General features: G+C 72.6%; 52 protein-coding genes (2 of these 52 running past the window's edge). 31 read left to right on the forward strand and 21 right to left on the reverse strand.

Annotation, left to right across the window (positions count from 1 at the left end; translation table 11 throughout):
• The 3 genes from ABTW72_RS21670 to ABTW72_RS21680 all read left to right on the forward strand — a co-directional run.
• On the forward strand, positions 1 to 809 hold the end of the coding sequence (locus ABTW72_RS21670) for a putative bifunctional diguanylate cyclase/phosphodiesterase (RefSeq protein WP_350861398.1). 850 nt of this gene lie to the left of the window's left edge; 809 of the gene's 1,659 nt are visible here — the last part of the coding sequence; its start codon lies beyond the left edge, outside the window; the stop codon is at positions 807 to 809.
• Positions 810 to 1,006: 197 nt separating this feature from the next.
• Positions 1,007 to 1,591 (forward strand): TetR/AcrR family transcriptional regulator, encoded by a 585-nt coding sequence (locus ABTW72_RS21675; RefSeq protein WP_350861304.1) that lies wholly within the window; start codon positions 1,007 to 1,009, stop codon positions 1,589 to 1,591.
• A 20-nt stretch (positions 1,592 to 1,611) separates the two neighbouring features.
• Entirely contained in the window at positions 1,612 to 2,274 is a 663-nt protein-coding gene (locus ABTW72_RS21680) for a lysophospholipid acyltransferase family protein (RefSeq protein ID WP_350861306.1), read from the forward strand.
• Between the two features lie 13 nt (positions 2,275 to 2,287).
• On the opposite strand, the gene ABTW72_RS21685 is transcribed toward ABTW72_RS21680, so the two are convergent.
• The 3 genes from ABTW72_RS21685 to ABTW72_RS21695 all read right to left on the reverse strand — a co-directional run bounded on the left by ABTW72_RS21685 (position 2,288) and on the right by ABTW72_RS21695 (position 4,989).
• Positions 2,288 to 3,412 carry a glycosyltransferase family 4 protein gene (locus ABTW72_RS21685; RefSeq protein ID WP_350861308.1) on the reverse strand — a complete coding sequence of 375 codons (1,125 nt, stop codon included), beginning with the start codon at positions 3,410 to 3,412 and terminating at the stop codon, positions 2,288 to 2,290.
• Entirely contained in the window at positions 3,409 to 4,668 is a 1,260-nt protein-coding gene (locus ABTW72_RS21690) for a M48 family metalloprotease (RefSeq protein ID WP_350861310.1), read from the reverse strand. The genes ABTW72_RS21685 and ABTW72_RS21690 overlap by 4 nt, the downstream gene beginning before the upstream one ends.
• A 102-nt stretch (positions 4,669 to 4,770) precedes the next feature.
• Positions 4,771 to 4,989 (reverse strand): hypothetical protein, encoded by a 219-nt coding sequence (locus ABTW72_RS21695; RefSeq protein WP_091407537.1) that lies wholly within the window; start codon positions 4,987 to 4,989, stop codon positions 4,771 to 4,773.
• Between the two features lie 220 nt (positions 4,990 to 5,209).
• Between ABTW72_RS21695 and ABTW72_RS21700 the strand changes: the two genes are divergently transcribed.
• Positions 5,210 to 5,743 carry a hypothetical protein gene (locus ABTW72_RS21700; RefSeq protein ID WP_350861312.1) on the forward strand — a complete coding sequence of 178 codons (534 nt, stop codon included), beginning with the start codon at positions 5,210 to 5,212 and terminating at the stop codon, positions 5,741 to 5,743.
• A 65-nt stretch (positions 5,744 to 5,808) separates the two neighbouring features.
• Here ABTW72_RS21700 and ABTW72_RS21705 read toward each other — a convergent pair whose 3' ends face one another.
• Together ABTW72_RS21705 and ABTW72_RS21710 are read right to left on the reverse strand one after the other, a co-directional pair.
• On the reverse strand, positions 5,809 to 6,528 hold the full coding sequence (locus ABTW72_RS21705) for a DinB family protein (RefSeq protein WP_350861314.1): 720 nt from the start codon (positions 6,526 to 6,528) through the stop codon (positions 5,809 to 5,811).
• Between the two features lie 140 nt (positions 6,529 to 6,668).
• Complete coding sequence (locus tag ABTW72_RS21710) at positions 6,669 to 8,123, reverse strand: NYN domain-containing protein (protein ID WP_350861316.1); 1,455 nt, start codon at positions 8,121 to 8,123, stop codon at positions 6,669 to 6,671.
• Between the two features lie 127 nt (positions 8,124 to 8,250).
• Here ABTW72_RS21710 and ABTW72_RS21715 point away from each other — a divergent pair, with 127 nt between their 5' ends.
• The 5 genes from ABTW72_RS21715 (at position 8,251) to ABTW72_RS21735 (ending at position 13,753) form a co-directional block, all read left to right on the forward strand.
• On the forward strand, positions 8,251 to 10,005 hold the full coding sequence (locus ABTW72_RS21715) for a DEDD exonuclease domain-containing protein (protein ID WP_350861318.1): 1,755 nt from the start codon (positions 8,251 to 8,253) through the stop codon (positions 10,003 to 10,005).
• 126 nt (positions 10,006 to 10,131) lie between these two features.
• Positions 10,132 to 11,925: a RelA/SpoT family protein gene (locus tag ABTW72_RS21720; RefSeq protein ID WP_112582834.1), complete on the forward strand. Its 1,794-nt coding sequence runs from the start codon at positions 10,132 to 10,134 to the stop codon at positions 11,923 to 11,925.
• A gap of 52 nt (positions 11,926 to 11,977) precedes the next feature.
• Positions 11,978 to 12,520 carry an NUDIX hydrolase gene (locus ABTW72_RS21725; RefSeq protein ID WP_112582804.1) on the forward strand — a complete coding sequence of 181 codons (543 nt, stop codon included), beginning with the start codon at positions 11,978 to 11,980 and terminating at the stop codon, positions 12,518 to 12,520.
• Positions 12,517 to 13,386 carry a nucleotidyltransferase family protein gene (locus ABTW72_RS21730; RefSeq protein ID WP_350861320.1) on the forward strand — a complete coding sequence of 290 codons (870 nt, stop codon included), beginning with the start codon at positions 12,517 to 12,519 and terminating at the stop codon, positions 13,384 to 13,386. Before ABTW72_RS21725 ends, ABTW72_RS21730 begins: the two co-directional genes overlap by 4 nt.
• Before the next feature lie 79 nt (positions 13,387 to 13,465).
• Entirely contained in the window at positions 13,466 to 13,753 is a 288-nt protein-coding gene (locus ABTW72_RS21735; protein WP_238680081.1) for an Lrp/AsnC family transcriptional regulator, read from the forward strand.
• A gap of 103 nt (positions 13,754 to 13,856) precedes the next feature.
• Here the strand turns inward: ABTW72_RS21735 and ABTW72_RS21740 are convergent, their stop codons facing one another.
• From ABTW72_RS21740 to ctaE, 5 genes are all read right to left on the reverse strand, one after another.
• Complete coding sequence (locus ABTW72_RS21740; RefSeq protein WP_350861322.1) at positions 13,857 to 14,549, reverse strand: DUF4142 domain-containing protein; 693 nt, start codon at positions 14,547 to 14,549, stop codon at positions 13,857 to 13,859.
• A 193-nt stretch (positions 14,550 to 14,742) separates the two neighbouring features.
• A complete protein-coding gene (gene qcrB, locus ABTW72_RS21745) occupies positions 14,743 to 16,374 on the reverse strand; it encodes a cytochrome bc1 complex cytochrome b subunit (protein ID WP_350861324.1) in 1,632 nt (543 codons plus the stop codon).
• Positions 16,371 to 17,459: a cytochrome bc1 complex Rieske iron-sulfur subunit gene (gene qcrA / locus ABTW72_RS21750; protein ID WP_350861326.1), complete on the reverse strand. Its 1,089-nt coding sequence runs from the start codon at positions 17,457 to 17,459 to the stop codon at positions 16,371 to 16,373. The genes qcrB and qcrA overlap by 4 nt, the downstream gene beginning before the upstream one ends.
• Positions 17,460 to 17,523: 64 nt before the next feature.
• Complete coding sequence (gene qcrC / locus ABTW72_RS21755; protein WP_091407516.1) at positions 17,524 to 18,360, reverse strand: cytochrome bc1 complex diheme cytochrome c subunit; 837 nt, start codon at positions 18,358 to 18,360, stop codon at positions 17,524 to 17,526.
• Positions 18,361 to 18,430: 70 nt separating this feature from the next.
• A complete protein-coding gene (ctaE, locus tag ABTW72_RS21760; RefSeq protein WP_112582810.1) occupies positions 18,431 to 19,030 on the reverse strand; it encodes an aa3-type cytochrome oxidase subunit III in 600 nt (199 codons plus the stop codon).
• 108 nt (positions 19,031 to 19,138) lie between these two features.
• On the opposite strand from ctaE, the gene ABTW72_RS21765 reads away from it, so the two are divergent.
• From ABTW72_RS21765 to ABTW72_RS21780, 4 genes are all read left to right on the forward strand, one after another.
• On the forward strand, positions 19,139 to 20,059 hold the full coding sequence (locus ABTW72_RS21765) for a cytochrome c oxidase assembly protein (RefSeq protein WP_372494870.1): 921 nt from the start codon (positions 19,139 to 19,141) through the stop codon (positions 20,057 to 20,059).
• Between the two features lie 103 nt (positions 20,060 to 20,162).
• A complete protein-coding gene (locus ABTW72_RS21770) occupies positions 20,163 to 20,558 on the forward strand; it encodes a helix-turn-helix domain-containing protein (RefSeq protein ID WP_091407513.1) in 396 nt (131 codons plus the stop codon).
• 91 nt (positions 20,559 to 20,649) lie between these two features.
• On the forward strand, positions 20,650 to 21,693 hold the full coding sequence (trpD, locus tag ABTW72_RS21775) for an anthranilate phosphoribosyltransferase (protein ID WP_091407511.1): 1,044 nt from the start codon (positions 20,650 to 20,652) through the stop codon (positions 21,691 to 21,693).
• A 274-nt stretch (positions 21,694 to 21,967) separates the two neighbouring features.
• Positions 21,968 to 22,168, forward strand: a complete 201-nt coding sequence (locus ABTW72_RS21780; protein WP_350861329.1) for a hypothetical protein — start codon at positions 21,968 to 21,970, stop codon at positions 22,166 to 22,168.
• A gap of 179 nt (positions 22,169 to 22,347) precedes the next feature.
• Here the strand turns inward: ABTW72_RS21780 and ABTW72_RS21785 are convergent, their stop codons facing one another.
• Positions 22,348 to 22,773: a cytochrome c oxidase subunit 4 gene (locus tag ABTW72_RS21785; protein WP_112676703.1), complete on the reverse strand. Its 426-nt coding sequence runs from the start codon at positions 22,771 to 22,773 to the stop codon at positions 22,348 to 22,350.
• Positions 22,774 to 22,782: 9 nt separating this feature from the next.
• Positions 22,783 to 23,754, reverse strand: a complete 972-nt coding sequence (ctaC, locus tag ABTW72_RS21790; protein ID WP_350861331.1) for an aa3-type cytochrome oxidase subunit II — start codon at positions 23,752 to 23,754, stop codon at positions 22,783 to 22,785.
• A gap of 230 nt (positions 23,755 to 23,984) precedes the next feature.
• On the opposite strand from ctaC, the gene ABTW72_RS21795 reads away from it, so the two are divergent.
• Positions 23,985 to 25,136: a cysteine desulfurase family protein gene (locus ABTW72_RS21795; protein ID WP_350861332.1), complete on the forward strand. Its 1,152-nt coding sequence runs from the start codon at positions 23,985 to 23,987 to the stop codon at positions 25,134 to 25,136.
• Positions 25,133 to 25,366 carry a sulfurtransferase TusA family protein gene (locus tag ABTW72_RS21800; RefSeq protein ID WP_091407500.1) on the forward strand — a complete coding sequence of 78 codons (234 nt, stop codon included), beginning with the start codon at positions 25,133 to 25,135 and terminating at the stop codon, positions 25,364 to 25,366. The genes ABTW72_RS21795 and ABTW72_RS21800 overlap by 4 nt, the downstream gene beginning before the upstream one ends.
• A gap of 93 nt (positions 25,367 to 25,459) precedes the next feature.
• Here the strand turns inward: ABTW72_RS21800 and ABTW72_RS21805 are convergent, their stop codons facing one another.
• From ABTW72_RS21805 to ABTW72_RS21815, 3 genes are all read right to left on the reverse strand, one after another.
• Positions 25,460 to 26,440 (reverse strand): carbohydrate kinase family protein, encoded by a 981-nt coding sequence (locus ABTW72_RS21805; RefSeq protein WP_350861334.1) that lies wholly within the window; start codon positions 26,438 to 26,440, stop codon positions 25,460 to 25,462.
• A gap of 197 nt (positions 26,441 to 26,637) precedes the next feature.
• The gene (gene erpA, locus ABTW72_RS21810) at positions 26,638 to 27,006 is read right to left on the reverse strand and encodes an iron-sulfur cluster insertion protein ErpA (protein ID WP_350861336.1); all 369 of its coding nucleotides are present in this window, start codon (positions 27,004 to 27,006) and stop codon (positions 26,638 to 26,640) included.
• A gap of 181 nt (positions 27,007 to 27,187) precedes the next feature.
• The gene (locus ABTW72_RS21815; protein ID WP_350861401.1) at positions 27,188 to 28,327 is read right to left on the reverse strand and encodes a glycerate kinase family protein; all 1,140 of its coding nucleotides are present in this window, start codon (positions 28,325 to 28,327) and stop codon (positions 27,188 to 27,190) included.
• 68 nt (positions 28,328 to 28,395) lie between these two features.
• Here ABTW72_RS21815 and nadA point away from each other — a divergent pair, with 68 nt between their 5' ends.
• The 6 genes from nadA (at position 28,396) to ABTW72_RS21845 (ending at position 39,144) form a co-directional block, all read left to right on the forward strand.
• A complete protein-coding gene (gene nadA / locus ABTW72_RS21820; protein ID WP_112582836.1) occupies positions 28,396 to 29,595 on the forward strand; it encodes a quinolinate synthase NadA in 1,200 nt (399 codons plus the stop codon).
• A 212-nt stretch (positions 29,596 to 29,807) separates the two neighbouring features.
• A complete protein-coding gene (gene murA / locus ABTW72_RS21825; RefSeq protein ID WP_030337972.1) occupies positions 29,808 to 31,163 on the forward strand; it encodes a UDP-N-acetylglucosamine 1-carboxyvinyltransferase in 1,356 nt (451 codons plus the stop codon).
• A gap of 114 nt (positions 31,164 to 31,277) precedes the next feature.
• On the forward strand, positions 31,278 to 31,871 hold the full coding sequence (locus ABTW72_RS21830; RefSeq protein WP_350861338.1) for a DUF3043 domain-containing protein: 594 nt from the start codon (positions 31,278 to 31,280) through the stop codon (positions 31,869 to 31,871).
• 173 nt (positions 31,872 to 32,044) lie between these two features.
• Complete coding sequence (locus tag ABTW72_RS21835) at positions 32,045 to 32,605, forward strand: helix-turn-helix domain-containing protein (protein WP_350861340.1); 561 nt, start codon at positions 32,045 to 32,047, stop codon at positions 32,603 to 32,605.
• 384 nt (positions 32,606 to 32,989) lie between these two features.
• On the forward strand, positions 32,990 to 38,101 hold the full coding sequence (locus tag ABTW72_RS21840) for a WG repeat-containing protein (RefSeq protein ID WP_350861342.1): 5,112 nt from the start codon (positions 32,990 to 32,992) through the stop codon (positions 38,099 to 38,101).
• 44 nt (positions 38,102 to 38,145) lie between these two features.
• Complete coding sequence (locus ABTW72_RS21845) at positions 38,146 to 39,144, forward strand: aldo/keto reductase family protein (protein WP_350861344.1); 999 nt, start codon at positions 38,146 to 38,148, stop codon at positions 39,142 to 39,144.
• 80 nt (positions 39,145 to 39,224) lie between these two features.
• Here the strand turns inward: ABTW72_RS21845 and ABTW72_RS21850 are convergent, their stop codons facing one another.
• Together ABTW72_RS21850 and ABTW72_RS21855 are read right to left on the reverse strand one after the other, a co-directional pair.
• A complete protein-coding gene (locus ABTW72_RS21850) occupies positions 39,225 to 40,019 on the reverse strand; it encodes a site-2 protease family protein (protein WP_350861346.1) in 795 nt (264 codons plus the stop codon).
• Positions 40,019 to 40,219 (reverse strand): hypothetical protein, encoded by a 201-nt coding sequence (locus ABTW72_RS21855; protein ID WP_091407482.1) that lies wholly within the window; start codon positions 40,217 to 40,219, stop codon positions 40,019 to 40,021. The genes ABTW72_RS21850 and ABTW72_RS21855 overlap by 1 nt, the downstream gene beginning before the upstream one ends.
• Before the next feature lie 144 nt (positions 40,220 to 40,363).
• Here ABTW72_RS21855 and ABTW72_RS21860 point away from each other — a divergent pair, with 144 nt between their 5' ends.
• The 4 genes from ABTW72_RS21860 (at position 40,364) to ABTW72_RS21875 (ending at position 46,288) form a co-directional block, all read left to right on the forward strand.
• A complete protein-coding gene (locus ABTW72_RS21860; RefSeq protein WP_502892229.1) occupies positions 40,364 to 42,166 on the forward strand; it encodes a serine/threonine-protein kinase in 1,803 nt (600 codons plus the stop codon).
• Positions 42,167 to 42,215: 49 nt separating this feature from the next.
• On the forward strand, positions 42,216 to 44,162 hold the full coding sequence (locus ABTW72_RS21865; RefSeq protein WP_350861348.1) for a bifunctional adenosylcobinamide kinase/adenosylcobinamide-phosphate guanylyltransferase: 1,947 nt from the start codon (positions 42,216 to 42,218) through the stop codon (positions 44,160 to 44,162).
• A complete protein-coding gene (locus ABTW72_RS21870) occupies positions 44,152 to 44,925 on the forward strand; it encodes an adenosylcobinamide-GDP ribazoletransferase (protein WP_350861350.1) in 774 nt (257 codons plus the stop codon). The genes ABTW72_RS21865 and ABTW72_RS21870 overlap by 11 nt, the downstream gene beginning before the upstream one ends.
• 67 nt (positions 44,926 to 44,992) lie before the next feature.
• Entirely contained in the window at positions 44,993 to 46,288 is a 1,296-nt protein-coding gene (locus tag ABTW72_RS21875) for a DUF2314 domain-containing protein (RefSeq protein ID WP_350861352.1), read from the forward strand.
• Between the two features lie 149 nt (positions 46,289 to 46,437).
• Here ABTW72_RS21875 and gcvT read toward each other — a convergent pair whose 3' ends face one another.
• Entirely contained in the window at positions 46,438 to 47,568 is a 1,131-nt protein-coding gene (gcvT, locus tag ABTW72_RS21880; protein WP_350861354.1) for a glycine cleavage system aminomethyltransferase GcvT, read from the reverse strand.
• Between the two features lie 162 nt (positions 47,569 to 47,730).
• Here gcvT and ABTW72_RS21885 point away from each other — a divergent pair, with 162 nt between their 5' ends.
• Positions 47,731 to 49,305 carry a leucyl aminopeptidase gene (locus ABTW72_RS21885; protein WP_350861355.1) on the forward strand — a complete coding sequence of 525 codons (1,575 nt, stop codon included), beginning with the start codon at positions 47,731 to 47,733 and terminating at the stop codon, positions 49,303 to 49,305.
• A gap of 49 nt (positions 49,306 to 49,354) precedes the next feature.
• Here the strand turns inward: ABTW72_RS21885 and ABTW72_RS21890 are convergent, their stop codons facing one another.
• Entirely contained in the window at positions 49,355 to 49,684 is a 330-nt protein-coding gene (locus ABTW72_RS21890; RefSeq protein WP_112589164.1) for a hypothetical protein, read from the reverse strand.
• Between the two features lie 178 nt (positions 49,685 to 49,862).
• Between ABTW72_RS21890 and lpdA the strand changes: the two genes are divergently transcribed.
• Both lpdA and sucB read left to right on the forward strand, forming a co-directional pair.
• On the forward strand, positions 49,863 to 51,254 hold the full coding sequence (gene lpdA, locus ABTW72_RS21895; protein WP_350861356.1) for a dihydrolipoyl dehydrogenase: 1,392 nt from the start codon (positions 49,863 to 49,865) through the stop codon (positions 51,252 to 51,254).
• 66 nt (positions 51,255 to 51,320) lie between these two features.
• Positions 51,321 to 53,165 carry a 2-oxoglutarate dehydrogenase, E2 component, dihydrolipoamide succinyltransferase gene (gene sucB, locus ABTW72_RS21900; protein ID WP_350861357.1) on the forward strand — a complete coding sequence of 615 codons (1,845 nt, stop codon included), beginning with the start codon at positions 51,321 to 51,323 and terminating at the stop codon, positions 53,163 to 53,165.
• Between the two features lie 63 nt (positions 53,166 to 53,228).
• Here sucB and ABTW72_RS21905 read toward each other — a convergent pair whose 3' ends face one another.
• Complete coding sequence (locus ABTW72_RS21905) at positions 53,229 to 54,164, reverse strand: SDR family NAD(P)-dependent oxidoreductase (RefSeq protein ID WP_350861358.1); 936 nt, start codon at positions 54,162 to 54,164, stop codon at positions 53,229 to 53,231.
• Positions 54,165 to 54,317: 153 nt separating this feature from the next.
• On the opposite strand from ABTW72_RS21905, the gene ABTW72_RS21910 reads away from it, so the two are divergent.
• The gene (locus ABTW72_RS21910) at positions 54,318 to 55,655 is read left to right on the forward strand and encodes a low temperature requirement protein A (RefSeq protein WP_350861359.1); all 1,338 of its coding nucleotides are present in this window, start codon (positions 54,318 to 54,320) and stop codon (positions 55,653 to 55,655) included.
• A 114-nt stretch (positions 55,656 to 55,769) separates the two neighbouring features.
• Entirely contained in the window at positions 55,770 to 56,294 is a 525-nt protein-coding gene (locus tag ABTW72_RS21915) for a hemerythrin domain-containing protein (protein WP_350861360.1), read from the forward strand.
• Here ABTW72_RS21915 and ABTW72_RS21920 read toward each other — a convergent pair.
• Positions 56,249 to 56,635, reverse strand: coding sequence for a MerR family transcriptional regulator (locus tag ABTW72_RS21920; protein ID WP_350861361.1), 387 nt, complete (start codon positions 56,633 to 56,635; stop codon positions 56,249 to 56,251). The two genes, ABTW72_RS21915 and ABTW72_RS21920, sit on opposite strands and share 46 nt — an antisense overlap.
• A 56-nt stretch (positions 56,636 to 56,691) precedes the next feature.
• On the opposite strand from ABTW72_RS21920, the gene ABTW72_RS21925 reads away from it, so the two are divergent.
• Positions 56,692 to 56,992 carry the beginning of an aldo/keto reductase gene (locus ABTW72_RS21925; RefSeq protein WP_350861362.1) on the forward strand. It continues 698 nt past the right edge of the window, so the window shows 301 of its 999 coding nt (coding positions 1–301); its start codon is at positions 56,692 to 56,694; its stop codon lies off the right edge, out of view.

Genomic DNA, 56,992 nt, shown 5'->3' on the forward strand with positions numbered 1-56,992 from the left:
GGTCGCTCTACGACGCCGAGCGCAACCAACGTGAGCTGGCCCGCTACGCGCTCTCCGCGGCCATCCCGGCGGCGTTGGAGCGGGGCGAGTTCTACCTCGACTACCAGCCGCTGACCTCGCTGCGCGACGGCAGCCTGGTCGGCGTGGAGGCGCTGGTCCGCTGGCGGCACCCCGAGTTGGGGGTGCTGCGCCCGGACAGCTTCATCGGGTTGGCCGAGGAGACCGGCCTGATCGTCCAGCTGGGCGGTTGGGTGTTGGCCGAGGCGTGCCGCGAGGCCGAGGCGTGGTCGACCGGGGGTGCCGCCGCGCCCTTCGTCAGCGTCAACCTTGCGGTACGGCAGGTGCACCGGCCCGGTTTGGTGCAGGAGGTCCGCGCGCTGCTGCGGCAGACCGGCCTGCCACCGGAGCGACTCCAACTGGAGATCACCGAGAGCACGATGATGAGCACCGCCGAGGAGCCGGTCCGCGCCCTGCGGGTCCTTGCCGATCTCGGGGTGCGCATCGCCATCGACGACTTCGGCACCGGCTACAGCAACCTGGCGTACCTGCGGGACCTGCCGGTGACCGAACTGAAGGTGGCCGGGGAGTTCGTGGCCGGCCTGCGTTCGCCCTCCGTCGGCCGCACCGACGAGCGGATCCTCGCCTCCCTGGTCTCGCTGGCGCACGCGCTGGACCTGACCGTCACCGCCGAAGGGGTGGAGACCGCCGGGCAGGCCGAGCGGCTACGGGCGATCGGCTGCGACGCAGCCCAGGGCTGGCACTTCGGCCGGCCGGCCCCCGCCGATCGCATCCTGGCCCGCATCCGCTGAACCACCCCGCCCCAACCACTCGGCTGAGCGGGCCAGGGTTCCGCGGCCAGGTCGAGGAAACGTTCATCCAGACACCCGGCACCACGGGCAGCGCCGGCGGCAACGGGATTGAGCCTGCGTCGACGAACGACAGATCGCGCCGGAGAGATCCGGCACCGAAGGTAGACACCGTCTACGACGACTGGTAGACAGTGTCTATGGACGCGGACGAGACGGGGCTACGAGCGCGGTTGGTGGCCGTCGGGGTGGACCTGGTGCTGCGCGAGGGCCAGTCCGCGGTGTCGCTGCGAGAGATCGCCCGCCGTGCCGGGGTCTCGCACGGCGCACCGCGCCGCTACTTCCCCACCCACGTCGACCTGCTCTCCGCCATCGCCCGGGAGGGCTTCGCCGACCTCACCGCCCGGGTCGAGCGAACGTTGCGTGACGCCGATCCGGACCCGCGTACCCGATTGACCGCGTTGGCCCGGACGTACCTGGACTTCGCGGCGGCCCACCGCGGCATGTTCGAGCTGATGTTCCGCCACGACCTGTTGGACAGCGGCCGGCTTCGGCTGCGCGAGACGAGCCTGCCGCTGTTCGCCGTGCTGGCCGACCTGGTGGCGCAGGCACGCCGGCCCACCGACGCGCCCGCGGCGGTGCTGGCCGGCGCGCTATGGGCGAACCTGCACGGCATCGCCCAACTCTGGGCCTGGGGCAGCCTGCCGCTGGCCACCGGCGCCACCGACGACGACGCCCTGCTGCGCGCCGCGTTGGACGCCCACCTCGGCCCGGCACCCGCCTGAAACCCGACCCCGGAGGACACGTGCCCCTGCTGTACGACGTCACCAAGCTGGCCGTCGGCACCGTGCTGCGGTTTGGCTGGCAGCCCCGGGTGGAAGGGCTGGAGCATCTGCCCCGACACGGCGGCGCGATCCTCGCCGGCAATCACCTGTCCGTCGCCGACGAGTTGTTTCTCGTCAGCTCGACGCCCCGACACGTCACCTTCTGGGCGAAGGTCGAGTACTTCAACGGCCGGGGTCCGGGCGGCTGGCTCAACCGGCGGATCGTCGCCGGCATGGGTGCCATCCCGGTGGACCGCGCCGACGGCCGGGCCGCCCTGCGCGCCCTCGACGCCGCCGTCCCGGTGCTGCGCGCCGGCGGCCTGGTCGCCGTCTACCCGGAGGGCACCCGCTCGCCGGACGGGCGGCTCTACCGGGGCCGGGTCGGGATGACCCGGCTGGCCCGCGACGCCGGGGTGCCGATCATCCCGGTCGGCGTGCTCGGCACCGCCGAGGTGCTGCCGGTCGACGCGCGGCTGCCCCGTCGACACCCGATCACCCTGCGGTTCGGTCCGCCGATCCCGGTCGCCGAGCGGATCAACGGGCCGCGTGACATCCGAACGGTCACCGACGAGGTGATGGCGGCGATCCAGCAGCTCACCGGCCAGGAGTACGTGCCGCGCTACGCGCCCACCCGGGAGAGCTGAACGGGGGCGGCGATCAGCCGGCGAGCAGTGCCGCCATGCGTTCCGCCTGCGCCTCCCAGCGCCACTCCCGTTCCACCCACGCCCGGCCAGCCGCGCCCAGCTGACGGGCCAGGTCCCGGTCGGCGAGCAGCCGGGCGACCCGGTCGGCGAGCTGGGTGACGTCCCGACCGCGCACGACGTAGCCGGTCTCCCCCTCCCGGACCGCGTCCGGTGCGCCCCCGGAGTCACCGGCCACCACCGGCAGCCCGGCCGCGGACGCCTCCAGGTAGACGATGCCCAGCCCTTCGACGTCGAGGCCACGGTTGCGGGTGCGGCACGGCATCGCGTAGACGTCGCCGGCCGCGTAGTGCGCCGGCAACTCGACCGACGGCACCGTGCCGGTGAACACCACATCCCGTTCCACACCGGTCTGGCGGGCCAGCTTCTCCAGGGTCGCCCGGTACGGCCCGCCACCGACGATCAGCAGCGCCGCGTCGGGCACCCGGCGGCGGATCTCCGGTAGGGCCCGGATCAGGGTGTCCTGGCCCTTGCGCGGCACCAGCCGGGACACACAGACGACCACCGGCCGGTCGGTCAACCCGAGCCGGGCCCGGACCTGTTCACCGTCCACGCTCGGGTGGTAGGTGTCCACGTCGACCCCGGGCGCGAGACGGCGCAGGTCGGTCACCCCGTCCAGTACCCGGGCCAACCGGCTGCGGGTGTACTCGCCGAGATAGGTGGTCACGTCCACACCCCGACCGATGCGCCGCAGTGCCGGCCGGGCGGCCGGCACCGCCGCCCAACCGATCTCGTGGCCATGGGTCTGCGCCACCACCCGGTGGATGCCGGCGCGCCTCCGCAGGCCGGCCGCGAGCAGGCCCAACGGGGCCGCCGCGCCGAACCACACCGTGTCGCAGTCGTACGCGCGAGCCAACCGGGCCGCCCTGCGGGCGATCAACGGGGTGGGCAGCAACACCCGGGTGCGCTCCCGGATCACCTCGAACGGCTGGTCGGCGTCGAACTTCGCGGCTCCGCGCCAGCTCGACGCGTAGACGACCACCGAGCCGGCCGGTTGACGGACCGCGAGGTTGTGCACGAACGACTGGATCCCACCCGGGCGGGGCGGGAAGTCATTGGTGATCAGCAGGGTACGGCTCATCGGCCGACCTCCCGGGCGTACGCGCGGGCGGCGGCCATCCGCTCCACGGTGGACGGATGTGAGGCCGAGTAGAGGTATTCCCAGCGGGGCGGGTCGGGGTCGCCGAGGTTGACCGAGCCGAGCCGGCGCTGCATCGACTCGAAGGACTCCGGGTCGTTGGTGAGCGCGAGCGCGTGCGCGTCGGCCCGCGCCTCCACCCGTCGGGACATCAGCGCCTGCACCGGAGCGGCAACCAGCCCGGCCACCGTGACCAGGGCGACGAGCAGCGGGAACGCGCGCGGCTGGGCCACCGAGTCGACACCGGCCATCCGCAGCAGTGGCCCCCACGAGCCGAGCAGGTAGAGCGCCACCACGGCGGCCGCGGCGCCCAGCGCCCCGGTCAGCGTGCCGGCCGCCACGTCGGAGTCCTTCGCGTGCCCCAACTCGTGTGCCACGACGGCGGTCACCTCGGCCGGGGTCGCCTCGCGCAGCAGCGTGTCGTAGACGACCACCCGTCGGGTCGGCCCGAGACCGGAGACGTACGCGTTGACCGCCCTGGTGCGCCGGGAGGCATCGGCGACCAGCACGTCACGCACCGGCACCCCGTCGCGGGCGGCCATGCTCATCAGCTCGGTGCGCAACGGGCCCTGCTCCATCGGGGTGAACCTGTTGAACACCGGCTCCACCAGCACCGGCAGCACGAACGACAGCAGCACCACCAGCACCGCGGCGCCGGCCGCACCGAACGCCCACCACCAGCGTGGCGCGAGCCGGATGACCGCGTAGAAGCCGAACAGCGCCACCGCGCCGATCACCGCGCTGACGGCGTACGACTTGAGCAGGTCGACCGCCCAGCCGCTCCAGCCGTTGGTGCTCAACCCGTAGCGGGTGAGCACACTCTGCCGCCAGGCGGCGAACGGGAGCGTCACCAGGTCGGCGACGAGCACCACCGCAAGCCCGCCGAGCACAGCCTGTGCTGCCCAGTGCCCACCGAACGGCCGGCCCACCAGCTCGACCAGGCGACTGCCCAGCGGGGTCAACCCGAGCGCGAGGGCGATCAGCAGCGCAACGGCGAGCGCGGCATAGCCGCCGGGACGCAGCGCGGCCCGGAACTCCCGCCCCTTGGCCACCTGCTCCGCCGGCAGGTCGCCCAGCGCGGCGAGCTGGTCGGCCCGGGGTGCCGGCGGGCGGTGCCACGGGATGAGCAGCGCGGCCAGCACGACCAGCGCGATGGTCAGCCCGGCCAGGGTCAGCACCGCCCAGCCGCGCGGGGTCACCGCGTCACCGCCCGTTGTTCCCCGCCCATCGCGCCGCTCCTCCCGCCGTGACCGCTCATCCTATGGGCCGCGAGAAGCCCGCTTCCGGGCGCGGTGTCGCACTCAGGCGACGCGGCGGGTGGCACGACGGCGAGCTGCCTCCGGGCGCGCGGGCGCGGCCAGCACCTCCACGTCGAAGCCGGCACGGGCGAGCACCTCGATGGCCTCGACCTCGGCGGCGACCAACCCGGCCGCCGGGGACGTCTCGTCGAACAGGGCGGTCAGCGGGCAGCCGGAACAGCCGTCGGCCCGCTTCGCGCACCCGTCGCAGTCGATGAGCATCGTTCCTCCTGATCGGCTCGCGGCCCCCGGGCGACTCCTGTCGTCGCCGGCCGAGCACCGTCGGTGACATCGACACTAACCACCGGGTACGACAGGAACCCCGTCCGACCGCCCCTTTCAGGGCTAGATCCACTCCAGATCAGCGATATCGGGGTATCCCACCCGGCCGGAACCCCCGACATCAAGGAAGTCGTGTCGATCAAGCGAAGGAGGCCATCGTTTGGCCGACCGGCCACCCGGGCACTGGGCGACGGTGGCCGACGTCGATGCTTCGTCCGTCGTGGACTTCCGGTACTCCCCGCGCCGACATCGCCTCGCCAAGGTCCTCGCTGTGCTGGGGGCTGCGGCTCTCCTGGCTGCCTACGCGGCGCTGTTCGACGAGCCCTGGTGGCAGGCGCTCCTGCGGTTCGGCCTGATCGGCGTCGTCGTCGCGCTGACCACCAACTGGCAGCTACGCCGTCAGCCCCGTCTGCCGCTGCGGTTGACCGACGAGACGCTGCACCTGACCGGACCGAACGGGACCGGCCTCAGCATCGACTGGGTCAACATGACCAGCGCCCGGGTCCGAGGCCGCCTGGATCCGCGGCTGGTGGTCAGACCACTGGACCCGCAGCAGACGCGGCCGCCCATGCGACCCGGACAGTGGTCGACTCCCGGACGCGGCCCCTATGAGCTGGTCGTCCGGCTCTCCTGGATGAGGCCGGGCCCCGACGCACTGCGTCGTGAGCTGGCCCGGCGACTACCGACCACCTGACTGGCGACCGCCCGACCGGCCGAGCGCCGAAGTGCCCGAGCGCCGAGCAGCCGTTGGGCGAGGTCTCAGCCCTGCGCGTCGAGGTCACGCAGGGCGAAGCGGAGGTGCTGCCACTCCTCGTCGAAGATGACGTGAAGGCAGTGCAGGACTGACACCTGCTTCTCGGGCCACCAGGCAGCGGGCCGAGTCTCGGCGAGCAGGTCCGGCGTGACGGCTGCGAGAAAGTCGCGCACCATCGCCTGCCGCTCGGCCCGCAGGTCCAGGGTCTCGGCGAACGTCGGCTGCTCGACGGCGAAGATCGACATGTCGAAGCCGTCGGTCTCGTACTCGGCATGGGGTTGCCCGAGCGGGTGGAAGGGCTGCGGCAGGCGCAGGATCGCCTTGCCCAACCAGGTGTCGGCGGCGAACGCGAGGTGGCGCAGCGTCTGCGCGAACGACCACTCCCCGTCGACCGAGACGTCGACAGCACCCTCGGACATGGACACAGCCCGGTCGACCGCCGCCGCCCAGGCCCGTTCGAGTGCCGCCCACGCCACACGGAGGTCGTCCGGATTCGTGGCCTGCCGGAGGTCGCGCCCGGGAAATCGTCGGTTGAGCTCGGCCTCGACCAGCGGTACGACATCGACGCCGTTGATCAGGAAGGTGCCCTCGTTCAGCCACGGCGCGTCGATGTCCAGAGCATCCACATCGACGCCGCGCATCACCGCACCGGCCAGCGTCGACCTGTTGAACCGGGCGCCTCGCAGGTCCCGGTCGACGAAGACCTTGACGTCGTCCTGTGCCATGGCGACTCCCATCCCTCGGCGGTCGCGGCGATGCTAGCGCCGGGGTGGGACGGGTTGAGGCACAGTGCGACGCGTGGCGCGCCGGCCGGGCTCGCCAACCTGGCCGGGGCCCGACCCGTCGACGTGTCGGCCCGCCGCGGTCAGGAGCGGGCGAGCCGCCGTAGCAGCGAGTCCGCGCCCAGCGGGTACGCGCCGTGCCGGCGTACCCCGTCGGCGACCTCGCGGTCCGACGAGACCACGACCACCGGCCGGCCCGCCGGCTCGGCACGGACCAGTCGCCGGATCAGCTCGTCGGCGGTCTCACCCTTGCGGGAGAAGAGCACCCGTACGCCGCGCGGCGCGGGCGGCAGCCCGTGCATCCGCTCGGCGCCGTCGAAGACCACTGTGACCTCGTCGCCGGTCTGCGCGGCGATCCCGCCCAGGCCGGTGATCAGGCGTTTGCGCTGCTGCTCCAGGGACATCTCGCCGAAGCCACGCTTGGTGACGTTGTAGCCGTCCACCACGAGGTGCGCCCGGGGCAGGGCGAGCAACTGGTCGAGCCGGGCCGGGTCGTCGGTGTCGCGGGCGCGGGCGGCAGGGCCGGGCGGGGCGGTGCCCGGCTGCTCGGCGAACGCGTCGGCGACGAAGTCGGCGGGGAGTTTGTCCACCGGGTCGAGCGCCAGCTCCCGGCGCAGCCCGACGGCGGCCTGGCCGATGGTCTCCAGGAGCAGCCAGAGCCGGGCGTCGTCGACCGAGCGCGCCTCCTTGGCGCTGGCCCGGGCCACCCCGGCGGCGGCCTCGGCCTCGGCCAGCCGGGCCCGGGCGCGGCGGAGTTCGGCGTCCACGTCGGCGCTGGCGCGGGCGGCCCGACCGCGCTCGGTGGCCAACAGCTCGGTGGCCTTCCGTTCGCGGGCCTGGGTCTCCCGCAGGGTGCGGGCCACCTGGCGGGACTCCTCGCGGAGCTGACCCAGCTCCTCGCGGACGCGGGCCAGCTCGTCGCGGAGCTTCTCGGCCTCGACCCGGGCCACCGCGCGATCGTGCTCGGCCCGGGTGGCGCGCTGCTCGGCCTCGCGGACCAACTCGGCGACGACGGCGCTGTCCGCCTCGGCGCGCACGGCCGCCCCGCTGGCGTCGATCAGCTCCCGCCAGCCACGGGGCCGGGCCAGGTAGGCCAGCGCGGCCACCTCGACCGGGTCAGCAGCGGCCGGCGCGGTGCCCTCGACCACTGCCGCACCGAGGTCACCGGCGTCGCTCAGGACCCGCGCGGTGACCCGCTGCCGGAACAGCGGGTCGGCGGTGAGCTGGGCGGCGATGACCGGCGCGCCGAGCCGGGCGCGTCGGTTGGGGGCGAACTTGGCCACCCGGCGCAACGGCACCGGGACCTCGTCGGTGGGGAGGGTGGGCAGCACTGCGGCGGTCAGCGTCACGATCCGCTGCCGGACCGGCTCGGGCAGGGTCGGCTCCGGCTCGGCGGCGGGGCCGTCGCCCGTCGCCGTCTGGTCCGATGCGCCCGATGTGTCGTTGACTACGTTGTCGTCCGGGTTGCCCACAGCACCGTCGAGCGCGACCGGATCCTCCTGCGGGAGGTGGTCGTCGTACGGCTCGGTGAGGGGCATGTGGCAAGTCTCCCACCGCGACCGGGCCCACCGCCCGGTGAGTGAGCCGATCTCTCATCCTAGCCCCATGGTGACGGATGGGACGGCTGCGACGGGAGTGTCGGACCGGGGCGCTAGCGTGCCGCCGATGGCACAGGCGGAGTACGTCCAGGAGTCACTGGCCGGTCTCGACCCGGCGGTGGGCGGGGTGGACCCGGCGCTGCCGCTCTACGCGACGACGTTCGTGGTGGTCGACCTGGAGACCACCGGCGGCGCGCCGGACGGCGGCGGCATCACCGAGATCGGCGCGGTCAAGGTGCGCGGTGGCGAGCAGTTGGGGGTGCTGGCGACCCTGGTCAACCCGGGCCAGCCGATTCCGCCGTTCATCACCGTGCTGACCGGCATCACCCAGGCCATGCTGGTGCCGGCGCCGCCGATCGAGCAGGTGCTGCCGAGCTTCCTGGAGTTCATCGACGACGCGGTGCTGGTGGCCCACAACGCCCCGTACGACGTGGGCTTCCTCAAGGCCGCCTGCGCCAGGCACGGCTATCGCTGGCCCAACCCCCGGGTCCTGGACACGGCGGCGCTCGCCCGCCGGGTGCTGACCCGCGACGAGGTGCCCAACCGCAAGCTGGGCACCCTGGCCGCCTACTTCCGCACCGCCACCCAGCCCACCCACCGGGCGTTGGACGACGCGAAGGCCACCGTCGACGTGCTGCACGGGTTGATCGGTCGGCTCGGCGGGCACCGGGTGGACACGATCGGCGACGCCATCGAGTTCGCCCGCGCGGTCACCCCGACCCAGCGCCGCAAACGGCACCTGGCCGAGGGGTTGCCCAAGGTGCCGGGGGTCTACATCTTCCGGGCCGCCGACGACCGGCCGCTCTACGTGGGCACCTCGGTCGACATCGCCACCCGGGTGCGCAGCTACTTCACCGCGGGCGAGAAGCGTGCCCGGATCTCCGAGATGCTGGGCGCGGCCGAGCGGGTCGAGGCGGTGGAGTGCGCCCACTCGTTGGAGGCCGAGGTCCGTGAGCTGCGGTTGATCGCCGCGCACGCCCCTCCGTACAACCGCCGGTCCAAATACCCGGAACGAATGGTCTGGCTCAAGCTGACCGACGGTCCGTACCCTCGGCTGTCGATCGTCCGCGACCTCTCCCCCACCGACACCGCGTACCTCGGGCCGTTCACCTCCCGGCGGGCCGCCGAGCTGGCGGCCGCCGGTTTCCACGACGCGGTGCCACTGCGCCAGTGCACGCACCGGCTCTCGCTGCGCACCGTCACGCCGGCCTGCGCGCTGGCCGAGCTGGGTCGTTGCCCGGCGCCCTGCGAACACAAGATCACCCCCGAGGAGTACGACGACAGCGCCGCCGCGCCCTTCCGTACCGCGACGGCCAGCGACCCCCAGCCGGTGGTGGACGCCCTGCTCGCGCGGATCGACGTGCTCTCCCGCGATCAGCGCTACGAGGAGGCCGCCGTGGTGCGGTCCCGGCTGGCCGCCGTGCTGCGGGCCACCGTGCGGATGCAGCGGCTGGCCGCGCTGACCGGGATCGTCGAGTTGGCCGCGGCCCGGCCGGCCGCCCGGGGCGGCTGGGAGTTGGCGCTGGTCCGGCACGGCCGACTGGCCGGCGCGGGGGTGTCCCCGCCGGGTGTGCACCCGCGTCCCACGTTGACCACGATCCGGGCCACCGCCGAGACGGTGTCGGGCGGGCACGGTCCGGTGCCGGCCGCCACCGCCGAGGAGTCCGAGCGGATCCTGTCCTGGTTGGAGCGACCGGAGACCCGACTCGTCGAGATGTCCTCCGGTTGGTCCTCTCCGGCGAGTGGCGCGGCCCGGTTCCGTGACCTGCTGGCGAAGGCCGAGGGCGGCGCGTCCCACCAACTCTCGACCGAACGCTCATGACCAACTGACCGATCGGACTACGTCGACTCGCTTAGGCTGTTAGAGAAGTGCAGTCCTGCCCGATTCGTGGGCCTGCTCCCCCGCCGGGTTCCGGCGATGCGGAGCCGGGGTGAGGAGGTGTCCCTCGTGGACGTCGACGCCGGACACGGCGCCGCCCTGGGGGGCGCCCTGCCGACACAGCCGGGTGAGCTGCCGCTCGCCCGCCGGCTGCGGTCGCTGCTCAGCTGGCCGACCACCGACTCGGACCCGGTCACCCAACTGGTCCGCACCCATCGGGGCATCCACGCCGGCACCGACCCCGCGGTGCTGCGCCGTGCCTACACGATCGCGGAGAACATGCACCGCGGGCAGTTCCGCAAGAGCGGGGAACCGTACATCACCCATCCCCTCGCGGTGGCGCAGATCTGCGCCGAGCTGGGGATGGACACCACCACCCTGGTCGCCGCGCTGCTGCACGACACCGTGGAGGACACCCGCTACACCCTCCAGGCGCTCTCCGAGGACTTCGGCGGCGAGGTGGCCCACCTGGTCGACGGGGTGACCAAGTTCGACAAGGCGTTCTACGGCAAGGCCGCCGAGGCGGAGACGGTCCGTAAGATGATCGTCGCGGCCGCCAAGGACGTCCGGGTGCTGATCATCAAGCTGGCCGACCGGCTGCACAACATGCGGACGCTCGGGGTGCGCTCCGCGTCGTCGCGGGAACGGATCGCCCGCAAGACCCAGGAGGTGCTGGTCCCACTCTGTGACCGGCTGGGCATCCAGACCCTCAAACGCGAGCTGGACGACGTGGTGCTGCTGCACCTCGAGCCCGACGAGCACGCCCGGCTGGCCCGGCACGTGCACGATCGGCCGGGCTGGGATTCGTACCTCGACTCGGTGGTCACCCGGGCCCGGGTGGCGCTTCGCCGCAGCCGGGTCGACGCCGAGGTGAGCCCCCGTCCCCGGCACCTCTACTCGATCTGGAAGGACACCATCGCCGGCGGCCACACCGCCCCGTACGACCTGCCCCGCATCGTGGTGGTGGTCGACGGCCCGGCCACCGACTGTTACGCCGCGTTGGGCGCGATCCACGGCACCTGGCGACCGGTGCCCGGCCGTTTCAAGGACTTCATCGCCTCACCGAAGAACAACCTCTACCGTTCGCTGCACACCAGCGTCTGCGGCCCGCAGGACCGCACGGTGGAGGTGCTGATCCGCACCGAGGAGATGCACCGCTCGGCCGAGTACGGCATCGCCGCCGACTTCCGTTTCCCCCGCTCCGGCAGCAGCACCGCCGCGGCCCGCGCCGAACAGCTGGACTGGTTGCGCCGGGTGCTCGACTGGGAGCCGGACGCCGCCGACCCGGCACAGTTCTACGAGTCGCTGCGCTGCGACCTGGCCGAGGGGCAGATCCAGGTCTTCGCCGACGGCCGACAGGTCGTGCTGCCGGCCGGAGCCACGCCTGTCGACCTCGCGTACGAGCTGGGCAACGACCGGGGCGACCATTGCCTCGCCGCACGCATCAACGGTCGGCTGGCCCCGCTCAGTTCGGAGCTGGACGAGGGCGACGTGGTGGAGATCTTCACCGAGAACGACGGCGACAACGGCTTCGAGGCCGGTGTGGCACCGCGCGGCCCCCGGCGGGAGTGGCTGACCTTCGTCAAATCGCCACACGCGCAGATGCAGATCAACCGGTGGTTCGCCGAGCACACCGAGCCGGGCATCACGATCAGCGACAAGGTGCGCCTCGGTCGGGCCACCATCGGGCTCGCCCTCCGCCAGCACAACCGGGGCCTCGCCAGTGACCTGCCACTGCTGCGCCTCTCCGAGGAGTTGGGCTATCCCGACCTGGAGACCCTGCTGGTCGCGGTCTTCGACCGGGTGATCGAACCGGACACCGTGGTCCGCCAGCTCATCGACCTGGTCGACCATCGACAGTGACCTGGCGGCCCCAGCGCGTCCGAAGAACATTCGTGACCACTAGCCTGGAGTCATGATCCCCCGCTCCCGCGCCACCGGTCGGGCCCTCTTCTATCAGGCCTTCTACCGGCTGCCGCTGCCGGTGCGTCGGCGCCTGGTCCGGCTGGCCGTGCCCAAGTACATCGTCGGCGCGGTGACCCTGGTCCGGGACACCGAGGCGACGGGCGCGGGTCGGTTGCTCATGCTGCGCCAGCCGCCCGGCAAGGGTTGGTCACTCCCCGCCGGCCTGCTCAACCGGGGTGAGGCCCCGGTGGTGGGCGCGGCCCGTGAGCTGTTCGAGGAATCCGGCGTCCGGCTCCCACCGTCCCGGCTGCGTCCGGCGGTGCCGAACGCGATCGTGCACGCCAAGGGCTGGGTGGACATGGTCTTCGAGGCCGAGGTGCCGGCGTCCAGCACCGAGCTGACCGTCGACGGCGCGGAAGTCTTCGAGGCCGCCTGGCACCCCCTGGACGACCTGCCCAAGCTGACCTGGCCGACGGCCCGGCTGCTCGCCTACTACGACATCGGGCCGCTGGCCGGACAGTTCCCGCCGCCGGTGCCCGACGACACCCCGTGACCGTCGCGGCCGGTGTGCCGGCGGATCTGTGCGCGGTGGTGCTGGCCGCCGGCGAGGGCACGCGGCTGCGCCCGCTCACCGAACGGGTGCCCAAGGCGCTCTGCCCGGTGGGCAACGTGCCCCTGCTGGATCGGGCGTTGGCGCGACTGGCCGGCCTGGGCCTGACCGGTCCCGATCGGGTCGCGGTGAACGCCTGCTACCTCGGCGAGCAGGTGGTGGCGCACGTCGGCGACCGCGCACACCTGTCGGTGGAGCCGGGCGACCCGCTGGGCACCGCGGGTGGGGTGGCCAACCTGCGGGACTGGATCGACGGGCGCCCGGTGCTGGTCGGCAACGCCGACGCGTACCTCGCCGACCCGGCTGCTCCCCCCGGTCCGGACGTCGCCGCCCTGCTCGACGGCTGGGACGGGCACACCGTACGCCTGCTCGGCCAGCCCGCCGCGGACCCGGCGGCGCCGGGCACCTTCGCCGGGCACTGCTTCACCGGCTTCTCGCTGCTGCCCTGGCGGTTGGTCCGGGACCTGCCGGTCGTCTTCTCGGACCTGGTTCGCGCCGTGTGGCGTCCGGCCGAGGCCGCGGGCGCCCTGGCGGTGGTCCCCTACCCGGGCACCTTCTTCGACACCGGCACCCCGGCCGACTACCTGGCGGCCAACCTGCACGCCGCGGCCGGCGGCGTTCTCGTCGAGGAGTCCGCGACGGTGACCGGCCACTGCGTGGAGTCGGTCGTCGGCGCGGGCGCGCGGGTGGACGGCGACGTGTCCCGCACTGTGGTGTGGCCGGGCGCGACCGTACGGGCCGGTGAGCGGCTGCGGGACGTGATCCGGGCCGGGAGCGACCTGACCGTGCCCTGCCGCGCCCAGGGCTGAGCCCCGACGGCTCCCGCCTCCGGTCTCGGGCCAGAACATCTAGCATGGGCGACGACGCCGACGAACGGAGAAATGCCCCGTGATCACCGCGATCGTGCTGATCGACTGCGCCACCGATGCGATCCCCGAGGTGGCGGAGAACCTGGCCAACCTTCCCGGTGTCAGCGAGGTCTACTCGGTGGCCGGGCACGTCGACCTCATCGCCATCGTCCGGGTCCGCGAGTTCGACCAGATCGCCCAGGTCATCGCGGGCAGCATCTCCAAGGTCGAGGGCGTGCTCAACACCGAGTCGCACATCGCCTTCCGGGCGTACTCGCAGCACGACCTGGAGGAGGCGTTCGCGATCGGTCTGGCCAGCGCCGACTGACCCGCTCGCCGTTTCGAGGCCGTACCGGCCGCACGGCGGCGCGTCGCGCGCACAGGGCGGCCGGCCCACCGCGAGGGTGGACCGGCCGTCTGCTGTGGCTACGTCAGCTCTCGCTGGGAGCCGGTACCTCGGTGGTGCCGCCGCCCGGAGCCGGCGACTCGGTGCCGGTGCCGCCCGGAGCCGGCGACTCGGTGACAGTGCCGCCCGGAGCCGGCGACTCAGTGCCGGTGCCGCCCGGGCTGGGCGTACCGCTGGCGCTGGTCTGCGGAACCGGGATGCCCAGCTTGTTGGCGAGCGCCACCAACTCGTCGTAGTGCGTCTGCAGCGTCGGCAGCGCCGTCTGCGCCAACTGGACCACCGACTGCTCGGAGCCCTGCGAGATCTCCGTCTGGGTGGCCTGGATGGCCTGGACGTGGCCGGCCAGCTCACTGGTCACCCAGAGCCGGTCGAACTCCGCGCCGCTGGCGTTGTTCAGCCTGTCGATGACCGCCTGCTGATCGGCGCTGGGCTCGTTCGGCAGTTCCACCCCGAGCTGCGACGCGGTCTGCTGCACCGTCTGGTCCAGCTGGGTGTGGTCGGTCTTCAGCATCGCGCCCAGGTCCTTGACCCCCTGGTCCTGACCCTTCTGCTGAGCCAGGTCACCAGCGGTGATCTCGAACAGGTTGACCTGGTGTACCGCCTGCAGGTACTGGGTGTCCTGCGTTGACGGCTGTGCCGCGGCCTGCGCGGCCGCAGCCGGCGCGACACCGACCAGTACCAGCGCGGCCAACAGGCCGAGGCGTTTGATACCCAACATGCTTCCCCCCCTTGAGACGTTGGACCGCACGGATACCCGGCTCACCGGGGTTATTCCTGCGATCGCCCGTCGCGCGGGGTCGACCGGTCCGATCAGGGGCGTCCGACTCCTGGTCGGATGGGCCGGGGGGTGTGGATACGAAGGGGCGCCCGCCGGAATCCGGCGGGCGCCCCTCAACGGTGCGACTGGGCGGTCAGCGACGGCTCTCGCCGCTGCCGATCTCCTCGCGCTCGGGTCGGGCCTCGACCGGCGGGTGCCCCGGCGAGACCGGTGCCTCGACCGGCTTCTCGATCGGGTAGAAGAAGCCCCGGATGGCCGGCCCGAGGGCCCCCAACCGGTTCATCTTCTTGGGCACGACCCAGCCGACGTAGTCGAGCTGGCCGTGACCGTCCGCGTGCCCGTTGGACGCGCTGAGCGGCTGGTGCACCTCGACGAACCGGCCGTCCGGCAGGCGCCGGATGATGCCGGTCTCCACGCCGTGCGCGAGCACCTCCCGGTCGTGCTGCTGCAGACCCAGGCAGAGCCGGTAGGTGACGTAGTACGCCAGCGGCGGGACCACCAGCAGGCCGATCCGGCCCGCCCAGGTCATCGCGTTCAGGCTGATCTGGAACTTGTCCGCGATCACGTCGTTGGCGCCGGAGAGCGTCAGCACGATGTAGAACGAGACGGCCATGGCGCCGACCGCGGTCCGGGCCGGAGCGTCCCGGGGACGCTCGAGCAGGTTGTGGCTCTTGCGGTCCTTGAGGTGCCGGGCTTCCAGGAACGGGTACATCGTCGACAGGCCCACCAGGATGCCGGGCAGCACGACCGTCGGCCAGAACAGCGGCGGGATGACGTACCCGTCGCCGATCGGGATGGGGATCTCCCAGGCCGGCATGAGTCGGGTCGACCCGTCGAGGAACATGACGTACCAGTCGGGCTGGCTGGCGGCCGAGACCACCCACGCCTCGTACGGGCCGAACAACCAGATCGGGTTGATCTGGAACAGACCGCCCATCAGCGCGATGACGCCGAAGACGACCATGAAGAAGCCGCCCTGCTTCAGCGCGTACCGCGGGAACATCCGCTCGCCGACCACGTTGTTGTTGGTCCGGCCGGGGCCGGGCCACTGGGTGTGCTTCTGCTTGAACACCAGACCCAGGTGAACGCTGATCAGCGCGACCAGCAGACCCGGGATGAGCAGCACGTGGGCGATGAAGAACCGGCTGATGATGATCGTGCCGGGGAACTCGCCGCCGAAGATCGACGAGGTGACCCAGGAGCCGATCACCGGGATGGACAGCATGATCGCCGAGGCGATCCGCAGGCCGGTGCCGGACAGGCCGTCGTCCGGCAGCGAGTAGCCGGTGAAGCCGGCCAGGAAGCCGACCCAGAACAGCAGCGAACCGATGATCCAGTTGGTCTCACGCGGCTTGCGGAAGGCGCCGGTGAAGAAGACGCGCAGCATGTGCACGACGATCGCGGCCATGAACAGCAGCGCTGCCCAGTGGTGCATCTGCCGCATCACCAGACCGCCGCGGACATCGAACGAGATGTCCAGGCTGGAGGCGTACGCGGCGGACATCGGGGTGCCCTGCAACGGCGCGTAGCTGCCGTCGTAGACCACCTCGGTCATCGCCGGCTCGAAGAAGAAGGTGAGGAACACACCGGTCAGCAGCAGCACGATGAACGAGAACAGCGCGATCTCGCCGAGCAGGAAGGACCAGTGGTCCGGGAAGACCTTGTTCAGCAGCTTGCGCAGCGGGGTGGCCACCGCGAAGCGGTCGTCCACTCCCACCGCGGCCTTGCCCGGCGTCGCCGCAAGGTCAAACTTTCGACGCTTCATGGCCGCTCCCAGAAATCAGGCCCGACGGTCTCGGTGTAGTCGGACTTCGCCACGAAGAAGCCCTCGGAGTCCACCTCGATCGGCAGCTGCGGCAGCCGCCGGCTGGCGGGGCCGAAGACTGGCCGGGCGTTGTCGGTGATCAGGAACTGGGACTGGTGGCACGGGCAGAGCAGCCGGTTGGTCTGCTGCTCGTACAGGCTGGCCGGGCATCCCGCGTGCGTGCAGATCTTGGAGAACGCCGCGTAGTTGCCCCACATGTAGTCACCGTGGCCGACCTTCTCGTTGGCCCGGCGCGACTCCTGCGCGTCGGAGTCGCGGAGGTGGATCAGCAGCGTCGGTGAGTCGGCGTGCCTGTTGCTCACGCCGTGGTCGATGCCGGGGAAGACGGTCAACTGCCCACCGGTGCTGATGTCCGCCGGGCGGATCGGCCGGCCGTCCTCGCGGACCAGACGGATCCGCTGGCCGCCCTCGGCCGCTGCGAACCCGGTGGTGAACATCTGGTTGTTCTTGTGCGGCTGCGAGATCAGGCCGCCGACCAGCGGCGCCGCGGCGACCGCGGCGACCGGCGCGAGACCGGCCAGCAGCGAGATGCCGAGCAGGGGGCGACGCTTCACGCCCAGCTCGTCCGCCATGTAGAGCATGGTCTGGCCGGTGATGGTGCGGCCTTCGGAGTCCACCTGGCCCTCGTGCCGGTCCTGGATCGAGACCTCCTTGGGCAGCAACTTCTTGCCCCAGGTCAGGATGCCGAAGCCGACGGCGAGCAGCGCCACGCCGAGGGTGAAGCCGAGCAGCGGGGTGTAGAACTTGTCGCCGCCCCGGCCCGCCTCGTACTGCCACGGCCACCAGATGTAGATGGCCAGGAAGGCGGTCGCGGCCAGGCCGGTGATCAGGAAGAAGCCGGCGACCACCCGGGTCAGCCGACGCTCCGCCTTGGTGCCCGGCAGCACCTGCGGCTCGTAGTGGACGATCTCGATGTCGTCCCGGCGCGCGCCCTCACGAACGATGTCGAAACGGGTCAGCTTGGGGTCGTTCACGTCGAGCGGCTCCGGGCCCTGTGGGGCCTGGTGCTCGGTGTGGGTGCTCATGCCGTCACCTCGCTACGGGTGGCGCCGAGCGGCACCACAGCACTGAATCGGATGGCCTGCTCGATCACGACTTACCCGCAATCCACAGGCTAGCGAAGACGAGCGCCACGATGCCAACCAGGAAGATCGCCAGGCCCTCGGTGGACGGGCCGTACCGCCCGAGGTTGAACCCGCCCGGGTCCTGGTCGTGCTTCAGCGTCTCCTGGATGTAGGCGATGATGTCGGCCTTCTGCTCCGGCCGGAGCTGGTTGTCGCCGAACACCGGCATGTTCTGCGGGCCGCTCAACATCGCCGCGTAGATCTGGCGGTCGGTCGCGGGGTGCAGGCTCGGGGCGAACTTGCCCGAGGAGAGCGCACCACCGCCGCCACCGAAGGCGTGGCACTGCGAGCAGTTGATCCGGAACAGCTCACCGCCGGCGGCGATGTTGCCGTCCTCGCGGAGGTCGTCGCCCTCGGGCACGACCGGGCCGCCGCCAAGCTCCTGGATGTACTGGGCCAGCTGACGGGTCTGCTCGTCGGTGAAGACCGGGGGCTTGCGGTGCGCCTGGGCCTCCTGGCGGGCCAGCGGCATCCGCCCGGAGCTGACCTGGAACTCGACAGATGCCGCGCCGACGCCGATCAGGCTCGGCCCGCGGCCCTCGACACCCTGGGCGTTGCGGCCGTGGCAGGTCACGCAGCTCACGTCGAACAGCGCCTTGCCCTCGGCGGCGGCGCCGGTCAGCTGCGGGTTGTCCTGCGCCTGGGCGCCCGGGGCGAAGACGGTGTACGCGCCACCGGCGAGCATCAGCGCGGCGATCAGCCGGACCGCGGCGCCCAGCCGGCGGCGGCCCCTGCTGCGCGCGGCGGGCCGCTCACGCAACCGCGCGAGCAGACCGCGTCGGCGGTCGTTGTCAGAAGTCATGAGCGGTGTCCTTAACCGGTTGGACCTGTCTCAGGGGACGGAGCAGCAGCGCGGAATGTGACGCGCAAGATCACTGGAGCCAGTAGATCATGGCGTACAGCCCGATCCACACGACGTCGACGAAGTGCCAGTAGTACGACACGACGATCGCCGACGTCGCCTGCGCCGGAGTGAACCGGCCCATGGTCGTACGGACCATGAAGATGATGAAGGCGATCAGACCACCGGTCACGTGCAGGCCGTGGAAGCCGGTGGTCAGGTAGAACACCGACCCGTACCCGTCTTCGTTGATCTTGATGCCGTCGGCGACCAGGTGCCGGTACTCGTTCAGCTGGCCGAGGACGAAGATCAGGCCCATCACGAAGGTGACGGTGAACCAGCGCCGCAGCGCGTGCACGTCACCCTTCTCCGCCGCGAAGACGCCGAGCTGGCACGTCACCGAGGACAGCACCAGGATCACCGTGAAGGTGGTCGCGTACGGGATGTTCAGCGCCTCGGTGTGCTTCTCCCACTGCTCCGGCGCAGCCGCGCGGATGGAGAAGTACATCGCGAACAGCGCCGCGAAGAACATGAGTTCGCTTGAGAGCCACACGATCGTCCCGACACTGACCATGTTTGGTCGGGTCAGAGAGTGGATCCGGCTCTTGTCAATGGCTGGGGCCGCAGTCACGCCGTCATTATTGCCCCTGACCGGGGCCGCCGATCAGCGGGGTGGCAAACCTGCGCCTTCCGTGGCCCGAGCGTCAGGGTCCGGTTCGCCTGGCCTAGCCTGAAAAGCGTGCTGCACGTCGATCCGATCTTCGCCGCCACCTCGGCCCCGCCGCCGTTCACCGTCGGCGCGGTGCTGACCGAGACCCGGCTGGACAGCTGGCTGGCCCTCGGCCTGGTGCTCGCCGCCGGCCTGTACCTCTACGGGGTGTACCGGCTGCGCCTGCGCGGCGACCGCTGGCCGATCGCCCGTACCGTGTTCTTCCTCGGCCCCGGCCTGGGCGGCATCGCGCTCGTCACGGTCAGCGGGCTGCACGCGTACGACACCGCGCTGCTGTCCGTGCACATGATCCAGCACATGGTGCTCTCCATGGTGGCGCCGATCTTCCTGGCGCTGGGCGCGCCGATGACCCTGGCCCTGCGGACCCTGCCGGTCGGGCCGCGCAAGCGCCTGCTCGCGATCGTGCACAGCCGCGTCGCCCGGGTCTACAGCTTCCCGCTGGTGGCGTTCGCCATCTTCGTGGTCAACCCGTTCGTGCTGTACTTCAGTGATCTGTACCGCTACACCCTCGAACACGCCTGGGCGCACGAGCTGGTGCACGCGCACTTCATCATGACCGGCTGCGTGTTCTTCTGGCCGCTGCTCGGCCTCGACCCGCTGCCCGGCCGCTGGCCCTACCCGGCGCGTGCGCTGCTGATGCTGCTCTCCGTGCCGTTCCACACAGTGCTCGGCCTCACCATCATGCAGAGCAGCACGCTCTTCGGCGGCGACTGGTACCCGTCGCTCAACCTCGGTTGGGTCGACCCGTGGCAGGACCAGGTGGTGGCCGGCGGCATCCTGTGGGCCGGTGGCGAGTTCGTCAGTGTGACCATGCTCGCGGTGCTGGTGGTGCAGTGGGTCAAGCAGTCCGAGCGGGAGGCCCGCCGGGTGGACCGCGAGCTGGACCGCCAGGAGGCCCGCGAACGCGCAGCCGACGCCGCGCCCGCCTGAGCTGCCCGGACGGTACGCCCCGACGCGCGACGCCGGGCGGGATGTCGGCTACGTCACGCCGACCGGTACGATCTGCGGGCAGCTACGAGGTGGGAGTTCCGGCATGACCGATCGTCTTTGCACCGTGTTGCTCTACAGCGACGACCCGCAGGTCCGTGATCGGATGCGGATGGCTGTTGGCACCCGGCCAGCTCCCGGTCTGCAGATCGAGTTCGTCGAGGCGTCGACCTACGCGGAGACCATCCGGCTGGTCGACGACTACGAGATCGACCTGCTGCTGCTCGACGGTGAGGCGAGCCCGGGTGGTGGCATCGGCATCGCGCGCCAGGTCAAGGACGACCGGGACGACGCTCCCCCGACCTGCCTGGTGATCGCCCGCGCCGCCGACCGATGGCTCGCCGCGTACGCCGAGGTCGACGCGACGCTGGTGCACCCGCTCGACCCGGTGACCACCGGCGGCACGGTGGCCGAGCTGCTGCGGACGCACGCACCCGCCTGACGTCCCACGCTCCTCCGGCACCCCCACGGCGCCGGATCTCCTCGGCGCCGGTTCCAGCCCACCCGCACTTCGCATGCTCGGGAGGCCCGCCATGGGCGATCGGACCTGGCCGCACCTGCTCAACGCGCTGCTGCGCGGTGACGAACTCTCCACTGCCGACACCGCCTGGGCGATGGACGAGATCATGACCGGCTCGGCGAGCGCGGCGCAGATCGCCGCCTTCGCCGTGGCGCTGCGGGCCAAGGGCGAGACCCCTGCGGAGCTGGCCGGCCTGGTGGAGGCGATGCTCGGTCGCGCGGTCCCGGTGGCGCTCCCCGAGGAGCTGCGTCGTACCGCGCTCGACGTGGTGGGCACCGGCGGTGACCTCGCCCACACGGTGAACATCTCCACCATGACGGCGCTGGTGGTCGCCGGCACGGGCGTCCGTGTCGTAAAGCACGGCAACCGGGCTGCCTCCTCCCTGTGCGGCACCGCCGACCTGCTGGAGTTCCTCGGCATCCCGCTGGATCTCGGCCCGGAGCAGGTTGCCCGCTGTGTCGAGGAGGCCGGCATCGGGTTCTGCTTCGCGGCCCGCTTCCACCCCGGGATGCGGCACGCCGGCCCGGTCCGCCGCGAGGTGGGCGTGCCCACCTTCTTCAACTTCCTCGGCCCGCTGACCAACCCGGCCCGTCCCCGGGCCGGCGCGGTCGGCTGCTTCGACCTGCGGATGGCCCCGGTGATGGCCAGCGTGTTCGCGGCCCGTGGTGACTCGGCGATCGTGATGCGCGGCGAGGACGGGCTGGACGAGTTCACCACCGCCGCGCCGACCCGGATCTGGGCGGCCCAGGGCGGCACCGTACGCGAGGCTGTGCTGGACGCGACCGACCTGGGCGTACCTCGGTCCACCCTCGCCGACCTGCGCGGCGGTGACGCCGCGTACAACGCTGGCGTGGCCCGTCGCCTGCTGGCCGGCGAGACGGGCCCGGTCCGGGACGCGGTGCTGGTCAACGCGGCGGCGGCGCTGGCCACCCAGGGCCCGCTGGACGGTGACCTGACCGAGGCGCTCCGCGCCGGCCTGGCCCGCGCGGCCGAGTCGATCGACTCCGGCGCGGCCGCCGCGACCCTGGACCGCTGGATCGAGACCGCCACCGCCTGACCTCACCGCCGCCCGACCCGTCGGCGCCGTCCGCGGGCGGCGTCTGGGCCGGTGATCGACTCGGGTTCCGTGAAGCCGCGGTGTCCGGGCAACCTGGATGCCCCGACGTCAGTGATGTCGAGTGGATCACGCGCGGCTGTCGGCCAGCGGGCGACGGTGCGCGGAGATTTGTCGGACCCGTCTGGGAAACTACAGCTGAGTAGTTCTCTGCTGCCGTCGGTGCGTGGCTGTCGCATCCGGGGGCGGTCCGCCTGATATCCGAGAGGAGACGCCCGTGTCGCATCGCGAGCTCTACTGCGACGTCTGCGAGGGCGTGGCGCTGTTCGAGGCTCCGCCCTGCGTCGACGGCCACGGCACCGACTGTCCGGAGCTGATCTGCATCGACTGCGGCGCCGCCGTGGTGGTCAGCGCGTTCGCCTTCCCGGTCACCCCGTTGGCCGTCCGCCGCCGCCAGCCCGCCCGCCGCGCCGCCTGACCACAGCACCGCCCGACCGCAGCGCTGCCCAGCGGCCCGCGCCGCCTAGCAGCCCGCGCCGTCCAGCCCTCTGACCGCCGCGCCACCGAGGCGGGGTGGAACATGACCGAAGGCCCGCTCCCCCACTCGGGGAACGGGCCTTCGTCGTGCCGGGTCGGTCGCGACGGCGACCGGGTGGGTCAGTGCTCGGCGGTACGCCGGGTGCCGCTGTAGTACTCGAACAGGAGCCCACAGGCGGAGAAGACGACGGCCAGCAGGCCGGCACCGATCAGCCAGTACTGCCAGAACACCATGCCGAGCGCGGCGATCGCGGCGGCCAGCGCCAGTCCGAACGGCCAGTAGCTGCCCGGGCTGAAGAAGCCGACCTCACCAGCGCCGTCGGCGATCTCGGCGTCGGGGCGGTCCTCCGGGCGCAGGTCGATGCGGCGCGAGACGAACCAGAAGAAGCCACCGCACATCGAGCAGAGCAGGAACGACAGCAGCAGGGCGACGGTGCCGACCCACTCGATGCCGCCCGACTCACCGTTCGTCCAGGCGCCGTAGAGGATGGTGGCACCGAAGAGGAACCCGGCGATGATCAGGAAGATACGCCACTCGGTCTTCATGCGGCTGCCTCAGCTTCCCGTGCGGGCCGGAACGTCGTCCGGGTTGAAGTTGTCCTGCGTCCGCCGCGTGTCGAACGGCCGGGTGGTCGTCGCGTACGGCTGCTCACCGATCGCGGACAGCGCGTCCTGGGTCGACTTGCCGCTCTGCTTGGCAGCGAGGAACTGGTCGTACTTCTCCGGCGAGACCACCCGCAGCTCGAAGTTCATGAACGCGTGGTAGCTGCCGCACAGTTCGGCGCAGCGCCCGACGTAGGCACCCTCGGCGTCCAGGCTGGAGACCTCGAACACGTTGCGGATCTTGCCCGGCATGACGTCCCGCTTGAAGAGCAGCTCCGGCACCCAGAACGAGTGGATGACGTCGCGGCTGGTCTCCTCGAACCGGATGGACCGGTTGGTCGGCAGCACCAGCACCGGGATGACCTCACTGGTGCCGAGCGTCGACGCGGTGGTGCGGGCTTCCGTGCCCTGGCCGTCCCGGTAGTTGAACTGCCAGTTCCACTTGAACGCGACGACCTCGACCGTGACGTCCGGGTTCTTCGACAGCTTGTCGACGTCGGTCTGCACGATCGCCGTGTAGTAGAAGAGCACGGAGACGATCAGGATCGGCGCGATGGTGTACAGGAACTCCATCGGCATGTTGTAGCGGGTCTGCACCGGCAGCGCGTTGCCACGCTTGCGGTAGCGCACGACGCACCAGAAGATCAGGCCCCACACGAAGACGCCGACCGCGAGCGCGGCGATGCAGGAGGCGATCCACAGGTCGTACATCCGCTTGGACTCCGCCGAGATGCCGCCCTGCGGCCAGCCGAAGCCGTCGAACGTCTGACCCACGTCACAGCCCGTGAGCAGAACCAGCAACGCCACGCCACCGAGACCGAGCCCGGCCAGGCGACCAGCACCACGCCCCCGGCGTCCACCAACCCCTGGGGAAGCGCTGTGCCGTACGGCCGACGGCCGTACCTCCGAACTCCTTGCGACCACCTGGTCCTGCCTCCCTAGCGCGCCGCGGTGCGTCTTTCCTCAGCACCCGCGGCAAAGGCGTCACCGACGGTCGCAGATTACTCGACCATGACGGACTCGGCCGTGGTGGGGTCACTGTCCGGCCCCCATCGGGGGGATCCTAGGCATACCGCCGCGATAGCGTCTTGGTCTGTGAGCGCGAGGAGTGAGCCGGGGTCACGAGCCCCGCAACCGCGAACGAAGGCAGGTCTGTGAGCGCATCCCCGGTCTACCTGGACGCGGCGACCGCCGCACCGATGCATCCGGTCGCGCGGCAGGCTCTGCTGGCCGCGCTCGACGACGGTTGGGCCGACCCGGGCAAGCTGTACACGCAGGCCCGGCGGGCCCGGCAACTGCTCGACGCCGCCCGCGAGGCCACCGCGCTGACGCTCGGCGTCCGCGCGGATGAGGTCTCCTTCACCCCCAGTGGTACGACCGCAGCCCACGGCGCGGTGCTCGGCGGCCTGACCGGGCGGCGCCGGGTCGGGTCGACGCTGGTGCACTCGGCGATCGAGCACTCGGCCGTGCTGCACGCGGCGGAACGGCACGTCGGCGCTGGCGGGACCGCCACCGCGGTGCCGGTCGACCGGTCGGGCCGGCTGGACCTGACCGCGTGGTCGACCGCCGTTCGTGCCCCGGGGGTCGCGCTGGCGGCGTTGATCACCGCCAGTCACGAGGTGGGAACGGTGCAGCCGGTCGCCGAGGCGGCGGCGGCGTGCGCCGACGTGGGTGTGCCGCTGTACGTGGACGCGGCGCAGTCGGTGGGCCGGGTGCCTATGCCGGCCGGCTGGTCGGTGCTCACGGCGAGCGCCCACAAGTGGGGTGGGCCACCCGGCGTGGGGGTGCTGGCGGTCCGGAAGGGCACTCGCTGGGAGTCACCCTGGCCGGCCGACGAGCGGGAGAGTGGACGTACCCCCGGGGTGGTGAACCTGCCCGCGGTCGTGGCGGCGGCGGCGAGCCTGCGGGCGGCGGCGGCCGACGCGGCGGCCGAGGCGGCCCGGTTGGCCCCCCTGGTGGACCGGGTCCGGGAGCGGGTCGCGGCGGAGGTGCCCGACGTGGAGGTCGTCGGCGATCCGGTGCTCCGGCTCCCCCACCTGGTCACGTTCTCGTGCCTGTACGTCGACGGGGAGGCGTTGCTGCACGCGCTGGACCGGCGGGGCTTCGCGGTGTCGTCCGGCTCGTCCTGCACCTCGTCCACGTTGCGTCCGTCGCACGTGCTGGAGGCGATGGGGGTGCTGTCGCACGGCAACGTGCGGGTCAGCCTGCACCGGGAGACGACCGAGGCGGACGTGGAGCGGTTCCTGACCGAACTGCCGGGGATCGTCGCCGGGCTGCGCGCCGAGGCCGGGGTGGTGGGGCTGTGACGATGCCGGACGAGGTGATCGACTGCCGGGGGCAACGCTGCCCGCTGCCGGTGATCGCGGCGGCGCGACGGATGCCCGAGGTGCCGGTCGGCACTGTGGTCCGGGTGCTGGCCGACGACCCGGCGGCGGCGGTCGACATCCCCGCCTGGTGCCGGATGCGCGGCCAGGAGTTCCTGGGGTCCGTCAACGGCCCGGACGGCCCCGCCTACGACGTCCGTCGCACCCACTAACCCCGCGATCTTGCAGTTTCTGCCTGGACAAAAGGGTGCAGAAGCCGCGACACGGCGACAGAAAGCGCAAGATCGCCGGGGTGGGGTCCGGGGTTACGCCGGGAGGAGGTGGGGGCGGACTTCTTCTGCCGCGGTGTCGCCGTAGGACTCGGCGAGGCGTTTGACGAACAGGTCGCGGCGGACGTCGTACTCCTGGGTGCCGACGGTCTCCAGGACCAGCGTGGCCAGCAGCGACCCGACCTGGGCGGCGCGCTCCAGGCCGAGGCCCCAGGAGAGCGCGGTGAAGAAGCCGGCGCGGAAGCCGTCGCCGACGCCGGTCGGGTCGACCGCGCGGATCTCCCGCGCGATCGGTACGTGGATCGGGTCGATGCCGCGCCCGGCGATCTCCACACCGTGCTTGCCCAGCGTGGTGACCCGCACCTTGACCAGGTCCAGCAGTTGCTCGTCGCTGAGCTGCGCCTTGCTCTGCAACAGCGACTTCTCGTAGTCGTTGGTCATCAGGTACTCGGCGCCCTCGATCAGCGCCACCACGTCCTCGCCGGGCATCCGGGCGAGCTGCTGGGACGGGTCGGCGGCGAAGGCGTACCCGCGGGTGCGGCACTCGGCCGAGTGGCGCAGCATCGCCTCGGGGTCGTTGGCGCCGACCAGCACCAGGTCCAGACCGCCGAGCCGGTCGGCGACCGGGGCCAACTCGATGTTGCGGGCCTCACTCATCGCACCGGCGTAGAACGACGCGATCTGGCACATGTCGGTGTCGGTGGTGCAGACGAAGCGGGCGGTGTGCGCCACCTCGCTGACGTGCACCGAATCGCAGTCCACGCCGTGGCGCTCCAGCCAGGAGCGGTAGTCGGCGAAGTCGGCGCCGACCGCGCCGAGCAGCACCGGGCGCAGCCCGAGCTGACCCATCCCGAAGGAGATGTTCGCCGCCACGCCGCCGCGGCGGAGCACCAGGTCGTCCACCAGGAAGGAGAGGGACACCTTGTGCAGTTGATCGGCGATGAGCTGGTCGGCGAAGCGACCGGGGAAGCTCATCAGGTGATCGGTGGCGATCGAGCCGGTGACGGCGATCTTCATGTCAACCCTCAGGGTCGGGAGCAGGGCGCGGTCAGCCTACCGGGACGGCAACCCGATGGTCACCGCTCGGTCGGACAACGGCAACCAGCCCGCCACGGCCCCCTTCGGGACCGCTCCCGGCCGGTACGACCGGCGACCGGTACGGCGATGGGGCCGTCCCGAAGAACGGCCCCATCGTCGCTGGTGTGTGGTGTGACTCAGTTGAACGAGTCACCGCAGGCGCAGGAGCTGCCCGCGTTGGGGTTGTCGATGGTGAAGCCCTGGGCGTCGATCCGGTCGGCGAAGTCGATCGTCGCGCCGGAAAGGTACGGGCCGCTCATCCGGTCGACGACGACCTCGACGCCACCGAAGTCGGTCACGACGTCACCGTCGAGCGAACGCTCGTCGAAGAAGAGCTGGTACCGCAGGCCGGAGCAGCCGCCCGGCTGCACGGCGACGCGGAGCCGCAGGTCGTCGCGGCCCTCCTGCTCGATCAGGGCCTTGACCTTCTGCGCCGCGACGTCGGTGAGGACGACGGAAGTAGGGGCCTTGGCCTCGGTCGACTCGGTCTGCGCTGGCGTGGTCACGTGGAAGTCTCCCTGCGCGGTTTGGGTCCGGACGCACTGGCCAACGTCGCGCGCCGTCCAGTGATTCCCGGTTGTGGTCCTCAGCCGATCGTACGCCGCCTTGGCCGGGCTCACCCGCGTGGCGTGACCCCCGCCGCAGGTCGGCCCTCGGTCGAGGCGGGCGCACGGGCGGTCGGGACGCTCAGCGGCTCCACTGCCGGGCCAGCCGGGCACCCAGCTCGCGCAGCCCCTCCGCGGGCCGACTCAGCGCCGCGTCGAGCCCGCCGCCCTCCTCGCCGCCGAAGTGCTCCACCAGGCTGTACGCGTCGGTCACCCCGGCCGAGGCGGCTTCCCGCCGGCCGGTGCTCACCTGCCCGGCCACCACCACGCAGGGCACTCCCCGGTCGCGGGCGGCGCCGGCCACCCCGGCGACGACCTTGCCGCGCAGCGACTGGTGGTCGAACGACCCCTCACCCGTGATCACCAGGTCGGCGGTGTCCAGCGCGGTGTCGAGCCGGGTGGCCCGGGTGACCAGGCCGATCCCCGACTCGCAGTCGCCACCCAGGGCGAGGAGCGCCGCGCCGATGCCACCGGCGGCACCGCCCCCGGGCAGCGCGCCGAGCCCCGCCGGGCAGCCGGCCAGGTCCCGTTCCAGCACCGCCGCGAAACGCTCCAGGGCCGCGTCGAGCAGCAGCACGTCGGCGCGGTCGGCGCCCTTCTGCGGGCCGAACACGTTGCTCGCGCCGTGCAGGCCGAGCAGGGGGTTGTCCACGTCGGTGGCCGCGACCAGCCGGACGCCGCGCAGCCGGGGCGCACCGTCCAGCGCGTCGATCGCGGCGAGCGCCGCCCCGCCGTACGGCAGAGCGGCACCGCCCTGGTCGAGGGGGGTCACGCCCAGCGCGGCGAGCATTCCCGCGCCGGCGTCGTTGGTGCCGGAGCCGCCCAGCCCGATCACCACCGTGCGGGCACCGCTCTCCACAGCGGCGACCACCAACAGACCCAGCCCGTACGAGGTGGTGCTCTTCGGGTCGCGCTCGGCCGCGGAGAGCAGGTGCAGGCCGCACGCCTGCGCGCTCTCCAGGTAGGCGGTCGAGCCGTCGGCGGTGAGCAGGATCTCACCGGCCGCCGGCCGGCCCAGCGGGTCGACCGTCGGCACCGCCACGCGCCGGCCGCCGAGGGCTTCGGCGAGCACCTCCACGAAGCCCGGTCCGCCGTCGGCGAGGGGCCGGATCAGCAGATCGTCTCCGTCGGTGACGGTGCGCCAACCGTCGGCGACGGCGGTGGCCACCTCCGGTGCGGACAGGGTGCCGGCGAACTTGTCCGGGCAGAGCAGCACGCGCATGCCGAGCAGTGTGGCAGCCCACACCGAGCGAGGCTGTGTCGCGCTCGCGCTGTGGGACCATGGGCTACGTGACTTCGACCTGGGTGGAACCCTCCAACACGGCGACGGCTCTGCTGCTGCTCGGCCGGGGCAGCGACCCCGACACCGAGCGCGGCGTGGAGTGTCCGGGCGACCTGCCGGCGCCCAGCGATCCGGATCTGGTGGCCCGTGCCACCGCCGCGAAGGCGAAGCTGGGCAGCAAGGTCTTCGTGCTGGGGCACCACTACCAGCGCGACGAGGTGATCCAGTTCGCCGACGTGACCGGCGACTCGTTCAAGCTGGCCCGGGAGGCCGCGGCCCGCCCGGACGCGGAGTACATCGTCTTCTGCGGCGTGCACTTCATGGCCGAGAGCGCCGACATCCTCACCACCGACAGCCAGCGGGTGATCCTGCCCGACCTCGCAGCGGGTTGCTCGATGGCGGACATGGCCGTGCTGGGTCAGGTCGAGGCCGCGTGGGACACGCTGACCGAGCTGGGCATCGCCGGCGACACCGTGCCGGTGACGTACATGAACTCCTCGGCCGACATCAAGGGTTTCGTGGGCCGCAACGGCGGCGTGGTCTGCACCTCGTCCAACGCCAAGCGCGCCCTGGACTGGGCCTTCGAGCAGGGGTCGAAGGTGCTCTTCCTGCCGGATCAGCACCTGGGCCGTAACACCGCGGTGCTGGAGATGGGCCTGTCGCTGGACGACTGTGTGCTCTACGACCCGCACAAGCCCGGCGGCGGGCTCACCCCGGAGCAGCTGCGCGACGCCAAGATGATCCTGTGGCGGGGGCACTGCTCGGTGCACGGCCGGTTCACCCTGGAGAGCGTCAACGACGTACGGGAGCGCGTGCCCGGGGTCAACGTCCTGGTCCACCCGGAGTGCCGGCACGAGGTGGTCACGGCCTCCGACTACGTCGGGTCCACCGAATACATCATCAAGACGATCGAGGCGGCTCCGGCCGGCTCGGCGTGGGCGCTCGGCACCGAGCTGAACCTGGTCCGCCGGCTCGCGCTGGCGCACCCGGACAAGCAGATCATGTTCCTGGACAAGGCCGTCTGCTACTGCTCGACGATGAACCGGATCGATCTGCCGCACCTGGTCTGGGCCCTGGAAGAGCTGGTGGCGGGCCGGGTCGTCAACCAGATCACGGTGGACGCCGACACCGCGCACCACGCCCGGGTCGCGCTTGATCAGATGCTCGCGTTGCCGGGCGCGGACACTCCGCCGCCGACCGCGTCCTGATCACGATCCGTAGCGCTCTTGGTACGCAAAAGTGCCGGATCACCGATTAATGCCACACACGCCGATGTGACCGAGTCCTTTTTCGTCACCGAGGGCTATGCTGCCCAAGCGACGACACACGCGGGCCGTTTGGATATGGCCGCATCCGGGGTAGCGACAACGTTCAGGCGCCCCACCATCAACACGGCAGCACCGACGCGCTGGAGGTTGCGTTGACCGACGACGTCCTGGTTGTGCACGGAGGTACTCCGCTCGAAGGGCGGATCCGCGTGCGCGGCGCGAAGAACCTGGTATCGAAGGCGATGGTCGCCGCGTTGCTCGGCGACAGCCCGAGCCGGCTGTTCGACGTGCCCAAGATCCGTGATGTCGAGGTGGTGCGAGGTCTGCTCGGCCTGCACGGCGTCAAGGTCACCGACGGCACCGAGGACGGCGAGCTCGTCTTCGACCCGGCGAACGTGGAGAGCGCCAGCACCGACCAGATCAACGTGCACGCCGGTTCCAGCCGGATCCCGATCCTGTTCTGCGGCCCGCTGCTGCACCGCCTCGGGCACGCGTTCATCCCGGATCTGGGCGGCTGCCACATCGGCCCGCGCCCGATCGACTTCCACCTCCAGGCGCTGCGGGAGTTCGGTGCCACTGTCGACAAGCGGCCCGAGGGGCTGCACCTGTCCGCGCCGAACGGGCTGCACGGCACCAAGTTCGCCCTGCCGTACCCGAGCGTCGGCGCCACCGAGCAGGTGCTGCTGACCGCCGTGATGGCCGAGGGCGTCACCGAGCTGCGCAACGCGGCGGTGGAGCCGGAGATCATCGACCTGATCTGCATCCTGCAGAAGATGGGCGCGATCATCAAGGTCCACACCGACCGGGTGATCGAGATTCAGGGCGTGCCCAAGCTGCACGGCTACACCCACCGGCCGATCCCGGACCGGATCGAGGCGGCGAGCTGGGCGGCCGCCGCCCTGGCCACCCGTGGTCACGTCGAGGTGCTGGGCGCGCAGCAGGCCGACATGATGACCTTCCTGAACATCTTCCGCTCGGTCGGCGGCGAGTACGAGGTCACCGACGCCCGCGCGCCGAAGCTGGGCGACCCCGGTCAGGAGGGCGGCATCCGCTTCTGGCACCCGGGTGGCGAGCTGAACGCGGTGGCGTTGGAGACCGACGTGCACCCCGGCTTCATGACCGACTGGCAGCAGCCGCTGGTCGTGGCGCTGACCCAGGCCCGCGGCCTGTCGATCGTCCACGAGACGGTCTACGAGCAGCGGCTGGGCTACACCGAGGCCCTCAACTCGATGGGCGCCAACATCCAGGTCTACCGGGACTGCCTCGGCGGCACCCCGTGCCGCTTCGGCCGGCGTAACTTCAAGCACTCCGCGGTGATCGCCGGGCCGAGCAAGCTGCACGCCGCCGACCTGGTCATCCCGGACCTGCGGGCCGGCTTCAGCCACCTGATCGCGGCGCTCGCGGCCGAGGGCACCTCCCGGGTGTACGGCGTGGACCTGATCAACCGGGGCTACGAGGACTTCGAGGCGAAGCTCGCCGACCTGGGCGCGCACGCCGAGCGTCCGTAACCTCGGTCACCCCATCGTTCGACTACGACGGCTCCAGGTCGCGCTGCGACCTGGAGCCGTCGGCCGCTGTACCGCGATGTGCACCGGGCGCGGACCGTTGGCTACCCTTGCCGCGTGCCGTCGCTCTTTCGCCGCAAGTCCACCGACCTCGTCGACGAGGCCGTCACCTCGGTGACCCCCGAGGAGACCGCTGAGCGTCCCCGGGGTTACACCCCGGCCAAGGGTCGGGAGACGCCGAAGCGGCCGACCGTCGGCCGTCGCCCGGCCGGCCCCACCCGTCCCCTCACCAAGGAGGAGGAGCGGGAGCGTCGCCGTCAACTGCGCGCCGAGGCAGCGTCGGAGTTCCGCCGCGAGGGTGGCCCCCGCGACCGTGGCCCGGAGCGGCTGCTGGCCCGCAACGTGGTCGACTCCCGGCGTACCGTCGGCACCTGGTTCTTCGGCGGCGCGCTGATCGTGCTGGTCGGGTCGAACGCGGCCATGCCGCCGCTGGTCCGACTGATCTCCAACGTGCTCTGGGGCGCGCTGGCGCTGGGTGTGGTCGTCGACTCGGTGCTGATCTGCCGCAAGATCAGCAAGCTGGTCCGGGAGCGCTTCCCGAAGACCGACCAGCGGATGGGCTCGCTCTTCCTCTACGCGGTCATGCGGTCGATCACCTTCCGACGGATGCGCGCTCCGGCGCCCCAGGTCAAGCTGGGCGACAAGGTCTGACGCTCCCGGGCTCCCACGCCCGCAAGATCCGCACGACGTCAGCGAACTGCTGCCTCAGACATCTCCGAGGCAGCAGTTTCGCCGTATCAGCGCGGATTTTGCCGCGCGTTCATCATGCTGAACGGGTTGTCGTTGTTCGTCAGACCGAACGTTCGACCCAATGGAGCGAAGGCATGCCTTCGGAACCGGCTGCCCCGCTGGCCACCATCGCCGCCGCCCTGCGCCGGGAGCGGGAACGGGTCGGCATCTCGCTGACCGAGTTGGCCCGCCGGGCGGGGGTGGCCAAGTCCACCCTCTCCCAACTGGAGTCGGGCACCGGCAACCCGAGCGTGGAGACGCTCTGGGCGTTGGGCGTCGCACTCGGTGTGCCGTTCAGCCGGCTGGTGGAGCCCGTCGACGACGGCGTACGGGTCATCCGGGCCGGGGACGGGCCGCACGTCCGCTCCGAGCAGGCCGACTTCAGCGGAACGCTGCTCAGCGCCGGTGCGGCACACCTGCGCCGGGACGTCTACCTGATCAGGCTGGAGCCGGGCGCGATCCGAGCCGGGCAGGGACACACCCCGCGCAGTATCGAGCACGTGGTGGTCGCTGCCGGCCGGCTGCGGGTGGGGCCCGAGGCGGCACCGGTCGAACTCGAACCCGGCGACTACGCCACGTTCCCCGGCGACGCTCCGCACCGTTACGAGGCGCTCGCTCCCGGTACGTTCGCCGTCCTCATCATGGAGCACCCCTGAACGAGGACGGCGATCCCGCTCGCAGCGCTGTGGTCGTCGAGTGCGATATGGTCGGAGACCAGATTCGCTTATAGGACCAAATGTCCGAAACCAATGGGATAACGTTTGCGCCGGTGGGCGGCACCACAGTGGCGGTGAGCGAGCCCACGCCGTTACCCTCCATCCGCAGCCACGGCCTGCCGGAGCGGCGATCTGACCGGCACGTGCGGCCCCAGCGCGACAATTTGCAACGAGGTGACAACGCGTGAGCGAGCGGACGCGAGCCGGCCACCGGGGCGTGGCAGGCGGCGACCGGACGCCCAGCGGTCCCCCGATGGCGGCTGCGGACACCTCACCCCCGGCGAGAATCGGCCCAGCGGCCGGGTGTGGCGACGGGCTCCACGGATGAACGGCCGCTACACCGACCGGTGGTCAGACCCGAACGAACCGTCCTGGGTGGCCGAGCCGACCACCGAGTGGCACCCCCAGTTCCCCGGCCAGCGTTACGCCGGCGACATCGGCATGCCGCATCAACCGCCACCGCGCGGCCGCGCGACGGTGTCCGGTCGCGCCGAGGTGCCACCGCTGGCGCCCACCCGCCCGGACGGCACCTACCTCGGTCGGTCCTGGTCCGACGAACCACCGGAGGAACAGGCACCGCACGGCCGTTCCTGGGTGGACGACGAGCCGGGCGAGACACCGGCCTACGGCCGACTCCGCAGCGACGAGCGCTCGGCGGACACCTCCGCCTACGGCCGGCCCGACAGCGCCGACTCCCGCCACTACGACCACGAGCCGTACCGTCGTCCGCTGCCCGAGCCACCCCGCCGCGACGACCGCCGTTCACCCGAGTCGGACCGGCGTACCGCCTGGTCCGACCGACGCCCGGCCGACGAGCGGGGGCCCGCGCGGGAAGCCGCCTGGCACCGGGACCAGCCCACCCCCGAGCGGTACGACAGCCGCCGTCCCCGGCAGGAGCCCACCGAGCGGGATCGGGGTCACCGGGGCACGCCGCCGGTCTCCCCCGCGCCCCGACCCGAACCCGGCTGGGTGCCCGAGCCGGACGACTCGCCACGTCGGCGCGGCACACCCGAACGACCCGCCGCTGGTTACGAACGGCACACCGGCGACGGGTACGGCGTCCGACCCACCCGCGACCACGACGGCCGCATCGCCGACGGGGCCGACCCGTGGGCACCCGTGGACGGCCGCGCGCGATACCGCGCCGACGGGTACCCGGACCGGGCCGCCGACGACCTGCGCCGCCCGGAGTCGCGCTACCGCGCGGACGAGGTGATGGGCGCAGCGCCCTCACCCAACGGTGGACGACGGCGTCGCCCCGAGGCGGACCTGCCCGACCAGCCCCGCCTCGACGACGACCGGCGGCGCCCCGACACCGACCCGCACCGGCAGCAGCCCCGTGAGGCGGCGGCCCGCGCCGACGCGTACCCGGACCGGCGCCCTCGCGAGCAGGCCCGCCCGGACGGGTACCGCGACAACGGGTACCGCGACAACGGGTACCGCGAGGACGCGCCCCGTGACGACGCGTACCGCGAGCCCCGGCCACAGCCGGGCCAACGGTCGGACGGCAGTCTGCCCTGGCCGGCGCCCGGTCCGGTGCGCCAGGACCACACCTCGGACCGCACCCGGGAGCCCGGCCACCGCACCGACCCGCACCGCACCGACCCGCACGCCAGCCCCGACCCGCACCGCTCCACAGACCCGCACCGCAGCCCCGACCCGCACCGCTCCACAGACCCGCACCGCAGCCCCGCCCCGCACCGCTCCACAGACCCGCACCGCGGCCCCGACCCGCACCGCTCCACAGACCCGCGCCGCCCCGCGGACCCGTACCGCAGCGCCGAGCCGGCCGCCCGGCCCGACCGGCCGGCGGCCACGCCGTCCCGGCCTGACGAGCGCCCGGCGGCCACTCCGGCACGGTACGACGAGCGACAGGTACGCCCGGCCGCGACGGCGCCGCCCGCCTCCGGCCGTGCCATGCCGGTCCCACCGGTCTCCCCGGAGCGACCGGTGTCGCCAGCACCCGTCTCCCCCGCGTGGGACCGGCCGGTGTCAGCCGCTCCGGCCTCCCCGGAACGGCCGGTGTCGCCAGCACCCGACTCCCCCGCCGCCCGCGGCTGGGACCGACCGGTGTCAGCCGCTCCGGCCTCCCCGGAACGGCCGGTGTCGCCAGCACCCGACTCCCCCGCCAGCCGTGGCTGGGACCGACCGGTGTCAGCGGCCCCCGTCTCCCCCGCCGCGTCTGGTTGGGACCGGCCGGTGTCGGCCGTTCCGGTCTCGCCCGCCTCCGACCGGCCCGTCTCGGGGCCACCCGCCGCGCGCCTGCGCCTGGAGTACCTGCCCGCGCCGGTGGACCCGCCCGGCGCCGACCAGCGCTCGGATGCCCCGCCGACCTCGGGACGCCGGCCGGTGGCCGAACCGCCACCGGCGTCCGGGGCGCATCCCGCTCCACCGCCGCGTTACCCCGGCCCGGACACCAGGGACCGTCCGGTGGACCAGCGGCGCGGCGAGGAGCCGGGCCCGGACCGCCGTCGGACCGGCGACCCGCTGGCCGGTACCCCACCGACCGACCGCCGCCCGGCCGCCCCGGACCGCTCGCCCCCCGCGGAGCGGCCGCACCCCGCCGATCGCCCGGCCGCGCCGCAGCGTCCGTACTCGCCGGAGCGACTGGCCCCGACGGCGGACGCACGCCCGTCGGTGGCCCCGCCACCCACCTGGCAGGCACCGCCGCCACCGGCGACCCGCCCCGACCCGACCCCGGCCGACCCGACCCGGGCGGTTCCGGCTCCGGAGCCCTCGCCGCCACCGGCGGCGGAGGTCGCGCCGGTGCTCCCGCCGGCCCCCGGTACGCCGCGCCGCTACGTACCCCCGCCGCCCTCGGAAGAGCCGGTGGCGGCCGTTCACGAGCCGGACGACGTCCCGGGCACCCGCGGGCCGGAAGCGTGGTTCAGCCCCGCTCAGCCCGCCGAGTCCGACCAGGCCGGACCGGCGACGGACCAGCGGTCGTTCGACCCGGTCGACGACGAGTCGACGGCCGCCGACCCCGACCTCTCCGCGACACCGGTCGCACCGGACGCGCAGACGTCGACGCCGACGGCCGACACCCACCTCGACGTGGCCGACGAGCACGCCAGCGGGTCGACACCAGACGACGCATCCGACCCGGTCTCCGCGCCGCCCGCCCACCCGGTCTCCGGTGCGCCCCGGCTCTGGGCGGACGACCTGGACGACGATCCGCAGCCCGATTTCGACACGGGGACGGTGGACGGCGACCAGCCCGTCTCCGGCGCACCTGTCGTCGCGATGCCCCAGCAGCGGACCGAAGCCGACCTCGACGCCGACCATCAGCCCTTCGCCGCTTCGCCCCGCGAGGACACCGATCCGGTCGAGCACGCCCCGACGGACGAAGTCGCGCCACCCGACGAGTCGACGGACGCGATCGACGATCCGAGCGCGAGCCCGGCGGATGGCTCGCGAGTCGACGAGTGGCGGGGCGACGCGGCGCTGCACGTCACGGCCACGGACGACACGAGCCCGCCCGTGTCGGCACCGCCGTTCTCCGCACCGCCCGCCTCGGTCACGCCGATCTCCGCTCCTCCGGCACCGTCGGCATCGGCCCCGCCCGCGGCACCCGTCTCCGCGCCACCAGCGTCCGCGACAGCGCCCATCTCCGCGCCGCCAGCGCCGACCGCACCGCCCGTCTCCGCGCCGCCCCTCTCCACCGCAGCGCCCATCTCCGCGCCGCCCCTCTCCACCGCACCGCCCGTCTCCGCGCCACCAGCGTCCGCGACAGCGCCCATCTCCGCGCCACCCTTCTCCACCGCCCCCGTCTCCGCGCCGTCCTTCTCCACCGCGCCGGTCTCCGCGCCGCCAGCGCCGACCGCAGCCCCGGTGTCCGCACCACCCGCCTCAGCGCAGCCGTACTCCGCAGCGCCCGTCTCCGCGCCGCCCGCGCCGGCACAGCCGTACTCCGCAGCGCCCGTTTCCGCGCCGCCAGCCGCCACGCCCATGACCGCGCCACCGGCCTCGACACCACCGCCCGCCGCGGCGCCCGTCTCCGGGCCGCCGGCGTCGGTGGTGCCGACGTCCGGGCCACCCGCCTCGGCCGTACCCGGCCCGAGGATCGGCTCGGACGGGGAGAACGAGCCGCTGTCCGCGCCACCCGACGACGCACCACCGGTGGTGACCCGCCCGTCGCTGGCCGACCCGGGCGACCCGGAGCAGGTGCTGGCCGCGTACCGGTGGCGGTTGGACCCGGTCACCCTGCGCGAGGTGCTGACGGAGCCGGACGACCTGCGGGCCATCCGGCGGAGGCTGACCGAGAAGTTGGGCTCGGCGGTCGACAACCGCGCCCGGGCCCGGCTGCTCAGCCTGCGGGCGGTGGCCTCCCGGATTCTCGGCGACCTGGACGACGCGCTGGCCGACGGTCGGCTCGCCCTCACCTACGCCGAGGCCACCGGCGAGTTGCGCCGGACCGCACTGGCCCAGGCCCGGCTGGCCCACGTGCTGCGCTGGCGCGGCGACTTCGCCGAGGCCGACCAACTGTTCGCCCAGGCCAACTCGATCGAGTTGCCCGACCGGCTGCGGGCCGCGCTGCACGAGCACGCCGGACGGTCGTGTTACGACCAGGGACGGCTCATGGAGGCCTGCGAGCACTTCGAGAAGGCGCTCGACCTGCGCGGCGCGGGCGACTCCGAACTGCTGGACCGGGTCCGGGTGGCCCTCGACGCGGTCACCGTCCGGGCCGAGACGGATGGCTTCGGGGCGTACCCCCGGAGTCGGGACGAGGTGCTCGACCGGGACCGACCCCCGTTGCCGGACCGGGACGGGACGCTGTGGGGTTACACCAGCCAGGACGGCGACATGGTCGTGCCCGCCCGGTACGCCGAGGCGCAGCCCTTCCACGACGGGTTGGCCTGGGTACGCCGGCCGGACACCGACCGCTGGTCGCTGATCAACCTGCTCGGTACGACGGTGATCCCGCCGTCCTTCCGGGCCGCGCAGCCGTTCAGCGACGGCCTGGCCTGGGTGGTCGGCGAGGGTGGTTGGACGGCGATCGACGCGACCGGGGCGGTGCAGGTCGCGCCCAACTTCGCCGAGGTACGACCGTTCCGGCGTGGGCTGGCCGCGGTGCGGCGCGAGGGGTGGGGGGCGGTCGACCGGACCGGTCGGGTCATCGTGCCCACCCGCTACCACGGCTTCGTCACCGAGTTGGCCGACGGCCAGCAGATCGACGGTTTCACCGACGAGGGGCTCGCCGTGGTCGACGTGGCCGGTCGGCGGGGCGTGGTGGACCGCACCGGCACGGTGCTGGTCCCGCCGGCGCACCCGATGCTGGTCATCCACCCGGTGGCGTTCCTGATCGAGAGCGACAACGGGCGGTGGGGCGCGCTGGACCGGCGCGGCGTGCCGCTGATCGACCCGGTGCACCGCGAGCGCGCCGAGGTGCTGGAGGAGATCGACCGGCTGCTCACCGACGCCAACCCGGTGCTCTGAGTCGCCGGTCGCCGGTGTTGATCCACTGGGGCTAGGGTCGGTACATGGAATTCCGACACCTGGGCCGCTCCGGCCTGATGGTCAGCGAGATCTCGTACGGCAACTGGATCACCCACGGTTCGCAGGTCGAGGAGGACGCCGCGTTCGCCTGCGTCCGGGCCGCGCTCGACGCGGGGATCACGACCTTCGACACCGCAGACGGGTACGCCGGGGGTCGAGCCGAGGACGTGCTCGGCCGAGCGCTGCAGAACGAGCGCCGTGAAAGCCTGGAGATCTTCACCAAGGTCTACTGGCCGACCGGACCCAGCCGCAACAACCGTGGCCTGTCCCGCAAGCACATCATGGAGTCGATCAACGGCTCGCTGCGCCGACTGCGCACCGACTACGTGGACCTCTACCAGGCCCACCGCTACGACAACAGCACCCCGCTGGAAGAGACGATGGAGGCGTTCGCCGACGTCGTCCACTCCGGCAAGGCGCACTACATCGGCGTCTCCGAGTGGACCGCCGCCCAGCTGCGCGCCGCGTACCCGCTCGCCCGGGAGCTGCGCATCCCGCTCATCTCCAACCAGCCGCAGTACTCGCTGCTCTGGCGGGTCATCGAGACCGAGGTCGTGCCGGCCAGCGAGGAACTGGGCATCGGGCAGATCGTCTGGTCGCCCATCGCGCAGGGCGTGCTCTCCGGCAAGTACCTGCCGGGCCAGCCGCCACCGGCCGGTTCCCGCGCCACGGACGAGAAGTCGGGTAAGGGCTTCATCTCCCGGTTCATGAACGACGACGTGCTGACCCGGGTCCAGCAGCTCAAGCCCCTCGCCGAGCAGGCCGGGCTCAGCATGGCCCAGCTCGCCGTGGCGTGGGTGCTGCAGAACCCGAACGTCGCGTCGGCGATCATCGGCGCGTCCCGCCCCGAGCAGGTGCACGACAACGTGAAGGCGGTCGGTGTGAAGCTCGACGCCGGCCTGCTCAAGGCGATCGACGACATCGTCGAGCCGATCGTCGAGCGGAACCCGGCGAAGACCGAGTCCCCCGCGCAGCGTCCCTGACGCCGTTCCGGCCCGGCCGGCGCGAAACCCTCGCGCCGACCGGGCCGGGCCAGGTCAGTTCTGCCCGTCGTTGGGCCCGGTCACCGCCAGAAGCGGATCAGCTCCAGGCCGGTGGCGTAGAGCCACGACGGCAGACCGAGCAGGTCACCGACCGCGAAGACCGCGTCGAAGAACCAACCGCCGATGCGCGGGTTCCACAGCAGCGCGAAGAGCAGGATGAAGCCGTACGGCGCGAACAGGTCGTACATCTTGCGCCACTGCGGGTTGAGCCACGGCTGGATCATGTTGCCGCCGTCCAGGCCGGGCACCGGCAGCAGGTTCAGCACACTGGCGGTGAGCTGGAGGAAGGCGAGCAGCGCCACCCCGGCCCAGAACTCCACCGGACCATCCGACCGGGTGCCGAGCCGCACCGCCGCCACCAGCACCAGCGTGAACAGCACGTTGGTCGCCGGGCCGGCGAGGCTGACCAGGGTGTGCCGCAGTCGACCCGGGATGGCGTGCCGGTCCACCCAGACCGCACCACCCGGCAGGCCGATGCCACCGAGCAGCACCACCACCACCGGCAGCACGATCGACAGCAACGGGTGGGTGTACTTCAACGGGTTGAGCGTCAGGTAGCCGCGATGGGCGATGTCCCGGTCGCCGGCCCGGTAGGCCACCACCGCGTGGGCGTACTCGTGCAGGCAGAGCGACACCAGCCAGCCGGACACCACGAAGAGGAACACGTTGAACCGGACGCTGCCGTACCCGTTCCAGGTCAGCACCCCGCTGACGGCGAAGAGCGCGACCAGGCCGAGGAAGACCGGGCTGGGCCGGAACGCCGCCCTGGGTACGCCGAGGACCAGCCCGTCACCGCCCGGGCGGTCGTAGGCCATCACTCGGCCGTGGGCAACAGGCTCATCCGGTACTCCACCCGGTCGTCCTCCACGAGCGCGACCGAGGTGACGCCGGACGCCGCGAGCTCCCGCCAGGCCTGACCGATCCACGATTCGGCGTCGGCCTGGCTGCCGAACGACTCCGCCGGTCCCTCGACCGTCTGGCCGTCCGTGCCCTCGTACCGCCAGCTCCACGCCATGCCGCGTCTCCCCTCGCCGCTGAAGTCCCCGTGGGACGAACCCTCGCCAGCGTAGTCGGCCCGGCGCGCAACGGCCTCTCGCTCGCCCCGGCGGGACCCGCGGGGTGGATCAATCCGATCGACGCCGGCCGGTACGGTGGCTCGGTGCTGACACGGGGAGTGCTGCTCGGCGACCGGTACCGGCTGGGCGAGCGGGTGGCGACGGGTGGGATGGGCGCGGTCTGGCGCGGCACGGACGTGCTGCTGGAACGCGAGGTCGCCGTGAAGGTGCTGCTGCCGTCGCTGGTCGCCGATCCGGAGTTCACCGCCCGCTTCCGGGCCGAGGCGCGGATGCTGGCCGCGCTGCGGCACCCCGGCGTGGTGCCGGTGCACGACGTGGGGCAGGCCGCGCTCGACGACGGCAGCCAGGTCGACTACCTGGTGATGGAGTACGTCGAGGGCGAGCCGTTGTCCGCCCGGGTGCGCGCGGTGGGGCGGCTGGACCCCGCCACCACCATGTCGGTGCTGGCCCAGGCCGCCGGCGCGCTGCACACCGCCCACCTCGCCGGCATCGTGCACCGCGACGTGAAGCCGGGCAACCTGCTGGTCAAGGCCGACGGCACTGTGGTGCTCGTCGATTTCGGCATCGCCCGGTCCCGCGACATGGCCGGGCTCACCGCCGCGAACATGGTGCTCGGCACCGCCTCGTACATGTCTCCCGAGCAGGCCACCGGGCAGCCGGTCTCGGCCGCCACCGACATCTACGCGCTCGGCGCGGTGGCGTACTTCTGCCTTGCCGGGCAGCCGCCCTTCCACGGTGACAACCCCCTCGCGGTGGCGCTGCGGCACGCCCAGGAGGACCCGGCGGCGCTGCCGGCGGACACCCCACCGGCGGTTGCCGCCGTGGTGACCCGCGCGCTGGCCAAGCGTCCGGAGGACCGGTTCGGCAGCGCGGCCGAGTTGGCCGCTGCCGCCGCCGATGCCCGCGACGCGACCCTGGCGAGCATTCCGGTCTCGGCCCGCCCACCGTGGGCGCTGGCCGCTCCCACCTCCGCGACGCCCTCGGCCCTGCCGGTCACCCCGGCCGCCACGCCGCCCGTCCCGACCCCCGCGCCGCCGACTCCCTCGGCCGGGCCGACGCCGACCGGGCAGCCCGCGCCGGTCGGGGCCGCCGCCGCGCGCACGCCGGCAGGCTTCGCGGCCTCGCCGGTGAGCGAGCCCGGGTCGACCCGGGAGGACGTGTTGCGGAAGGGGTCGTCCGGCCGACGCCGGCACCTGCTGGTCGGGGCCGGCGCGGTCGCTGTCGTGGCACTGATCGCCGTGGCCGTGACGGCCCTACGACCCGACGGGGAGCCGGGTGGGGCGGACGGTCCACCCGCGCTGGCCGGCGAGTCGGCGGCGGCCCCGGGCGGCGGCGCGTTCCTCGACGGAGGTGCGAGCACCTCGGGACCCTCACTGAGCGGCGCCCCGGGCACCAGCCGCACCGCGTCCGCCGCACCGACCGGCTCCGTCGCAGGGACCGACGCGCCGACCGCCGGCGGGGACCCACGCACCACGACGCCGGGCAGCACACCGACCGGTACGGCCAGCAGCCGACCGACGCCCAGCCGCACCCCGTCCAGCCGGCCCAACCCGTACACGGCCGCGCAGGCGTGCGGCAGCGGCTACCAGGTGATCGACTCGGCGACGCTGACCGGCGGCGACGGGCAGCGCAAGGGCCGGGTCTTCCTGCTCTACCACGCGGGCACCGGCACCAACTGCGTGGTGACCCTCAAGGACAGCGCGGTCGGCGCGAAGTCGGCGGCCTCGGCGTACCTGGAGATGCAGGGGCGGGCACGCAGCACCGACAGCGGGTCCTTCGACTACTACGCCGGACCGGTACGGGCCAGCGCCGGCGGGACGTGCGTCAAGTGGGGCGGCTCCACCGGCGGGGTCAGTTACGGCAGCGGGTTCGAGCACTGCGACTGAACGACGGGCCGGCAGGCACCGCAACCCTGGGCGGCCTTAAGGTACGGGCATGTCCGTAGACGGGTGGAACACGGTCCTGGTGCTCGGCGGTATCCGGTCCGGCAAGTCCGAGTTCGCCGAGTCCCTGGTCACCGACGCGCCGGTGGTCCGCTACGTCGCCACCGCGCCCGAGGGCGACCCGGAGGACACCGAGTGGGCGACCCGGCTGGCGGCGCACCGCGCCCGACGGCCGGGCAGCTGGACCACCGAGGAGACCACCGAGGACCCGCGCCGGCTGGCCGACGTGCTCGAGTCCGCCGAGCCGAACGAGATGCTGCTCGTCGACGACCTGGGCGGCTGGGTGACGGTGCTGCTCGACCCGGACCACCAGCCCGCCGACGACCTAGCGACCATCGCCGAGCTGGCCGAGGCGATCCGCGGGTGTGCCGCCCGGGTGGTGCTGGTGAGCCCCGAGGTGGGGCTGTCGCTGGTGCCGACCACCCCGCTGGGCCGGGCGTTCACCGACGCGTTGGGCGCGGCCAACCGCGCGGTCGCCGACGCCTGCGACGCGGTCGTACTGGTCGTCGCCGGTCAGCCGGTCTGGCTCAAGTCGGCCGCCACCGCGACCGCCGCCGCCACCGCGACCGAGCCGGCCGCTCCCGCCGCCGTGACCGCGCCGCCGGCCGCCGCCACCGCACCGGTAGTGGCGAGCCTGGCCGACACCGAGCCCACCCCCGAGGTGCAGCTGCCCGACGTGCTGACCCACACACCGCCGGCCATCCCGACGCAGGAGCCGGGCAACGCCTGGGCCGCGCCGACCATGGCGTTGCCGATGGTGTCCACCGGGCTGGTCATCCAGCCCGGCATGGAGCTGCCGATGCCCGACGAGTACGCCGGCCCGCAGGCGGTCGACCGGCTGACCACGCTGGACGTACCGGGTGCCGGGCTGGGCGTGCTGGACCGGGTGGTGGGCTTCGCCGCCGCCACCCAGGGCACCCCGACCCCCGCCCCCTGGGGCTCGGTGCGGGTGCTGCTGCTGCACGGCGACCACGCCGGCGGGGCGGCGGCCGGCACCGTCGCCGGTGAGTCGGCGCGCCGCGCCGCACAGGCCCGCGCCGGCCAGGGCGCGTTGGCACGGCTGGCCGCCGAGAGCGGCGCGAGTCTCCAGGTGGTGGACACTCCCGCCTCCGCGCCGATCGAAGACCAACCGGCCCTCGCGCCGGAGCAGGTGGAGTCCGCGCTGCGCTACGGCTGGCGGTTGGCCGAGCAGGCCGCCGACGCCGGCGTACAACTGCTGGTGCTCGGGGCGTGCGGCGCCGGCACCGAGGCGGCGGCCGCGGCGGTGCTCGCGGCGACCGCGGGCGCGGAGCCACCCGCCGTGCTGGGCCGGGTGATCACCGACTCCGGCGAGATCGACGACGCGGCGTGGATGATCCGCTGCGCGGCGGTGCGTGACGCGCTGCACCGCACCCGACGCTCGTCGCGCGGCGCCAAGGACATCCTGGCCGAGCTGGGCGGCGGCGATGTGGCGGTGGCCACCGGCGTGCTGCTCGGCGCCACCGCCCGCCGGGTGCCGGTGCTGCTCGACGGGCCGGTCGGGTTGGCCGCCGGCATGGTGAGCCGTGACCTGGCCGGGCAGGCCCGGCACTGGTGCCTGCTGGCCGACCACGGCGGGCACCCGGCCGTGCGGCTCGCCGCCGACGTGCTGGGCCTCACCCCGCTGCTCGACCTGCGAATGGATCTCGGCGAGGGCGCGAACGCGCTTGTCGCGCTTCCGCTGCTGCGCTCGGTGCTGGCGCTGTCCGCCGCGCTGCCGGTGCACCCGTCGCTGGCCGGCACGGACGACACCGACCCGGCCGCCGACGAGCCGGAGTCCACCGACCCGAGCTACGCCGACCCGGATCTCACCGAGCCCGACTCGACCGAGCCCGACTTCGCCGAGCCGGAGCCGGCCGGGCCGGGCCCGGCCAGCACCGGGGCGGACGAGCAGCCGGCGACGGGCTGGCGTGCCGGCTGAGCCACGGCTGCTCGCGGGAGCCCGGCTGGCGGTCACCACGTTCACCACGCTGCCGGTGCGGGCCGGGCGCATCGACCGCCCGGTCGCCGGCACGGCGATGGCCCTCGCCCCGGTGGTCGGCGCGTTGCTCGGCACCCTGCTGGCCGGTGTGCTGCTGCTGACCGGGGCGCTCGCCCCACCCCTGGTGGCGGCCGGTGTGACCGTCGGCGTCGCCGCGCTGCTCACCCGGGGGCTGCACCTGGACGGGCTGGCCGACACCGTGGACGCGCTCGGCTCGTACCGGCGGGGCGCGGCCGCCCTGGAGATCATGAAGAAGCCGGACGTCGGTCCGTTCGGGGTGGTCGCCCTGGTGGTCGTACTCCTGGTGCAGGCGGCGGCGCTCGCCGACCTCGCCGGTCGGTCCTGGCCGGCATGCCTCGCGGCGGTGGTCGCGGCGACCGCGGCCGGGCGGCTCGGTGTCACGGTGGCCTGCCGGCGGGGAGTGCCGGCGGCCCGGCCCGACGGGCTGGGCGCACTGGTCGCCGGCACGGTCGGCCCGGTGGCAGTGGCCGCCGGCGCGGTCGCCGTCGTGCTGCTGGCGGTGCCCGCGGTGCCGGGCCGTCCGTGGCAGGGACCGCTGGCGGTCGTCGCCGCGATCGCCGTCGCGCTACCGCTGCTCAACCACGTGGTACGCCGCCTCGGCGGGATCACCGGCGACGTCCTGGGCGCGACCGTCGAGGTGGTCACCACGCTGGTCTACCTGGGTCTGGTGCTGTCCGGCTGAACCGGGCCCGGCGGGCCGGGTAGCGTTCGGCTCGACAACACCGGCGCGGCCACCGGGGGATCCCACAATGCTCATCACGGACGACTTCCTGCCCGTACCGGTGCCGGAGTCGCTCAGCGCGACCTACCTGGTGCCGATGGCGGGGCTACCGAAGGTCAGTGCGAAGACCGCGGTGGCGGCCCTGACCGGCCGGCTGGCCGAGCCGGTGCACGGGCTGGCCCGGCAGATGCTCGACAGCCCGCTGATGAGCGTCGACACCCGGCCGATCGCCGAGTTCCCCGAGCTGCCACCGGACCTGCTCACCGCGTTCGGTGCCACCAAGGAGCAGCTGGACCGGCTGGCGGCGGCGACGCACCTGGTGGTCGTACAGGCCGAGTACCGGCCCGGTTGGCCACCCGCGCACGAGTGGGCCGCCCGGGCGGTCGCGGCCGCCGTGGCGGAATCCGTCGACAGCGACGTGGTGGACGTCTTCGGCCTCCAGTTCCTCGACCCGGCGACCGCGCTGCGCTCCCTCCCCGACGAGCAGGGCCGCATCCGACTTGTCGACTGGGTGCTGGTGCCGTACTCCTCGGACACCGAGGGCCTGTGGTTCACCACCAAGGGGCTGCGCCGCTTCGGTCTGCTGGAGTTGCAGACCCAGGGGGTGCCCGACCACCTCACCCGTGCCTGGGGTGCGGTGATGACCGGGGCGGCCCGCCGACTGCTGCGGGACTGGACCGACGGGCTCACCGGCGAGGAGGTGCCGGCGTTCGTGCAGCTGCCCGTACTGGCCACGGTCACCGGCCACGACATCGCGGTGGCGTACGGCAACCCGGAGCAGCACGGTGCCACCGCCCCGGTGCTGCTCCGCCTCGAACTGGACCCGGCGACCGACCCGGAGGCCGACTCGTTCCTCAGCCTTCGGCCGCCGGCCGGGCACCCCGGCCCGGACGGGCGCTACTACGCCGCCGCCTGCGCGACGCTGTTCTCCGGGATCCAGCCGGACGTGCGCTACGCCCGCTCCGGTGACGCGATGAGCCGTGCGGTCGCCACCGCCCGGGCCGCGCTGGATGACGCGCGGACCCGGTTCGTCGCCGGCCAGTTCCCCACCGAGTCGCAGCTGGTGGTGAAGTACGGCCTGCCCGGAGACGACGGCCCGGAGTACGTCTGGGCGGGCGTCACCTCGTGGGAGACCCCGGAACGCATCGTCGGCGTGAGCGCCAGCGACGCCAACACCGACCAGAGCGTGCGCATCGGCGCCCCCGTGGTCGTGGAGGCGTCCGACGTGGTCGACTGGGCCGTCCTGGACGCCACAGGCGTCATAGAAGGCGGCTGGACCCAGGCAGTCCTGGACTCAGGCGAACCCCCAACCCCCTCGCGCTAACCCCAACCCCCAACCCCCACCCCACCCCCACCCCAGCCCCCGGTTGATCATGGGGTTAGCGGGCGATTGGATCTCCCAACGTCCCGTCAACCTCATGATCAACGCCGGGGAAGGGGGGTGGGGTTGGGGGGTGGGGGCACGGGGGGGGGTTACTTCACTGAGGGGGTTACGAAGGGGGGTTTGGTCAGCTTCAGGGGGGCTCGGCGGCCTCGGATGTCGATCTCGACCTCGTCGCCGTCGGTCAGGTTGGCGTCGGTGTCCAGCAGGGCCAGCGCGATGCCCTGCTTGCGGGTGGGCGAGAAGGTGCCGCTGGTCACGGTGCCGACCTGGGTGTCGCCCACGTGCAACGTCATGCCGGGCCGCGGGATGGCCCGGTCGACGGCCACCAGGCCGCGCAGCGTACGCCGGGGGCCGGCTGCCTTCTCGGCGAGCAGCGCGTGGCGGCCCCAGAAGGCCGGCTTGTCCCAGCCGACCGCCCAGCCGGAGCGGGCCTGCACCGGGCTGATGTCCAGGGAGAGGTCCTGCCCGTGCAGCGGGTAACCCATCTCGGTCCGCAGCGTGTCCCGGGCGGCCAGCCCGCAGGCGCGCAGCTCGAACGCCGCGCCGGCGGCGAAGAGCGCATCCCAGACGGTGACCGCGTGCTCCGCCGGCACCACCAGCTCGTAGCCCAGCTCACCCGTGTAGCCCGTACGGCAGACGGTCAGTTCCACCCCGGCCAGGCTCGCGGCGGAGAAGCTCATGTAGCCGTGCTCGGTGGGCAGGTCCAGAGCGGCCAGCAACTCGGCCGAGCGGGGGCCCTGCACGGCCAGCACCGCGTACGCCTCGTGCTCGTCGGTGACTGTCACCTGCGCGGGAGCGGCGGCGCGCAACCGGCGCACCACCTCGGCGGTGTTCGCCGCGTTCGGGATGAGGAAGACGTGGTCGTCGGCGTAGAGGTAGGCGATGATGTCGTCCACCACGCCGCCGGTGGCGTCGTCGCAGCAGAGCGTGTACTGCGCCCGGCCCGGGCCGATCCGGCCCAGGTCGTTGCTGAGGCAGGAGTTGACGAAGTCGGCCGCGCCGGGGCCGCTCACCCGGGCCTTGCCCAGGTGTGACACGTCGAAGACCCCGACCGCCGTACGCACCGCGGTGTGCTCCTTGAGCACTCCGCCGCCGGCGTACTCCAGGGGCATCTCCCAGCCCCCGAAGGGGGCGAACTTGGCTCCGGCGGCGGTGTGCCGCTCGTGCAGCGGGGAACGGCGCAGCCGGGTCGCGGCGGCGTCGGAGGTCACGTCGGTCATGGGTGGCAACTTACCGGGGGCAACGTCGCTGGTTAGCATCGGCGGGAGCCCGCTGGCGCTGTCGGCGGGACAGCCATGACGTCCGGCGGGTAGGTTCCGCCGGAGACCTTCACCGCTGGTACGCGACGCCGCGACCGGCCCGGCCCGCCCGGAGTAGCTTCAGTGACTTCACCCCGCACCACCAACCTGAGCCTGGTCGACACCGACCCGGCCGAGCTCGCCGTCGACGCGATCGTGATCGGCGTGCACAGCCAGACCGGAGAGCAGGGCGCCACCAGCGGCCTCGCCGGCACCCTGCTGCTCGCCAGCGGCGCGGAGAGCATCGCGGCCGCGTTCGACGGCAAGCTGACCGAGACCCTCGCGCTGCTCGGCGCGACCGGCGGGCCGGGTGAGGTCATCAAGCTGGCCACGCTGGGCACCGTGACCGCCCCGCTGGTCACCGCGGTCGGGCTCGGCCCGGAGCCGTCGGGTGCCGCCCCGGCCCCGGAGACGCTGCGCCGGGCCGCCGGTGCGGCGATCCGGGCCCTGGCGGGCGCAACCACTGTCGCGCTGGCGCTGCCGCTGCCGGACGACGCGGACGCGTCGGCCGAGCTGCGCGCGGTCGCCGAGGGCGCGCTGCTGGGTGGGTACCGGTTCGCCGGTTACAAGACCCGGCCCCAGCCGACCCGGCGGGAGCCGGTGGCCGAGGTGCTCATCGCGGTGCCGGACGCCGGCGACGCGGGTGCCCAGGCGGAGGTCGCCCGGGCGCAGGCAGTGGCGGGCGCGGTCCGACTGAGCCGCGACTGGGTGAACACCGCGCCGAACGAGCTGCGCCCGCCGTCGTTCGCCGACGCGGTCGCCAGCGCGGCGCGCGAGGCGGGCCTCGGCGTCGAGGTGCTCGACGAGGCGGCGCTGGCCGCTGGCGGGTACGGCGGCATCGTCGCGGTCGGGCAGGGCTCGGAGGCCCCGCCGCGGCTGGTGAAGCTGACCTACACCCCGCAGGACGGCGGCAACGGCAAGCGGGTCGCGCTGGTCGGCAAGGGCATCACCTTCGACACCGGCGGCATCTCGATCAAGCCGGCGCAGGGCATGTGGGAGATGAAGTCCGACATGGCGGGCGCCGCCGCGGTGGGCGCGGCCATGCTCGCGATCGCCGCGCTGAAGCCGACGGTGGCGGTCAGCGCGTACCTGCCGATGGCGGAGAACATGCCGTCGGGCACCAGCTACCGGCCGGGCGACGTGATCACCATGTTCAACGGCAAGCGGGTCGAGGTGCTCAACACCGACGCCGAGGGCCGGATGATCCTGGGCGACGCGATCGCCCGCGCCTGCGCGGACGGCACCGACTACCTGTTCGAGACCTCCACGCTGACCGGCGGCCAGGTCATCGCGCTGGGCAAGCGGATGGCCGGCGTGATGGGCACCCCGCAGCTGTGCGAGCGGGTGAAGGTGGCCGGCGACGCCGTCGGCGAGCCGGCCTGGCCGATGCCGCTGCCCGACGACGTCCGTAAGGGCATGGAGTCGGACGTGGCGGACATCTCCCAGGTCAACGCCGGAATGGACCGGGCCGGTCACATGCTGCAGGGCGGCGTGTTCCTGCGCGAGTTCGTGACCGACGACGTGGCCTGGGCGCACATCGACATCGCCGGGCCGGGCTACCACTCGGGCGAGCCGACCGGCTACTGGACCAAGGGCGGCACCGGCGTTCCGGTCCGCACGCTGGTGCAGCTCGTCGAGGATGTCGCCACCAACGGCTGACGGGACACGCGAAAGGGGCCCCTGCTCAAGGGGCCCCTTTTCGCGTAGCTCAGTACCGCTCGGGGCGACGCTTGCGGCGCTCGTTGAAGTCGCGCATCCGCTGCGGGTAGCCCATCAGCCGGACGTCGTACACCGGGATGCCCATCCGGTACGCGAAGCGCCGGGCGCCGTCCGGGCCGTCGATGCGCCGGCGGGTCCACTCCCCGTCGTCGGCGATGAGGATGACGGTGGTCTCCGTCACCGTCGTGCGGGGTTCGATGTACGCCTCGACGCCGCGCCGACTTCGGATGAAGTTCTCCAAATGGTCCAGATCGCCGCGACTCGCGGCGCGGTCATGGCTCGGCACAGCCGCCTGTTTGCGGCGCCGGAACAAGCCCACCGGATCTCTCCCCCACGTTGCGTCATCGACGACGGTGCCAAGGGTACGTGTCGATGACGTGTCGTTGGGCACCTCAGTACGCACCCTGTGCCCAGTGGTGACAAGATGACCGAGGTGGGGTGTGTCCGTGTTACATCCCCGTGACCCCCGATGCAGCGACGCGACCTGGGAGTTGGACGTGAGCGAGCCGAACGAAGCGACCTTCGACATTGTCATTCTCGGAGGTGGCAGCGGCGGCTACGCGACCGCGCTGCGCGCCGTCCAGCTGGGCCTGAAGGTCGCGCTGGTCGAGAAGGGCAAGCTCGGGGGCACCTGCCTGCACAACGGCTGCATCCCGACGAAGGCCCTGCTGCACGCCGCCGAGATCGCCGACCAGGCCCGCGAGTCGGAGCAGTTCGGCGTGAAGGCCGAGCTGATCGGCATCGACATGGCCGGGGTCAACTCGTACAAGGACGGCGTGATCGCCCGCCTGTACAAGGGCCTGCAGGGCATGTTGAAGGGCAACAAGGGCATCACGATCGTCGAGGGCGCCGGCAAGCTGGTCGGCAAGAACGTGGTCGAGGTGGACGGCAAGCGTTACACCGGCCGCAACATCGTCCTGGCCTCCGGCTCGTACGCGAAGAGCCTGCCCGGCTTGGAGGTCGACGGCGAGCGGATCATCACCAGTGACCACGCCCTCACGATGGACCGGGTGCCGTCGTCGGTGATCGTGCTCGGTGGCGGCGTGATCGGCGTCGAGTTCGCCAGCGTGTGGAAGTCCTTCGGCGTGGACGTGACCATCGTCGAGGCGCTGCCCCGGCTGGTCGCCGCCGAGGACGAGGAGTCGTCCAAGGCGCTGGAGCGGGCCTTCCGCAAGCGGAAGATCAACTTCAAGGTCGGCAAGCCGTTCGAGAAGGTCGAGAAGACCGAGAGCGGCGTCAAGCTGACCATCCAGGGCGGCGAGACCGTCGAGGCGGAGCTGCTGCTGGTCGCCGTCGGTCGCGGCCCGAACACCGCCAACCTCGGGTACGAGGAGCAGGGCGTCAAGATGGACCGCGGCTACGTGCTGACCGACGAGCGGCTGCGCACCAGCGTGCCGAACGTCTACGCCGTCGGCGACATCGTGCCGGGTCTCCAGCTCGCGCACCGGGGCTTCCAGCAGGGCATCTTCGTGGCCGAGGAGATCGCCGGGCAGACCCCCGCCGTGATCGACGAGGTCGGCATCCCGCGCGTCACCTACTGCGACCCGGAGCTGGCGTCGGTGGGTCTCACCGAGGCCAGGGCCAAGGAGCAGTACGGCGCCGACAAGGTCAAGACGTACAACTACAACCTGGCTGGCAACGGCAAGAGCCAGATCCTCAAGACCTCCGGCTTCGTGAAGCTGGTCCGGGTCGAGGACGGCCCGGTGGTCGGCGTGCACATGATCGGCGCCCGGGTGGGTGAGCTGATCGGTGAGGCGCAGCTCATCTACAACTGGGAGGCCTACCCGGCCGAGGTCGCCCAGCTCGTGCACGCCCACCCGACCCAGAACGAGGCCCTGGGCGAGGCGCACCTGGCCCTCGCCGGCAAGCCGCTGCACGCGCACGCCTGATCATCCAAACCGCGGCGTCCGGCGACGGGCGAAGATCCCACCAGGGGAATGAAGGAGTCTCAGAAAATGCCGGTATCGGTCACCATGCCCCGGCTCGGCGAGAGCGTCACCGAGGGCACCGTCACTCGCTGGCTCAAGCAGGAGGGCGACACGGTCGAGGTTGACGAGCCCCTGCTCGAGGTCTCGACCGACAAGGTCGACACCGAGATCCCGTCGCCCGCTGCGGGCGTGCTGAGCCGCATCGTGGTCGGTGAGGACGAGACCGCCGAGGTCGGCAGCGAGCTGGCCGTCATCGCCGGTGAGGGCGAGTCGACCGGCGGCGGCGAGGCCGCCCCGCAGGAGCAGGCCCCGGCCGAGTCGGTCGAGCCGGCCGCCGAGCCGACGGCCGCCGCCGAGGGCACCGCCGACGAGGTCGCCCAGGACGAGGCCCCGGCCGAGGCACCGGCTCCGGCCGCCGCCTCGTCGGGCGAGGGCACCGCGGTGAAGATGCCCGCCCTGGGCGAGAGCGTCACCGAGGGCACGGTCACCCGCTGGCTGAAGCAGGTCGGCGAGACCATCGAGGTCGACGAGCCGCTGCTGGAGGTCTCCACCGACAAGGTGGACACCGAGATCCCGTCGCCGGTAGCCGGCACGGTGCTGGAGATCAAGGTCGCCGAGGACGAGACCGCCGCGGTCGGCGCCGACCTGGCGATCATCGGCGTTGCCGGTGCGGCCCCCGCCCCGGCGCAGCCCGAGCCGAAGCCCGAGCCGAAGGCGGAGGCCAAGCCGGAGCCGAAGGCCGAGCCGAAGCCGGAGCCGAAGGTCGAGGAGCCGACCCCCGGCATGTCGTACAACGAGCCCGCCGCGGAGACCGAGAGCTCGGCGCAGCCGGCGAAGACCGAGCAGGCCGCCCAGCCGGCCGCGTCGACCTCGACGCCGCCTCGCCCGTCCGCCCCGGCACCGGGTGCCGGCGAGGAGGCCGCTGGCTACGTGACCCCGCTGGTGCGCAAGCTGGCCAGCGAGCACGGCGTCGACCTGGCCGCGCTCAACGGCACCGGCGTGGGTGGTCGGATCCGCAAGCAGGACGTGCTGGAGGCCGCCGAGAAGGCGAAGGCCGCCAAGGCCGCTCCGGCTCCGGCTCCGGCAGCCGCTCCCGCCGCCGCCGCGCCCGCGGCCAAGCCGGCCGCGAAGCCGCAGCCGAGCGCCAAGCGGGGCACCACGGAGAAGCTGCCGCGGATCCGGGCGACGATCGCCAAGCGGATGCAGCAGTCGCTGCACGAGACTGCGCAGCTGACGACGGTCGTCGAGGTCGACGTCACCAAGGTCGCCAAGCTGCGGGTCCAGGCGAAGGAATCGTTCCAGGCCAAGCACGGCGTGAAGTTGTCCTTCCTGCCGTTCTTCGCCCTCGCCGCCATCGAGGCGCTGCAGACCCACCCGATCATCCAGGCCAGCATGGACCTGGACGGCGGCACGATCACCTACCCGGCCGCCGAGCACCTCGGCATCGCCGTGGACACCGAGCGCGGGTTGCTCGTGCCGGTCATCCACAACGCCGGTGACCTCAACATGGGCGGCATCGCCAAGCGGATCGCCGACCTGGCCGAACGCACCCGGGCCAACAAGATCACCCCGGACGAGATGGCCGGGGCAACCTTCACGCTGACCAACACGGGCAGCCGGGGCGCGCTCTTCGACACCCCGATCGTGCCGTCGCCGCAGTCGGCGATGCTCGGCACGGGTGCCGTGGTGAAGCGTCCGGTCGTGGTCAACGACCCGGAGCTGGGCGAGGTCATCGCGGTCCGGTCGATGGTCTACCTGGCCATGTCCTACGACCACCGGCTGATCGACGGCGCCGACGCGGCCCGCTTCCTGACCGCGGTCAAGGAGCGGCTGGAGGCCGGCAACTTCGACTCGGAGCTGGGCCTGGCCTGATCCACCCGCAACGCCGAAAGGGCGCCCCGGTCGTCGACCGGGGCGCCCTTTCGTCTGCGGTCCTCAGCCCTTGAGCAACGCGGTCGACACCTGCCAGAGCCGCTCGGCCGCCTCGGGATCCAGCGCGTAGTCGGCGACGCCCGTCCGCCCACCGGGTTGGGCGGGGGCGGCCTGCTGACAGTCCTCGAAGTAGCGCCCGCCCACGCCGTCGAGCAGCGGCGAGGCGGCGACCAGCACGGAGGTGGCCGCACCCTGTTCGACGGTCTTCCAGGCCGCCGCGTTACCCGCGCGCATCCGATTCAGCTCCTCCTCGCTGACGTAGCGCTGCAGGTTGGTCTGGATCGCGCCGGGCATCAGCGAGTTGGCGAGGATGCCGTCGTCGGCCCAGCGCCGGGTGGCCTCCACGGCGAACAGCACGTTCGCCGTCTTGGACTGCCCGTACGCCTGCCACGGCTCGTACTCCCGCTTGTCGTACTGGATGTCCTCGAAAACCACCGGTGAGCGCAGGTGGGCGGCGGAGCTGACCGAGACGATCCTGGCCCCGTCTGCGGCGGCGAGTGCCGGGCGCAGCCCGGTGGCGAGCGCGAAGTGCCCCAGGTGGTTGGTGGCGAACTGCATCTCCCAACCCTGCGGGGTGCGGGACAGGGGTGCGGCCATGATGCCGGCGTTGTTGACCAGGATGTGCAGCGGGCCGTCCCAGTTGGCCACGAAGTCGGCGACCGAACCCTGGTCGGCGAGGTCGAGCGGGGCCACCAGGACGCTGTCGTTGCCGGTGGTGCCGGTGATGTCGTTCGCGGCCTGCTGACCCGCGTCGGGGTTGCGGACGGCCAGGGTGACCTCCGCGCCGGCGCTGGCCAGGGCGCGGGCGGTCTCCACGCCGATCCCGGAGGACCCGCCGGTGACGATCGCCCGCCGCCCGACGAGGTCCACACCCCGGATCACGTCCATGGCGGTCGAGTGATGGGCGAACGAAGTGGTGATCGGGTTGTTGGTCGTCATTGTCCATCCTTGTCCGGGGTGGGGCGGACCGACCGGCCCGCTGCGAGAGGCCGTGGCCCCGGTGTTTCCCCGACCCCGGCCGGAGGTAACGCCGGACCCGTCGCCATCGCCGTTCGGGCCTCCGACCAGCCCGGACGCTGCCAGAGTGGGATCGTGGGCGGCTACCGGCGGGGTGGACAGCTGGGACCGGCCGTCCCGATCGCCCCGGGCGCCCGGGTGGACAAGTTCGAGGTCTTCTTCGATCTGGTCTTCGTCTTCTCGTTCTTCATCATCACCCGGGCGACCGCCGCGAACATCTCCAGCCGGCAACTGCTGCACGCCGGCCTGGTGCTCGCCGTGCTCTGGTGGATCTGGGTGGTGCACAGCCTGGTCGCCACCCGGGTCCGGCTCGGCGAGGGCTACGTCCCGGTGCTCATGGTGATCGCGATGGTCGCCCTGTTCGCGTTCGCGCTGGCACTGCCACAGGCGTTCACCGACCCGAAGGGGAGCACCGCCGGCCCGATGCTGGTGGCCATCAGTTACGTCGTGGTTCGCGGTATCCACTGGATCCTCTATCAGCACGTGGTGCGGGACAGCCCGCAGGAGCGGCGGCAACTGCGGCGGTTCGCCCCGGAGCTGGCGGTGAGCATCGTGCTGCTGCTGGCCGCCGCGCTCATTCCGCCGCAGATCGCCGACCCCGACCAGGCCGCCATGGTCCGCGACGGCCTGTGGATCGCCGTGGTGGTGGTGCAGTACGCCACCGGCTTCATCGTCGGGACCTGGGGTTGGGGGGTGACCAGCGCCGAGCACTGGACGGAGCGCTACGACCTCATCCTGATCATCGCGCTGGGCGAGTCGATCATCTCGACGGGCGTTGGCGGCAACCTGCTCGGCAAGCCGGTCACCTGGCCGGCGGTGGCCGCCGCCGCGCTCGGCATCGTGGTCACCGCCGCCCTCTGGTGGGCGCACTTCGACTTCATCGGGCCGGCCGCCCGGATCGCCCTGCACGCGGCGGAGGGCGGTCCCCGGGTGGCGATGGCCCGCGACGCGTACGCGTATCTCTACCTGCCGATGATCGCCGGGGTGATCCTCTTCTCGATCGGCAACGAGGAGGTCCTGCACAAGATCACCGACCCGGCCGGCGGGATCGCCGAGAGAGTCGAGGGGCCGGCGGTGCCAATGCTGTTCGGCGGGTTGATCTGCTATTTCGCCGTCAACCTGCTCTTTCAGTTGCGCACCCTGCACACCGTCACGTGGACCCGCGTCGGCGTCATCGTGGCGCTCACGGCGGCCCTGCCGGTCGGCCTGCACCTGCCGGCGCTGGGCGCGCTCACCCTCGCGACCGTGATCTGCGTGGCGCTGGTGGCCGTGGAGGTGGTGGTGATGGCGCAATCCCGGCACGCCCTGCGAGCCGCCGTCTTCCAGGAGCGGACCAGCCACGAGGCCCACGAGGCCGAATGGCGGGCGCGCTGGCACGACGTCCGGGAGACCGACGAACCGACCACGCCGTGATTTTCGGGTTTGGGGGCGTGGCCGGCCGGCCCTAGACTTCGGCGCAGCGTCGCAGTGCACCCGGCCCGAAGGCCGCCGTGGGCATGGAGGCGCGGGGACAGCATGGGACGAAACGTGCACCCAACCGGTTCACCGGCCGGCCGGCTCGCCGCCGTCGGCAATCAGATGATCGAGATCCACCTCTGGCTCAGCGCGGAACTGGCCCGGCTTCAGGCAAGCCTCGACACCCCGTCCCGGGATCTGCGGGCGCACTGCCTGACCTTCTGCGCCGCGCTCGGCAGACACCACACCGGTGAGGACGCGGGCGCGTTCCGGCTGCTGGCCGAGGAGGCCCCCGAGCTGCGCCCCGTCATCGACAACCTGATCACCGATCACGAGGTGGTGGCGGGGATCCTGGAACGGGTCGAGGCACTGCTGAGCGGCGACGCGACGGTGCCGGTCGACCAGGTGCGCGCCGAGCTGGGCGGGTTGGCCGCCCTGCTGGAGTCGCACTTCCGCTACGAGGAGAAGCGGCTGGTCACCGCCCTGAACGCGCTCACCGGCCGAACCGGAACGACCGAGGAACTGCTCGGCCTGACCGCGCCCGGTTCCCGTCAGCCGGTCTCCGACCCCGGTGCGGTGCCGGGCAGTCGCTCGTAGAAGCGGATCTTCTCCCGCAGGTGGTCGTACTGGCGCTGGAGCAGGCGCATCTGCTCCTCGACCCGCGCCGCGTGGTGGCACAGCAACTCGTGCCGCTCGTCGGTGGTGTGCTCGCCGTCGCGGGCCAGCTGCGCGTAACGGCGCATCTGCGCGATCGGCATCCCGGTGTCGCGCAGGCAGCGGAACAGCACCAGCCAGCCGAGGTCGTCGTCGGTGAAGACCCGCTGCCCGCCTGCCGTCCGCTCCACGTCGGCGAGGAGGCCGATCTTCTCGTAGTACCGCAGAGTGTCGAGGCTGAAGCCGCTGCGGCGGGCGGCCTCCGAGGGGGCGTAACCGCTCATGTCGCGAGATGGTAGTGCTTGACCTGGAGCGCGCTCCAGGTTGGAGGCTGGTGACCATGACGACGACACGGACGCTGGGACGCAGCGGCATCACGGTGAGCGCGATCGGAATGGGGTGCTGGGCCATCGGCGGCCCGCTCTGGGGTGACGACGGGCAGCCGTTCGGCTGGGGTGAGGTGGACGACGACGAGTCGATCCGCACCATCCACCGGGCGCTCGATCTCGGGGTGACCCTGTTCGACACCGCCAGCAACTACGGTGCCGGGCACAGCGAGCGGATCCTCGGCCAAGCAGTGGCCGGGCGACGGGACAGCGTGGTGATCGCCACCAAGTTCGGCAACGTCAGCGAGGAGAGCA

Source organism: Micromonospora sp. NPDC127501 (genome assembly GCF_040302185.1).
GTDB lineage: Bacteria > Actinomycetota > Actinomycetes > Mycobacteriales > Micromonosporaceae > Micromonospora.

Excerpts from the sequence above, each read along its gene's own strand:
- ABTW72_RS21675 (WP_350861304.1), top strand. The coding sequence starts at position 1,007 with ATGGACGCGGACGAGACGGGGCTACGAGCGCGGTTGGTGGCCGTCGGG.
- ABTW72_RS21685 (WP_350861308.1), bottom strand. The coding sequence starts at position 3,412 with ATGAGCCGTACCCTGCTGATCACCAATGACTTCCCGCCCCGCCCGGGT.
- ABTW72_RS21695 (WP_091407537.1), bottom strand. The coding sequence starts at position 4,989 with ATGCTCATCGACTGCGACGGGTGCGCGAAGCGGGCCGACGGCTGTTCC.
- ABTW72_RS21705 (WP_350861314.1), bottom strand. The coding sequence starts at position 6,528 with ATGGCACAGGACGACGTCAAGGTCTTCGTCGACCGGGACCTGCGAGGC.
- ABTW72_RS21710 (WP_350861316.1), bottom strand. The coding sequence starts at position 8,123 with ATGCCCCTCACCGAGCCGTACGACGACCACCTCCCGCAGGAGGATCCG.
- ABTW72_RS21715 (WP_350861318.1), top strand. The coding sequence starts at position 8,251 with ATGGCACAGGCGGAGTACGTCCAGGAGTCACTGGCCGGTCTCGACCCG.
- ABTW72_RS21725 (WP_112582804.1), top strand. The coding sequence starts at position 11,978 with ATGATCCCCCGCTCCCGCGCCACCGGTCGGGCCCTCTTCTATCAGGCC.
- ABTW72_RS21740 (WP_350861322.1), bottom strand. The coding sequence starts at position 14,549 with ATGTTGGGTATCAAACGCCTCGGCCTGTTGGCCGCGCTGGTACTGGTC.
- qcrB (WP_350861324.1), bottom strand. The coding sequence starts at position 16,374 with ATGAAGCGTCGAAAGTTTGACCTTGCGGCGACGCCGGGCAAGGCCGCG.
- qcrA (WP_350861326.1), bottom strand. The coding sequence starts at position 17,459 with ATGAGCACCCACACCGAGCACCAGGCCCCACAGGGCCCGGAGCCGCTC.
- qcrC (WP_091407516.1), bottom strand. The coding sequence starts at position 18,360 with ATGACTTCTGACAACGACCGCCGACGCGGTCTGCTCGCGCGGTTGCGT.
- ABTW72_RS21770 (WP_091407513.1), top strand. The coding sequence starts at position 20,163 with ATGACCGATCGTCTTTGCACCGTGTTGCTCTACAGCGACGACCCGCAG.
- trpD (WP_091407511.1), top strand. The coding sequence starts at position 20,650 with ATGGGCGATCGGACCTGGCCGCACCTGCTCAACGCGCTGCTGCGCGGT.
- ABTW72_RS21785 (WP_112676703.1), bottom strand. The coding sequence starts at position 22,773 with ATGAAGACCGAGTGGCGTATCTTCCTGATCATCGCCGGGTTCCTCTTC.
- ABTW72_RS21805 (WP_350861334.1), bottom strand. The coding sequence starts at position 26,440 with ATGAAGATCGCCGTCACCGGCTCGATCGCCACCGATCACCTGATGAGC.
- ABTW72_RS21815 (WP_350861401.1), bottom strand. The coding sequence starts at position 28,327 with ATGCGCGTGCTGCTCTGCCCGGACAAGTTCGCCGGCACCCTGTCCGCA.
- ABTW72_RS21835 (WP_350861340.1), top strand. The coding sequence starts at position 32,045 with ATGCCTTCGGAACCGGCTGCCCCGCTGGCCACCATCGCCGCCGCCCTG.
- ABTW72_RS21840 (WP_350861342.1), top strand. The coding sequence starts at position 32,990 with ATGAACGGCCGCTACACCGACCGGTGGTCAGACCCGAACGAACCGTCC.
- ABTW72_RS21845 (WP_350861344.1), top strand. The coding sequence starts at position 38,146 with ATGGAATTCCGACACCTGGGCCGCTCCGGCCTGATGGTCAGCGAGATC.
- ABTW72_RS21850 (WP_350861346.1), bottom strand. The coding sequence starts at position 40,019 with ATGGCCTACGACCGCCCGGGCGGTGACGGGCTGGTCCTCGGCGTACCC.
- ABTW72_RS21855 (WP_091407482.1), bottom strand. The coding sequence starts at position 40,219 with ATGGCGTGGAGCTGGCGGTACGAGGGCACGGACGGCCAGACGGTCGAG.
- ABTW72_RS21865 (WP_350861348.1), top strand. The coding sequence starts at position 42,216 with ATGTCCGTAGACGGGTGGAACACGGTCCTGGTGCTCGGCGGTATCCGG.
- ABTW72_RS21875 (WP_350861352.1), top strand. The coding sequence starts at position 44,993 with ATGCTCATCACGGACGACTTCCTGCCCGTACCGGTGCCGGAGTCGCTC.
- gcvT (WP_350861354.1), bottom strand. The coding sequence starts at position 47,568 with ATGACCGACGTGACCTCCGACGCCGCCGCGACCCGGCTGCGCCGTTCC.
- sucB (WP_350861357.1), top strand. The coding sequence starts at position 51,321 with ATGCCGGTATCGGTCACCATGCCCCGGCTCGGCGAGAGCGTCACCGAG.
- ABTW72_RS21905 (WP_350861358.1), bottom strand. The coding sequence starts at position 54,164 with ATGACGACCAACAACCCGATCACCACTTCGTTCGCCCATCACTCGACC.
- ABTW72_RS21920 (WP_350861361.1), bottom strand. The coding sequence starts at position 56,635 with ATGAGCGGTTACGCCCCCTCGGAGGCCGCCCGCCGCAGCGGCTTCAGC.